This is a genomic window from Streptomyces sp. NBC_01451, from assembly GCF_036227485.1.
In the GTDB taxonomy this organism is placed as follows: domain Bacteria; phylum Actinomycetota; class Actinomycetes; order Streptomycetales; family Streptomycetaceae; genus Streptomyces.
This window is the reverse complement of sequence record NZ_CP109479.1, coordinates 689,520-745,822: the sequence shown is the minus strand read 5'-3', so window position 1 is coordinate 745,822 and position 56,303 is coordinate 689,520. Positions and strand designations below refer to the sequence as shown.

The 56,303-nt window shown below is 70.7% G+C and carries 54 protein-coding genes, 1 pseudogene and 1 riboswitch (2 of these 56 cut by a window edge); of the genes and pseudogenes, 28 read left to right on the top strand and 27 right to left on the bottom strand.

All coding sequences use genetic code 11. The features are described from left to right. From OG595_RS03320 to OG595_RS03300, 5 genes are all read left to right on the top strand, one after another. Positions 1–2,123: the 3' portion of a SpoIIE family protein phosphatase gene (locus tag OG595_RS03320; protein WP_329267572.1), read on the top strand. The gene continues 346 nt to the left of window position 1, outside the view; the window shows 2,123 of its 2,469 coding nt (coding positions 347–2,469); its start codon lies off the left edge, out of view; it ends in the stop codon at positions 2,121–2,123. A gap of 81 nt (positions 2,124–2,204) precedes the next feature. Further along, a complete protein-coding gene (locus OG595_RS03315; protein WP_329267570.1) occupies positions 2,205–3,272 on the top strand; it encodes a glucose-1-phosphate thymidylyltransferase in 1,068 nt (355 codons plus the stop codon). Beyond that, a complete protein-coding gene (rfbB, locus tag OG595_RS03310; RefSeq protein WP_329267568.1) occupies positions 3,269–4,261 on the top strand; it encodes a dTDP-glucose 4,6-dehydratase in 993 nt (330 codons plus the stop codon). The genes OG595_RS03315 and rfbB overlap by 4 nt, the downstream gene beginning before the upstream one ends. Further along, positions 4,258–5,130 (top strand): dTDP-4-dehydrorhamnose reductase, encoded by an 873-nt coding sequence (gene rfbD / locus OG595_RS03305; protein WP_329267566.1) that lies wholly within the window; start codon positions 4,258–4,260, stop codon positions 5,128–5,130. Before rfbB ends, rfbD begins: the two co-directional genes overlap by 4 nt. Continuing rightward, positions 5,130–5,933, top strand: a complete 804-nt coding sequence (locus tag OG595_RS03300; protein WP_329267565.1) for a class I SAM-dependent methyltransferase — start codon at positions 5,130–5,132, stop codon at positions 5,931–5,933. The genes rfbD and OG595_RS03300 overlap by 1 nt, the downstream gene beginning before the upstream one ends. 74 nt (positions 5,934–6,007) lie before the next feature. Here the strand turns inward: OG595_RS03300 and rfbC are convergent, their stop codons facing one another. Together rfbC and OG595_RS03290 are read right to left on the bottom strand one after the other, a co-directional pair. Beyond that, entirely contained in the window at positions 6,008–6,607 is a 600-nt protein-coding gene (rfbC, locus tag OG595_RS03295; protein WP_329267563.1) for a dTDP-4-dehydrorhamnose 3,5-epimerase, read from the bottom strand. Between the two features lie 4 nt (positions 6,608–6,611). Further along, on the bottom strand, positions 6,612–8,588 hold the full coding sequence (locus OG595_RS03290) for a glycosyltransferase family 2 protein (RefSeq protein WP_329267561.1): 1,977 nt from the start codon (positions 8,586–8,588) through the stop codon (positions 6,612–6,614). A 206-nt stretch (positions 8,589–8,794) separates the two neighbouring features. Here OG595_RS03290 and OG595_RS03285 point away from each other — a divergent pair, with 206 nt between their 5' ends. Continuing rightward, positions 8,795–9,304 carry a metallophosphoesterase family protein gene (locus OG595_RS03285; RefSeq protein WP_329267559.1) on the top strand — a complete coding sequence of 170 codons (510 nt, stop codon included), beginning with the start codon at positions 8,795–8,797 and terminating at the stop codon, positions 9,302–9,304. Here OG595_RS03285 and OG595_RS03280 read toward each other — a convergent pair. Then, the gene (locus OG595_RS03280) at positions 9,261–10,415 is read right to left on the bottom strand and encodes an XdhC/CoxI family protein (RefSeq protein WP_329267557.1); all 1,155 of its coding nucleotides are present in this window, start codon (positions 10,413–10,415) and stop codon (positions 9,261–9,263) included. The two genes, OG595_RS03285 and OG595_RS03280, sit on opposite strands and share 44 nt — an antisense overlap. Before the next feature lie 113 nt (positions 10,416–10,528). Between OG595_RS03280 and OG595_RS03275 the strand changes: the two genes are divergently transcribed. Continuing rightward, positions 10,529–12,391: an endoglycosylceramidase gene (locus OG595_RS03275; protein WP_329267555.1), complete on the top strand. Its 1,863-nt coding sequence runs from the start codon at positions 10,529–10,531 to the stop codon at positions 12,389–12,391. A 37-nt stretch (positions 12,392–12,428) separates the two neighbouring features. Here the strand turns inward: OG595_RS03275 and OG595_RS03270 are convergent, their stop codons facing one another. Beyond that, positions 12,429–13,703 (bottom strand): YncE family protein, encoded by a 1,275-nt coding sequence (locus OG595_RS03270; RefSeq protein ID WP_329267554.1) that lies wholly within the window; start codon positions 13,701–13,703, stop codon positions 12,429–12,431. Positions 13,704–13,906: 203 nt separating this feature from the next. Between OG595_RS03270 and OG595_RS03265 the strand changes: the two genes are divergently transcribed. Continuing rightward, on the top strand, positions 13,907–14,596 hold the full coding sequence (locus OG595_RS03265; RefSeq protein WP_329267552.1) for a TetR/AcrR family transcriptional regulator: 690 nt from the start codon (positions 13,907–13,909) through the stop codon (positions 14,594–14,596). Positions 14,597–14,669: 73 nt separating this feature from the next. On the opposite strand, the gene OG595_RS03260 is transcribed toward OG595_RS03265, so the two are convergent. Together OG595_RS03260 and OG595_RS03255 are read right to left on the bottom strand one after the other, a co-directional pair. Then, entirely contained in the window at positions 14,670–15,557 is an 888-nt protein-coding gene (locus OG595_RS03260) for a bifunctional 5,10-methylenetetrahydrofolate dehydrogenase/5,10-methenyltetrahydrofolate cyclohydrolase (RefSeq protein ID WP_329267550.1), read from the bottom strand. A gap of 22 nt (positions 15,558–15,579) precedes the next feature. Beyond that, positions 15,580–15,692: riboswitch (ZMP/ZTP riboswitch) on the bottom strand. Between the two features lie 30 nt (positions 15,693–15,722). After that, positions 15,723–16,097 (bottom strand): nuclear transport factor 2 family protein, encoded by a 375-nt coding sequence (locus OG595_RS03255; RefSeq protein WP_329267547.1) that lies wholly within the window; start codon positions 16,095–16,097, stop codon positions 15,723–15,725. A 172-nt stretch (positions 16,098–16,269) separates the two neighbouring features. On the opposite strand from OG595_RS03255, the gene OG595_RS03250 reads away from it, so the two are divergent. Next, on the top strand, positions 16,270–16,566 hold the full coding sequence (locus OG595_RS03250; protein ID WP_329267544.1) for a hypothetical protein: 297 nt from the start codon (positions 16,270–16,272) through the stop codon (positions 16,564–16,566). A gap of 93 nt (positions 16,567–16,659) precedes the next feature. Here the strand turns inward: OG595_RS03250 and OG595_RS03245 are convergent, their stop codons facing one another. The 4 genes from OG595_RS03245 to OG595_RS03230 form a co-directional block, all read right to left on the bottom strand. Then, positions 16,660–18,423 carry an ABC transporter ATP-binding protein gene (locus tag OG595_RS03245; RefSeq protein WP_329267542.1) on the bottom strand — a complete coding sequence of 588 codons (1,764 nt, stop codon included), beginning with the start codon at positions 18,421–18,423 and terminating at the stop codon, positions 16,660–16,662. A gap of 109 nt (positions 18,424–18,532) precedes the next feature. Continuing rightward, complete coding sequence (locus tag OG595_RS03240) at positions 18,533–20,056, bottom strand: TIGR00730 family Rossman fold protein (RefSeq protein WP_329267539.1); 1,524 nt, start codon at positions 20,054–20,056, stop codon at positions 18,533–18,535. After that, positions 20,053–21,411 carry an FAD-binding protein gene (locus OG595_RS03235; RefSeq protein ID WP_329267536.1) on the bottom strand — a complete coding sequence of 453 codons (1,359 nt, stop codon included), beginning with the start codon at positions 21,409–21,411 and terminating at the stop codon, positions 20,053–20,055. The genes OG595_RS03240 and OG595_RS03235 overlap by 4 nt, the downstream gene beginning before the upstream one ends. A gap of 5 nt (positions 21,412–21,416) precedes the next feature. Further along, complete coding sequence (locus tag OG595_RS03230) at positions 21,417–22,187, bottom strand: isopentenyl transferase family protein (protein ID WP_329267533.1); 771 nt, start codon at positions 22,185–22,187, stop codon at positions 21,417–21,419. Positions 22,188–22,441: 254 nt separating this feature from the next. Here OG595_RS03230 and OG595_RS03225 point away from each other — a divergent pair, with 254 nt between their 5' ends. Next, positions 22,442–23,035: a transketolase gene (locus OG595_RS03225; protein ID WP_329267530.1), complete on the top strand. Its 594-nt coding sequence runs from the start codon at positions 22,442–22,444 to the stop codon at positions 23,033–23,035. On the opposite strand, the gene OG595_RS03220 is transcribed toward OG595_RS03225, so the two are convergent. Beyond that, positions 23,025–23,663, bottom strand: coding sequence for a rhodanese-like domain-containing protein (locus OG595_RS03220; RefSeq protein ID WP_329267527.1), 639 nt, complete (start codon positions 23,661–23,663; stop codon positions 23,025–23,027). The two genes, OG595_RS03225 and OG595_RS03220, sit on opposite strands and share 11 nt — an antisense overlap. A 78-nt stretch (positions 23,664–23,741) precedes the next feature. On the opposite strand from OG595_RS03220, the gene OG595_RS03215 reads away from it, so the two are divergent. Then, positions 23,742–24,029 (top strand): metal-sensitive transcriptional regulator, encoded by a 288-nt coding sequence (locus tag OG595_RS03215; RefSeq protein WP_164311857.1) that lies wholly within the window; start codon positions 23,742–23,744, stop codon positions 24,027–24,029. Positions 24,030–24,071: 42 nt separating this feature from the next. On the opposite strand, the gene OG595_RS03210 is transcribed toward OG595_RS03215, so the two are convergent. Next, the gene (locus OG595_RS03210) at positions 24,072–24,275 is read right to left on the bottom strand and encodes a hypothetical protein (protein ID WP_443072948.1); all 204 of its coding nucleotides are present in this window, start codon (positions 24,273–24,275) and stop codon (positions 24,072–24,074) included. A gap of 185 nt (positions 24,276–24,460) precedes the next feature. On the opposite strand from OG595_RS03210, the gene OG595_RS03205 reads away from it, so the two are divergent. Beyond that, positions 24,461–25,546 (top strand): S-(hydroxymethyl)mycothiol dehydrogenase, encoded by a 1,086-nt coding sequence (locus OG595_RS03205; protein WP_329282607.1) that lies wholly within the window; start codon positions 24,461–24,463, stop codon positions 25,544–25,546. Further along, positions 25,546–26,175 (top strand): MBL fold metallo-hydrolase, encoded by a 630-nt coding sequence (locus OG595_RS03200; protein ID WP_329267522.1) that lies wholly within the window; start codon positions 25,546–25,548, stop codon positions 26,173–26,175. The genes OG595_RS03205 and OG595_RS03200 overlap by 1 nt, the downstream gene beginning before the upstream one ends. 100 nt (positions 26,176–26,275) lie before the next feature. Here the strand turns inward: OG595_RS03200 and OG595_RS03195 are convergent, their stop codons facing one another. The 3 genes from OG595_RS03195 to OG595_RS03185 are packed head-to-tail and all read right to left on the bottom strand — an operon-like array spanning position 26,276 to position 29,094. Next, positions 26,276–26,998 carry an FAD:protein FMN transferase gene (locus OG595_RS03195; RefSeq protein ID WP_329267520.1) on the bottom strand — a complete coding sequence of 241 codons (723 nt, stop codon included), beginning with the start codon at positions 26,996–26,998 and terminating at the stop codon, positions 26,276–26,278. Positions 26,999–27,002: 4 nt separating this feature from the next. Further along, on the bottom strand, positions 27,003–27,746 hold the full coding sequence (locus OG595_RS03190; RefSeq protein ID WP_329267518.1) for an FMN-binding protein: 744 nt from the start codon (positions 27,744–27,746) through the stop codon (positions 27,003–27,005). Positions 27,747–27,756: 10 nt separating this feature from the next. Next, complete coding sequence (locus tag OG595_RS03185; protein WP_329267517.1) at positions 27,757–29,094, bottom strand: ferredoxin reductase family protein; 1,338 nt, start codon at positions 29,092–29,094, stop codon at positions 27,757–27,759. A 150-nt stretch (positions 29,095–29,244) separates the two neighbouring features. Here OG595_RS03185 and OG595_RS03180 point away from each other — a divergent pair, with 150 nt between their 5' ends. From OG595_RS03180 to OG595_RS03170, 3 genes are all read left to right on the top strand, one after another. Then, positions 29,245–29,943, top strand: a complete 699-nt coding sequence (locus tag OG595_RS03180) for a response regulator transcription factor (RefSeq protein WP_329267515.1) — start codon at positions 29,245–29,247, stop codon at positions 29,941–29,943. Continuing rightward, positions 29,940–31,406 (top strand): sensor histidine kinase, encoded by a 1,467-nt coding sequence (locus OG595_RS03175; RefSeq protein ID WP_329267513.1) that lies wholly within the window; start codon positions 29,940–29,942, stop codon positions 31,404–31,406. The genes OG595_RS03180 and OG595_RS03175 overlap by 4 nt, the downstream gene beginning before the upstream one ends. Positions 31,407–31,559: 153 nt before the next feature. Beyond that, positions 31,560–32,285, top strand: a complete 726-nt coding sequence (locus tag OG595_RS03170) for an NAD(P)H-dependent oxidoreductase (RefSeq protein WP_329267511.1) — start codon at positions 31,560–31,562, stop codon at positions 32,283–32,285. Between the two features lie 147 nt (positions 32,286–32,432). Here the strand turns inward: OG595_RS03170 and OG595_RS03165 are convergent, their stop codons facing one another. Both OG595_RS03165 and OG595_RS03160 read right to left on the bottom strand, forming a co-directional pair. Beyond that, on the bottom strand, positions 32,433–33,026 hold the full coding sequence (locus tag OG595_RS03165; protein WP_329267509.1) for a TetR/AcrR family transcriptional regulator: 594 nt from the start codon (positions 33,024–33,026) through the stop codon (positions 32,433–32,435). A 22-nt stretch (positions 33,027–33,048) separates the two neighbouring features. After that, positions 33,049–35,112, bottom strand: coding sequence for a discoidin domain-containing protein (locus OG595_RS03160; protein ID WP_329267507.1), 2,064 nt, complete (start codon positions 35,110–35,112; stop codon positions 33,049–33,051). Between the two features lie 257 nt (positions 35,113–35,369). Between OG595_RS03160 and OG595_RS03155 the strand changes: the two genes are divergently transcribed. The 8 genes from OG595_RS03155 (at position 35,370) to OG595_RS03120 (ending at position 43,801) form a co-directional block, all read left to right on the top strand. Beyond that, positions 35,370–36,020: a GntR family transcriptional regulator gene (locus tag OG595_RS03155; RefSeq protein WP_329267505.1), complete on the top strand. Its 651-nt coding sequence runs from the start codon at positions 35,370–35,372 to the stop codon at positions 36,018–36,020. 64 nt (positions 36,021–36,084) lie between these two features. Then, positions 36,085–36,834: a PIG-L deacetylase family protein gene (locus OG595_RS03150; protein ID WP_329267504.1), complete on the top strand. Its 750-nt coding sequence runs from the start codon at positions 36,085–36,087 to the stop codon at positions 36,832–36,834. Next, positions 36,831–37,586 (top strand): 4-carboxy-4-hydroxy-2-oxoadipate aldolase/oxaloacetate decarboxylase, encoded by a 756-nt coding sequence (locus OG595_RS03145; protein ID WP_329267501.1) that lies wholly within the window; start codon positions 36,831–36,833, stop codon positions 37,584–37,586. Before OG595_RS03150 ends, OG595_RS03145 begins: the two co-directional genes overlap by 4 nt. Positions 37,587–37,618: 32 nt before the next feature. Then, positions 37,619–38,707 carry a 4-oxalomesaconate tautomerase gene (locus tag OG595_RS03140; RefSeq protein ID WP_329282605.1) on the top strand — a complete coding sequence of 363 codons (1,089 nt, stop codon included), beginning with the start codon at positions 37,619–37,621 and terminating at the stop codon, positions 38,705–38,707. Then, positions 38,707–39,657, top strand: coding sequence for a catechol 2,3-dioxygenase (locus tag OG595_RS03135; protein ID WP_329267498.1), 951 nt, complete (start codon positions 38,707–38,709; stop codon positions 39,655–39,657). The genes OG595_RS03140 and OG595_RS03135 overlap by 1 nt, the downstream gene beginning before the upstream one ends. Positions 39,658–39,828: 171 nt before the next feature. After that, on the top strand, positions 39,829–41,172 hold the full coding sequence (locus OG595_RS03130) for an MFS transporter (RefSeq protein ID WP_329267496.1): 1,344 nt from the start codon (positions 39,829–39,831) through the stop codon (positions 41,170–41,172). A gap of 354 nt (positions 41,173–41,526) precedes the next feature. Beyond that, positions 41,527–42,726, top strand: coding sequence for an NAD(P)/FAD-dependent oxidoreductase (locus OG595_RS03125; protein WP_329267494.1), 1,200 nt, complete (start codon positions 41,527–41,529; stop codon positions 42,724–42,726). 154 nt (positions 42,727–42,880) lie between these two features. Then, complete coding sequence (locus OG595_RS03120) at positions 42,881–43,801, top strand: RNA polymerase sigma-70 factor (protein WP_329267491.1); 921 nt, start codon at positions 42,881–42,883, stop codon at positions 43,799–43,801. A 45-nt stretch (positions 43,802–43,846) separates the two neighbouring features. Here OG595_RS03120 and OG595_RS03115 read toward each other — a convergent pair whose 3' ends face one another. From OG595_RS03115 to OG595_RS03095, 5 genes are all read right to left on the bottom strand, one after another. Further along, a complete protein-coding gene (locus OG595_RS03115) occupies positions 43,847–44,782 on the bottom strand; it encodes an alpha/beta hydrolase fold domain-containing protein (RefSeq protein WP_329267490.1) in 936 nt (311 codons plus the stop codon). Positions 44,783–44,869: 87 nt separating this feature from the next. Then, positions 44,870–45,679: an SAM-dependent methyltransferase gene (locus OG595_RS03110; RefSeq protein WP_329267488.1), complete on the bottom strand. Its 810-nt coding sequence runs from the start codon at positions 45,677–45,679 to the stop codon at positions 44,870–44,872. Positions 45,680–45,690: 11 nt separating this feature from the next. Beyond that, positions 45,691–46,395, bottom strand: coding sequence for a hypothetical protein (locus tag OG595_RS03105; protein ID WP_329267485.1), 705 nt, complete (start codon positions 46,393–46,395; stop codon positions 45,691–45,693). Positions 46,396–46,554: 159 nt separating this feature from the next. Continuing rightward, the gene (locus tag OG595_RS03100; protein WP_329267484.1) at positions 46,555–46,800 is read right to left on the bottom strand and encodes a DUF397 domain-containing protein; all 246 of its coding nucleotides are present in this window, start codon (positions 46,798–46,800) and stop codon (positions 46,555–46,557) included. A gap of 3 nt (positions 46,801–46,803) precedes the next feature. Then, a complete protein-coding gene (locus OG595_RS03095; RefSeq protein ID WP_329267482.1) occupies positions 46,804–47,625 on the bottom strand; it encodes a helix-turn-helix domain-containing protein in 822 nt (273 codons plus the stop codon). 387 nt (positions 47,626–48,012) lie between these two features. On the opposite strand from OG595_RS03095, the pseudogene OG595_RS03090 reads away from it, so the two are divergent. The 3 genes and pseudogenes from OG595_RS03090 to OG595_RS03080 all read left to right on the top strand — a co-directional run. After that, positions 48,013–48,498, top strand: a pseudogene (locus OG595_RS03090) (hypothetical protein); the annotation flags it as partial. A 325-nt stretch (positions 48,499–48,823) separates the two neighbouring features. Beyond that, the gene (locus OG595_RS03085) at positions 48,824–49,396 is read left to right on the top strand and encodes a DUF6624 domain-containing protein (RefSeq protein ID WP_329267480.1); all 573 of its coding nucleotides are present in this window, start codon (positions 48,824–48,826) and stop codon (positions 49,394–49,396) included. A 58-nt stretch (positions 49,397–49,454) separates the two neighbouring features. Beyond that, complete coding sequence (locus OG595_RS03080) at positions 49,455–50,420, top strand: SDR family oxidoreductase (protein WP_329267479.1); 966 nt, start codon at positions 49,455–49,457, stop codon at positions 50,418–50,420. Between the two features lie 12 nt (positions 50,421–50,432). On the opposite strand, the gene OG595_RS03075 is transcribed toward OG595_RS03080, so the two are convergent. Next, entirely contained in the window at positions 50,433–50,993 is a 561-nt protein-coding gene (locus OG595_RS03075; RefSeq protein ID WP_329267478.1) for a hypothetical protein, read from the bottom strand. A 347-nt stretch (positions 50,994–51,340) separates the two neighbouring features. Here OG595_RS03075 and OG595_RS03070 point away from each other — a divergent pair, with 347 nt between their 5' ends. Next, positions 51,341–52,036 (top strand): L,D-transpeptidase family protein, encoded by a 696-nt coding sequence (locus OG595_RS03070; RefSeq protein WP_329267476.1) that lies wholly within the window; start codon positions 51,341–51,343, stop codon positions 52,034–52,036. A gap of 50 nt (positions 52,037–52,086) precedes the next feature. Here OG595_RS03070 and OG595_RS03065 read toward each other — a convergent pair whose 3' ends face one another. The 4 genes in view from OG595_RS03065 to OG595_RS03050 are tightly spaced (at most 56 nt apart) and all read right to left on the bottom strand, a layout consistent with a single transcriptional unit that may run on beyond the window. After that, a complete protein-coding gene (locus tag OG595_RS03065; protein WP_329267474.1) occupies positions 52,087–53,289 on the bottom strand; it encodes a Gfo/Idh/MocA family protein in 1,203 nt (400 codons plus the stop codon). Between the two features lie 56 nt (positions 53,290–53,345). Then, on the bottom strand, positions 53,346–54,701 hold the full coding sequence (locus OG595_RS03060; RefSeq protein ID WP_329267472.1) for an ABC transporter substrate-binding protein: 1,356 nt from the start codon (positions 54,699–54,701) through the stop codon (positions 53,346–53,348). Between the two features lie 47 nt (positions 54,702–54,748). Continuing rightward, positions 54,749–55,696, bottom strand: coding sequence for a carbohydrate ABC transporter permease (locus OG595_RS03055; RefSeq protein WP_329267470.1), 948 nt, complete (start codon positions 55,694–55,696; stop codon positions 54,749–54,751). Between the two features lie 16 nt (positions 55,697–55,712). Then, positions 55,713–56,303: the 3' portion of a carbohydrate ABC transporter permease gene (locus tag OG595_RS03050; RefSeq protein WP_329267468.1), read on the bottom strand. It continues 312 nt past the right edge of the window; 591 of the gene's 903 nt are visible here — the last part of the coding sequence; its start codon lies off the right edge, out of view — the gene reads right to left on this strand; the stop codon is at positions 55,713–55,715.

Here is a 56,303-nt window from a genome sequence, read left to right as displayed (position 1 = left end):
GTGCCGTCCACCTGGCGGCCCTGCCCGTCCGTGCCGGCGCGGCGGTCGGTGACGGCGGCTGTCTGCTCGTCGTGACGGAGAGCCCCGGCGGCTTCGACGACGGCGCCCGGGACTGCCTGGGACTGCTCGCCGAAGCCGTCGCCTGGCCCGCCCCGCCCGCCGCCGGTGACCCCGGTGAACTGTCGGCCGGCGCGTTCAGCCTGGCCATGGACAGCGGGCGCGTCGAGGTCGGCGACGAACTCCTCGAACTGTTCGCGCTCGACCGGACGGACTTCGACGGCAAGGTCGAGACCCTGCTCGGCCTGACCGTGCCCGAGGACCTGCCCTCCCTGATGTCCGTCGTCGAGGCCGACCACATGTCCATCGGCGACCGCGAACTGGAGTTCCGGGTCCTCCAGCCCGCCGGCCCGCCGAGATGGCTGCGGCTGCGCGGGCGGCTCGTGACCGCCGGGGAGGGCCGGGCCGCCCGGCTCGTGGGCACGGTCGGCGACGCCTCCACCCTGCGCTCCGGTGTCACCGACGTGGCCCGCGTCCAGCGCCTCGCCGCCGCCCTCGCCACCGCCGGGACCGTCCGTGACGTCAGCCGGGCCGTCGTCACCGCCCTGCGCGAACCGCTGCGGGCCGACCGGATCGCCCTCGCCGAACTGGACAACGAACGGCTCGTCGTCACCGTCCTCGACCCGCCCGAACCCGAGTCCTGGCCCGAGCTGTGGCGGCTGGAGTGGCGCTCCGAGTGGCCCGAGTCGCCCGTCCGCTCCATGCCGACGCTGGCCGCCGCCCTGCGCGAGGGCAGGGCCGCCATCTGGCCCGCCGGTACCGAACTGGAGCCCGCGCTCGACGGCGTGGGCCCCGGCGGCCTCGCCGTGCTGCCGCTGCCCGCCGGAGGGCGGATGGCCGGCATCTGCCTGATCGGGTGGGACAGCCCGCACGAGTTCGGCACCGACGAACGCGCTCTGCTCACCGCCGCCGCCGGCCTCGCCGGACAGGCGCTGACCCGCGCCCACGCCTTCGACGCCGAGCACGAACTCGTCGGCATGCTCCAGCGCTCCCTGCTGCCCCGCCGCCTGCCCAGACTGCCCGGCGGGGTCGCCGAGGCCCGCTACCTCCCGACCACCGAGGGCCTGGAGGTCGGCGGTGACTGGTACGACGTGATCCCGCTCCCCGACAACCATGTCGGCCTCGTCATCGGCGACGTCCAGGGCCACAACGCGGGCGCCGCCACCCTCATGGGCCAGATGCGCACCGCCCTGCGCGCGTACGCCGTCGAGGGCCACCCGCCGGACGTCGTCGTCTCCCACGCCAACCGCCTCCTCGTCGACATGGAGACCGACCTCTTCGCCACCTGCTGCTACGTCGAGGTCGACATGGAGGAGGGCACCGCCTGGTACGTCCGCGCCGGCCACCTTCCCCCCGTCGTCCGCAACCCCGACGGCACCACCGAGATCACCGAGTCCGATGTCGGCCCGCCGCTCGGAGTGCTGGCCCGGGCCGACTACCCGATGAGCATGCTCCGCCTCCAGCCCGGCACCCTGATCGCCCTCACGACCGACGGCCTCGTCGAGTCCGCCCAGACCGACATCGAGGACGGCCTCGACGGCCTCGCCGCCGACCTCGCGGCCGCCGACCCCGCCCACCTCGGCCTGGTCGCCGACGCCCTCCTCGCGGGCGCCAACCGCAACGACGACGTGGCCCTGCTCCTGCTGCGCTACGACGGCATGGAACGGCGCCCGCTGCGGGAGAGCTGGACGGTGTGGCGGGTGCCCGAGGCGGTCCGGCACGCCCGCCGCTTCACCCGGCGCACCCTGCGCACCTGGGGTGTGGCGGGGGAACCCGGTGTCCAGGAGAACATGGACACGATCCTCCTCGTCGTCTCCGAGCTGGTCACCAACGCCCTCGTGCACACCGACGGGCAGGTCCGTCTCGACCTCACCCTCTTCAACGGCCGGCTGCGCGTCGCCGTCGCGGACAACTCGCCCCGTACACCCATCAGACCGACGAACCTGGGCTGGGAGGCCACCGGCGGCCGGGGCATGCTCCTGGTCGAAGCCATGTCGGCCGGCTGGGGAACCGTCCCGGTCAGCGGCGGCAAACAGGTGTGGAGCGAGCTCGCGCTGGAGCTCTGAGGGGCCGCGGACGGACTCCCGCACCGGTCACGCTGCGGCACCGGATATTACGTCGTGGGGAATCGCGGCTAGGGTGAACGGATGAAGGCTCTCGTGCTCTCCGGCGGCGCCGGCACGCGGCTTCGGCCGATCACCCATACCTCGGCGAAGCAGCTCGTACCCGTGGCCAACAAGGCCGTGCTGTTCTACGGCCTGGAATCCCTCGCCGACGCGGGCATCACCGAGGTCGGCATGATCGTCGGCGACACCTCGGCCGAGATCGAGGAAGCGGTCGGCGACGGATCGAGGTTCGGCCTGAAGGTCACCTACATCCCACAGGAACGCCCCCTGGGCCTGGCCCACGCGGTGCTGATCGCCCGGGACTTCCTCGGTGACGACGACTTCGTCATGTACCTCGGCGACAACTTCATCATCGGCGGCATCAGCGACCTCGTCGACGAGTTCCGCCGCCTGCGGCCCGACGCCCAGATCCTGCTCACCCAGGTGCCCGACCCGCGCTCCTTCGGCGTCGCCGAACTCGACGCGGACGGCCAGGTGATCGGCCTGGAGGAGAAGCCCGAGCACCCCAAGAGCGACCTCGCGCTCGTCGGCGTGTACCTCTTCACCCCGGCGATCCACGACGCCGTACGCGCCATCCGCCCTTCCGGGCGCGGGGAGTTGGAGATCACCCACGCCATCCAGTACCTCATCGACGCCCGGTCCGACGTACGATCCACGCTCATCAAGGGCTACTGGAAGGACACGGGGAACGTCACCGACATGCTGGAGGTCAACCGCATGGTCCTGGAGGGCCTGGAGCGGCGGATCGACGGCGACGTGGACGACGCCTCCGAGACCATAGGGCGGGTGGTGATCGAGGAGGGCGCGAGCATCAGCCGCTCCCGCATCGTCGGCCCTGTCGTCATCGGCGCCGGAACCGTCGTCAGCGACTCCTACGTCGGGCCCTTCACCTCCGTCGCGGAGAACTGCCGGATCACCGACAGCGAGCTGGAGTTCTCCATCGTGCTGCGCGACTCCTCCATCGCCGGAGTGGGCCGCATCGAGTCCTCGCTCATCGGCAGGCACGTCGAGGTGACCCCGGCCCCCAGTGTTCCCAGCGCCCACCGACTCGTCCTCGGAGACCACAGCAAGGTGCAGATCCACTCATGAACCTCCTCGTCACCGGCGCCGCCGGATTCATCGGCTCCACGTACGTCCGCACACTCCTCGCGTCCGACGCCCCCGACGCGCCCCGGATCACCGTGCTGGACAAGCTCACGTACGCGGGCACCCTGGAGAACCTGCCGGTCGGGCACCCCCGGCTGGAGTTCGTCCAGGGCGACATCTGCGACGCCGAACTGGTCGACAAGCTGATGGCCGAGACCGATCAGGTCGTCCACTTCGCCGCCGAGTCCCACGTGGACCGCTCGATCGACGGCGCCGCCGACTTCGTCCGCACCAACGTCGTCGGCACCCAGGTGCTGCTGGACGCGGCCCTGCGCTACGGCGTCGGCCCCTTCGTGCACGTCTCCACCGACGAGGTGTACGGCTCGATCGAGTCCGGCTCCTGGCCCGAGGACCACCCGCTGGCCCCCAACTCGCCCTACTCGGCGTCGAAGGCGTCCTCGGACCTGCTTGCCCTCGCCTACCACCGCACCCACGGCCTGGACGTCCGTGTCACCCGCTGCTCCAACAACTACGGGCCGCACCAGTTCCCCGAGAAGGTCATCCCGCTCTTCGTCACCAACCTGCTGGACGGCAAGAAGGTCCCGCTGTACGGCGAGGGCCTCAACGTCCGCGACTGGCTGCACGTCGACGACCACTGCCAGGGCGTCGACCTGGTGCGCACCGGCGGCCGGCCCGGCGAGGTCTACAACATCGGCGGCGGCACGGAACTGAGCAACAAGGAACTCACCGGACTCCTCCTGGAGGCCTGCGGGGCCGACTGGGACAGCGTGGAGTACGTCGAGGACCGCAAGGGCCACGACCTGCGCTACTCCGTCGACTGGGGCAAGCTCCACGACGAGCTGGGCTACACCCCGCGCCACGACTTCGCCGCCGGACTCGCCGCCACCGTCGCCTGGTACCGCGACAACCGCGCCTGGTGGGAGCCCCTCAAGCAGCGCGTCGGCGCCGCGGAGAAGCAGGTCAAGGGATGAAGTGGCTCGTCACCGGCGCCGCCGGCATGCTCGGCCGCGACACCGTCGGGGAACTCCTCCGGCGCGGTGAGGACGTCGTGGGCCTCGCCCACGCCGCCCTGGACATCACCGACCCCGACGACGTGCGCCGCGTCTTCGCCGAGCACCGGCCCGACCTGGTCGTCAACTGCGCCGCCTACACCGCCGTCGACGACGCCGAGACGGACGAGGAGACGGCGCTCCGCATCAACGGCGTCGGACCGCGTCTGCTCGCCGAGGTCTGCGCGGAGCACGGCGCCCGTCTCATCCAGGTGTCCACCGACTACGTGTTCGACGGCGAGGCCCGGGACACCCCCTACCCCGAGGACCACACCCCGGCCCCGCGCACGGCGTACGGCCGCACCAAGCTCGCCGGCGAACAGGCCGTCCTGGCCGTGCTCCCGGACGCGAGCGCCGTCCTGCGCACGGCTTGGCTGTACGGCGCCCACGGCGGCAACTTCGTGCGTACGATGATCGACCTGGAGGCGCGCCGGGACACCCTCGACGTCGTCTACGACCAACGCGGCCAGCCCACCTGGAGCGCCGACGTCGCCGAACGGATCGTCGATCTCGGGCCCCGGATCGGCCCCGGGACGAGCGGTATCCTGCACGCCACCAACTCCGGCGAGACCACCTGGTTCGAGCTGGCGCGCGAGGTGTTCCGCCTCATCGACGCCGACCCGGACCGCGTGCGTCCCACCACCAGCGCGGCCTTCACCCGGCCCGCACCCCGACCCGCGTACAGCGCCCTCGGCCACGGCCGTTGGCAGCAGGCCGGTCTCGGACCTCTCCGTGACTGGCGTACCGCCCTGCACGAAGCACTGCCTCACATCCGCAAGGAGATTTCCTAGTGAAACGTCATGAGTTCCTCCGGGAGCTCCACAAGGTCAGCGCGAACAGGAACTACCTGGAGATCGGCGTCAACGACGGCCGAAGCCTGACCCTGTCCCGGGTACCGAGCATCGCGATCGACCCCGCTTTCAAGGTCGTCTCGGAGATCCGTGCCGACGTCCATCTCGCGAAGGCGACCAGCGACGACTTCTTCGCCCGGGAGAACCCCCTCGCCCACCTCAAGGGCGGCCGGCACCCGCTGCGCAACCTGGCCCGCAACCGCAGCCCGTTCGGCTACTGGCAGCGCACCACGCTCGACCTGTCGTTCATCGACGGCATGCACCTGTTCGAGTACGCGTTGCGCGACTTCATCAACGTCGAGAAGCACTCGGACTGGGCCAGCGTCATCGTCCTCGACGACATGCTGCCGCGCAGCATCGACGAGGCCGCCCGCGACCGGCACACCAACGCCTGGACCGGTGACGTCTACAAGCTGATCGAGATCCTCGCCCGGTACCGCCCCGACCTGGTCACGGTCCTCGTCGACACGGCGCCCACCGGACAGCTCATCGTCTTCGGCGCCGACCCGGACAACACGGTGCTGAAGGACAAGTACGACGAGATCATCGCGGAGTTCGAGGTCCCGGACCCGCAGAAGGTGCCCGAGAGCGTCCTGGAGCGGACGCCCGCGATCAAGCCGGAGACCCTGGTCGAGGCCGCCTTCTGGGCACCCCTCGTCAGGTCCCGCAACCGCGGCACCAAGCGCGGCAAGGGCCTGGAGCAACTGCGCCGCAGCCTGGCGCCGCTGAGCACCAGCCGCTGACGCCGGACTGAGCGGAACCTGCGGCCCCGGCAGCTGATCAGCTGCCGGGGCCGCAGGTCGTTTCTGTGGGGGAGTTACCGCTTGCCGCGCAGTTCCGCGTAGTAGGCCCTGCACTCCTCGTACGACGGCAGCAGCCCGGCCCGCTCCGCCTCCGCCAGCGTCGGCGCCTCGGCGTCCTTCTCCGACAGCACCGGCTCGATGCCCTCGGGCCAGGCGATGCCCAGCTCCGGGTCGAGCGGATGCACCCCGTGCTCACGGCCCGGCGCGTACCCCGTCGAGCACAGGTACACCACGGTGGCGTCGTCGGTGAGCGCCATGAAGGCGTGCCCGAGGCCTTCCGCGAGGAACACGGCGTGCCGGGTCTCGTCGTCGAGCCGGACCGCCTCCCACTGCCCATAGGTGGGCGAGCCGACCCGGATGTCCACCACGACGTCCAGGACCGCCCCGCGCACACAGGTCACGTACTTGGCCTGGCTCGGCGGTACGTCCGAGAAGTGCACCCCGCGGACGACGCCCCGGCGCGAGACCGAGCAGTTCGCCTGGGCGAGGGAGAGGTCGTAGCCGGTGGCCTCGCGGAACTCCGCGCCCCGGTACCACTCGTGGAAGGCGCCCCGGTCGTCCGGGAAGATCTTCGGCTCCAGTACCCAGGCACCTTCGATGTCCAGTGCTCGCATGCCGTCAGGCTCCGTTCCCGCGTCGCAGTCCGGCCTTGCGCGCGATCTTCCCGAGGGTGCGCCGCGCCTTGCGGACCAGCCGCTGCCCGGTGCCCGGCCCGGCCGGCTTGGCGGGCCGCACGACCTGCACACGGCCGGCCTTTGCGCTGAGGCCGACGGACATCGCCAGGAAGCGCGGCTCGCCGGCCTCCGGGGCGAGGCACAGCGACGGCTTCCACGTGCCGTCGGTCAGCGCGCCGCCGGGCAGTGTCGCCTCGACGAACGCCCCTGAGCCGTCGGAGGCGCCGGACAGTGTGCCGGACACCTCCACGGGCTCGGCGGACGCCGGAGAGGCCAGCCGCAGCAGCGCCTTGGTCTCACCGGGCACGTGCAGGGGCAGCGCCACGCGCAGACGGTCACCCGTGACGGTGACATCGTCCGGCTTCAGGCGGCCCAGACCCACGCCCTTGACCGCGCGGTCGACGTCCAGCGACAGCGTGGCCTGCTTCGCGGTCCAGTACGGCAGGACCACGCGACCGGCGACCACACCGGCCGGCGGCACCGGGCGGGGGTCCAGCCTCACCGGGCCGAGCCGGCACTCACGGGTCCAGCCGCCCAGCTTGATCCGGACGAACACGTCGAACAGTCCGCCGCCGAGCGCCACACCGCCCGCAGCCGTGCCGGGGTCGACGGTGGCCGTGCCGCGCAGCACCAGCCGCACCTGCCCGTCCTCGTCGGCCGGGAGGGTCTCGCGGGTCAGCTCGACCGGCTGGAAGAACTGGGCGGCCGTCGCCCGCTCACGCACCAGGAAGTCCGCCGTCGCACTGCCGAACCGGGCCACGGTCGACGCGCCCACCCGCGCGATCGCGTCGTCGGCGTCGGTGGGCGTGCCGTCCAGGTCGGCGCCGTCGCCGTCGTCCTCGGCGGGGAACGTCATCGGCCTGCCGCGCGAGGTGAACTCGGCGGTGAAACCGACGTGCAGCACGCCGTCCTGCCACTCCACGCTCTGCGGGGTTGCCGTGGGGGCGAGCGACGCCTCCCACTCGGCGAACGCCACCACGTCGTCCAGCCGGTCGGCGGCGATCAGCGCCGCCACGATCCGCTGCGCCTCCTGCATGCCGTTGGCGACACCCGGGCCGAAGCGCTCGACGACGACCCCGCGGATCTCGTCGAACATCTCCTTGCGGTAGTCCTCCGGCAGCTTCAGGAGACGGTTGCTACGCATGCGCTCGACCATCTCGTTGCGCAGCCAGCGCCGGAACAGCCGGTCGCGCACCACGCCCGGCTCGGTGTACCGCTCGACGACGTCGAGGGCCTCGCGCAGGTTGCGGAAGTAGCCGACCGGGTCGAAGCGCTGGAATCCCGCGTTCGAGGCGTCGTCGCGCTTGACGTGGTAGTAGCAGACGTAGTCGCTGAGCACGGAGACGTTGTCCGCGCGCAGGTACGCCTCGGTCACGAAGACATGGTCCTCCAGGCGCCGCCTGCCCTCGGGGAAGCGCAGCCCGATACGGTCGAGGAACGCGCGCCGGAGCATCTTGTGCGGGGTGAGGCTGTCGATCAGCGGGGCGTTCTCGACACTGGCCTTGGGGTGGTTGTGCCGGAACAGCTCGACCGGCACCGGGCGGCCCTTGCCGGCCATCTTGCCGACGATCACATCGGCGCCGTTGGCCACGCCGTACTCGTACATCCGCTCAAGGGCCTCGTCGCCGAGGTAGTCGTCGTTGTCGACGAACATCACGAACTCGCCCTGGGAGGCCTCGATGCCGACGTTGCGCGGCTTGCCCGACCAGCCCGAGTTCTCCTGGTGGATGACCCGGACACGCGGTTCCTCGGCGGCGAGCGCGTCCAGCAGGGCCGGGGTCTCGTCGGTGGAACCGTCGTCGACGAAGATCACTTCGTACTCGTCGGCGGGCAGCGACTGCCGCAGCAGCGACGCGACGCAGTCCTCGATGTACGGTCCCGGGTTGTACACCGGAACGATGACGCTGACCTTGACCGGCATGCGGCTGGAAGCCCCCTTTTTGGCTCTACTCCCCGTCTCCGCAAAGGCACGGTCCGGGCTGCCTGATACTAACCTCGCGCGGGCCCCGGACACCTGTCGGGGCGCGGGGCCCCCGTTGCCGAGCGGGGAACCGCGCGACCAGCCACGACGGCGCCGCGGACGGCTGACGCCAGAGCACCTTCGGTGAAGCGCCTACGATCCGGTTCGTGCACCTTCTGCTCCTCTCCGACACCCACCTCCCCAAACGCGCCAAGCACCTGCCGGCGGCCCTCCTCGCGGAACTCCCCCACGCCGACGTCGTGTTCCACGCCGGCGACTGGGTCGACACGGCCACCCTCGATCTCCTGGAGAGCCGCTGCCGGCGCCTCGTCGGCGTGTACGGCAACAACGACGGCCCCGACCTGCGGGCCAGACTCCCCGAGGTGGCGTACGCCGACCTGGGCGGCCTGCGCTTCGCGGTCGTCCACGAGACGGGCCCCGCCCAGGGCCGGGAGGCCCGCTGCGCCGCCCGCTTCCCCGGTGTGGACGTCCTGGTGTTCGGCCACAGCCACATCCCGTGGGACAGCACCGCGGACACCGGCCTGCGGCTGCTGAACCCCGGCTCGCCGACGGACCGGCGCCGACAGCCGCACTGCACCTACCTGACGGCCACGGTGACGGACGGCGGGCAGCTCACCGACGTGGATCTGCACAGGCTGCCGCCCCGGCTCCCTTGAGCGGCTGTCCGGCCCCGGCCGGATGGATGGCGCCGCCCGTCGCGGTCAGGGGCTCCCCGCTGCCGCCCCACCCCACGGCGACGATCTCGGCGGCCACCGACACCGCCACCTCCTCGGGCGTACGGGCGCCCAGGTCCAGCCCGATGGGGGAGCGCAGCCGGGACAGCTCGGGCCCGGTCAGGCCGGCCTCCGCCAGCCGCCTGTGGCGGTCGTCGTGGGTGCGGCGGCTGCCCATCGCCCCGATGTACGCGGCGGGCCGGCGCAGCGCCTCCAGCAGGAGCGGCACGTCGAACTTCGGGTCGTGGGTCAGGACGCAGATCACCGTGCGCTCGTCGGTGTCCGTGCCGCTCAGATAGCGGTGCGGCCAGTCGACGACCACCTCCACGCCCTCGGGGAAGCGTTTCGGGGTGGCGAAGAGCGGGCGGGCGTCGCACACGGTGACCCGGTAGCCGAGGAAGGCGCCGATCCGGGCCACGGCGGCGGCGTGGTCGATGGCGCCGAAGACGAGCATGCGGGGCGGGGGCGCGAAGGAGTTCAGGAACACGGTGACGGCGTCCTCGCGCCGCTCCCCGTGGGGCCCGTAGTGCCGCAACCCCGTAGCCCCCAGGGCGAGTTCACCGCGCGCGTCGGCGGTGACGGCCACGTCGAGGCAGGCCGTGCCCAGGGTGCCGGACACCCGGTCGGGCCAGACGGCGAGGGTGGCGCCGCGCGTCGCCGGACCGTCGGTCACGGTCGCCACGGTCACCGGCCGGCCCGACGTCACCGACTCCGCGACCGACGCGAAGGAGGGATCGAGGGCGGGGGAGACGGGCCGTACCAGCACGGTGATCTCGCCGCCGCACGTCAGCCCCACCGCGAAGGCGTCCTCGTCGCTGTAGCCGAAGGTCTCCAGCCGTGCCTCCCCGCTCGCCACGACCTCCTGGGCCAGCTCGAACACCGCGCCCTCGACGCAGCCCCCGGACACGCTGCCCACGACCTCGGCCCCGGGCCCCACGGCCATCGCGGCCCCGGGGTCACGAGGTGCGCTGCGGCTCACGGAGACGACGGTGGCGAGGCCGAACGGCTCACCGTTCGCGTACCAGCGCCCGAGCACCGGGAGAATGTCGCGCACGATTCGCTCCTTTTGTCGCCCATGTGACTTGATGATCGCCCATGAGAGTCAAAAGCTGAAGATTACTCAGGAGTCAGTTGGTATTGACGGCTCCTGATGCGCGCGGGACTGTAATGCACATGTCGAAGTTGCGTGTGCATCTGCTCGGCGTACTGGTCCTGGTCACGGGTTTCCTGACCACCGTCGGCTCCCAGCCCGCTCGGGCCGACACCCTTTGGTTCGACTCTCCCACCTCCACCACCCTCACCGTCCAGAACGGTCGGTTCACCGACGCTCTGGGCCGCGAGGTCGTGCTCCGCGGCTACAACGTCTCCGGCGAGACGAAGCTCAAGGAGAACAACGGACTGCCCTTCGCCTCGGTCGCCGACGCCAGGAAATCGGCGACCGCCCTGCGAGCGCTCGGCGGCGGCAACAGCGTCCGCTTCCTGCTCTCCTGGGCGTACGCGGAGCCCGTCCGTGGCTCGGTGAGCAGCAGCTATCTAGCCGCCGCCACCGCTCAGATGGGTGCCTTCCTGGACGCGGGCATCCGCGTCTATCCCGACTTCCACCAGGACCTCTACTCCCGCTGGCTCTTCGACTCGGACAGCTGGTACACCGGCGACGGCGCCCCCAAATGGGCCGTCGACCTCGGTGACTACCCGGACGAGTACTGCGGGATCTGCCCCTTCTGGGGACAGAACATCACCTCCAACGCGGCGGTGACGAAGGCGACTTACGACTTCTGGCACAACACCTACGGAATCCAGGACTCGTTCCTCGACACCGCGCAGAAGACGATGGCGTATCTGAAGCAGAACCTCACCAGTGCCCAGTTCACCGGTGTCGTCGGCTTCGACCCCTACAACGAGCCGCACTTCGGGACCCTCGACTCGGGCCAGACCAGCCGGGCCTGGGAGAAGGACGTCCTGTGGCCCTTCTACGTCAAGTTCCGGGCCCGGATGGACACGGCCGGCTGGCAGGACAAGCCCGCCTTCGTCGAGCCGAACCTCTTCTGGAACGCCAACATCGACTTCCAGAAGCAGGAGGGCGGACTGCTCGACGCCGGGACCATCGGCCCGCGCTACGTCTTCAACACCCACTTCTACGACCAGAAGGCGATCTCCGGCATCTTCATGTGGGGCAAGGCCGAGGACGGCCAGTACGCCACGGACATGGGTACGATCCGCGACCGGGCCGCCGCGGGTGGTACGACGGGGATCGTCAGCGAGTTCGGCCACCCGCTGAACGGCAACGTCTCCGACAAGGCGCCGACCGTCCTCAAGGCGATGTACCAGGGGCTCGACTCCCGTGTGAAGGGGGCGAGTTGGTGGGCCAATGCGAGCGGATCCGGCCCGGTGCTCTCCGGCAGCCAGTGGCAGTGGGACATCTACAACGGCCGCCACAACGAGCTGATGAACGACAACCCCGACAAGGTGCTCACCACCGGTGACGCCTGGAACGACGAGGACCTGTCCGCGGTACGCCTCGACGACTCCGGTACGGCGGTCCTGCGGCAGGACGCCCGCATGCTGGACCGCGTCTATCCGGGCGCCACGGCGGGCACGACGCTCGCCTTCACCTACGAGGACCGCTCCCGGGACGGGTCCACGACCCTCACCTGGAACCCGGTGCCGAGTTCACTGCCGAACGTGTCCACGCTGGTGGGCTCGGGGCAGTACAGCGTGCTGGTGTGGCGGTCGAAGGGCATCTCGGCGCCGACCGAGCTCCATCTGCCGGCGTCCTTCCCCACGGCGACCACCACGGTCGTCTCGGACCTCGGCACGGTCTACGGCCCGCCGGCCTACACCAGTACGACCCCGATCGCGGCGGGCACGGATCCCGGGAACACGGGAAGCCGCCGCCTGTTGCTCACCGCGCCGGACTCGGGAGTCCTGCACTACGCGCTGGTGACCAACGGGGCGACGGCTCCTTCGGCGAGCCTGCTGAGCGCCGCGCGGTCCGAACTGGCCTCGTGGGCCGCGCAGGAGTTCAGCTAGCCGGTCAACCGGCGGTCGACCGGCCAAGGAAAACCGGTCAGTTGGCCGCCGGGCCCGTCCAGTCCGCCTCGACATGGCCGAGGCGGACTCGCTGGGGGTGGTCGCCGACCGGCACGGACACCGTCTTCAGCCCGGTGGCGAAGTCGATGGCCGTGATCTGGTCGGCGCCGCTCTCCGAGATCACACAGGACTTGCCGTCGCCGCTCACCGTGGCCCAGTAGGGCTTCGAGGCGGTGACGAGCGGGCCCTCCTGGAGCGTCGCACGGTCGACGACCGTCGCGTAGTCGTCCATCGTGCCCGCGACGCACAGCTTCGTGCCGTCCGGCTTCATCGAAATGCCGTGGTGGCGCGAGTCGTTGACGAACGTGGTGCGGTCGTCGCTGGTCGCCGGGTTCTTCGGCAGGGTCTTCGTCCGGGTGATCTTGTCGGTGGCGAGGTCGTACTCGAAGAAGCCGTTGAAGAACGAGACCTGGAAGTACAGCTTCGACTCGTCGGGGGAGAAGACGGCCGGGCGGACGGCGTCCGAGTAGTCCGTGAGGCCGATGGCGTTGAGCCGGTCCCGCATGTCGATCACCTTCACCTGCTTGAAGGTGGCCGCGTCGACGACCGTGATCTTGCGGTCGCCCTTCGTGAAGTCCTGCCACGGCGCGTCCTGCGAGGTGTTGACGTCACCGATGGCCATGTTCCAGATGTACTTGCCGTCCTTGGTGAAGATGTTCTCGTGCGGCTTGTCGCCGGTGGCGAACGAGCCGATCTGCGCGCCGGTGTTGATGTTCAGCACGTGCACGGTGTTGGAGATCGAGGCGGAGACCGCGACCCGGGTGCCGTCGGGGGAGACCGCCATGTGGTCGGAGCGGTAACCCGACACGGGGAAGCGCCAGTTGATCGCCCCGGTGGCGAGGTCGATCGACACGACGTCGGCGAAGCTCGGCCGGGAGACGACCACGGACTTGCCGTCCGGCGTGGAGTACATGTCGTCGACCAGCTGGTCGTGGCCCTCGCCGACCCCGTTGCGGATGGCCATGAAGTAGATCCACTTGATCGGGTCGGCGTTGATCGCGGCCAGCCGCGCCGCCTTGTCCGGTACGACGTTGATCCGGCCGATCTTGGCGAAGTCGCCGGTGGACTTGACGACGTCCGCGGTGCCTTCCCAGTTGTTGCCGACGAACATCACCTCGCGCAGGCTCGCGGCGGCGGCCGTGTCGGAGTCCTCGGCCGCGGTCGCGGCGATGGCGGTGGTCGCGGGGGCGGTGACGGTCAGTACGAGGGCGGCGGCCATGGCGCAGAGGTACCTGGATCTGGAAGCAGGCATGCGTGCTCTCCCCTCCGGGAGTGGACAGACGGTGTGTGGCGGGTGCATGACATATGGGGCAAAAGGGGGAACGTGGCTGCGGGCGGAAAACTGAACACGGTCACGTTCAGATTGGACTTACTGGAAAGTAAGGAGGGGGTGCCCTTCTCCACAAGACTGCGTGCAAGACAAACTTGGCCACCGGACCGACGAAGGAGGGTTCATTGGCGGGCAGACTCAGGGCGCCGACCGGCCGTTATGCGGGCAAGACGGCCGAGGAACGGCAGACCGAACGGCGCCGGAGATTTCTGGACGCCGCACTCCAGCTGTTCGGCGACACCCCGGGCTACCGCTCGACGACGGTCGCCGCGCTCAGCGAGGCGGCCGGTCTGTCCACGCGCCAGTTCTACGAGGAGTTCCGCACCCTGGAGGACGTCCTGGCCGCCCTTCACCTCCAGGTCAACGACTGGGCCGAGGGAGCGGCGCTCACCGCGCTGGCCGCCGCCGAGGGCCTGCCCCTGGCCGAACGCGCCGCCGCCATATTCCGCGCCTACGCCGCCAACGTCACCGCCGACCCGCGCCGCATCCGCATGACCTTCGTCGAGATCATCGGCGTCAGCGCCCGCCTGGAGGAACAGCGCCTCGCCCGCCGCTCCCGCTGGGTGAACCTCATCTGCACGGAGGCGGAGGCCGCCGTCGTCCGCGGAGAGGCGGCGCCACGCGACTACCAGCTCGCCGCGACGGCGTTCATCGGCAGCGTGAACGGCCTGCTCCACGACTGGAGTGCCGGGTGGGTGGACGCCACGCTGGACGAGGTGGTGGACGAACTGGTGCAGATGCTGCTGGGCATCCTGCGCCCGGCCGGCTGGCTGCCCCCGGGAGCCGGGCACGCCGAGGCCGCCGGGCATGCCTAGGGCACAGGGCATGCCGGGAGCCCCAAGGATGCCGGGGGCACCGAGGGCGCTGGGGACCTCTGACGCCCGTCGCTCATGCGGTACCGCGACTGTCCGCCGACCCGGTCCGCGGGACAGGGCCGAGCTGCCGTGCCGCTGCCTCGACGGTCTGCTCCAGCAGCGTCGCGATCGTCATCGGACCGACGCCGCCCGGCACCGGTGTGATCAGTCCGGCCCGCTCGACGGCGGAGCCGAAGTCGACGTCGCCGATGTTCCCGGGGTTGTACCCGGCGTCGACGACGACGGCACCGGGCCTGATGTCCTCGCCCCGGATCAGCCGGGGCCGGCCCACGGCGGCGACCACGATGTCCGCCTCGCGGACGACGGACGGCAGGTCCCGGGTCCGTGAGTGGCAGTACGTGACGGTCGCGTCGCGCCCCAGGAGCAGCATGCCGACCGGCTTGCCGAGGATCGCGCTGCGGCCCACCACCACGGCCCGTCGGCCGGACGGGTCGACCCCGTACTCGTCGAGCAGCCGCATGATCCCGCCGGGCGTACAGGAGACGAAGCCCGGCAGCCCGAAGCTCATCGTCGCGAAGGACGCGAAGGTGACCCCGTCGACGTCCTTCTCGGGCGAGATCGCCTCGAACGCGGCCCGCTCGTCGATGTGCTCGCCCATCGGGTGCTGCAGCAGGATGCCGTGCACACCGGGATCCTCCGAGAGGGCGCGCAGTGTGCCGACCAGTTCCCCGGTGGTCGTGGCAGCGGGCAGTTCCACCCGGCGGGACTCGATGCCGGCCCTGCGGCAGCGGTTCTGCTTCATCCGGACGTAGGTGACGGAGGCGGGGTCCGCGCCCACCAGCACCGTCGCCAGACAGGGCCGCGCGCCCGTACGGACGGTGAGGTCGGCGGCTCGCTTCGAGGCGTCCTCGACGATGCGCCGGGCGAGACCGGTTCCGTCCATGAGCCTGGCCTGAGACATGATCCACTCCTGAGCCGACAGTCGTCATCGCCCAGGCGCACGGCACACGCACTCCGCGTCCACGGAACCGGTGCGGCACTCCGCGGGGCCGCTCCCCGGTGGTTCTCCACCTCAGCGCCAGTCACGACCCGCTGTCCAGCCTAAGCCCCGGCCCCGGCCGTGGAGTCAGGAACCCTCCTCGTCCCATGCCTGCAGCACGGTTTCATCGACGATCTTGCCGTCGCGCAGGGACAGCATCGCGGTGGCCAGGACGCGGACCCCGTCCGGGTACTCGCAGGACTCGGTGTAGGCGACCTGGTCGCCCTGGACGACGACCTGCTCCAGCTTGTGGGTCATGTCCCTGCCGTACACCTCGGTCAGCATGGCGCCGATCTCGCCGCGTCCGCGCTTGACCATCGGGTGACTGGGCTGGGTGTTGCGGTCGACGACGCGCAGTTCGGCGTCGTCGGCGTAGAGCGACAGCAGGACCGCCGCGTCGTGTCCTTCGATGCCCCGGCGCAGTGCTTCGATGTCGAAAGCGGGGCTTGCCGCAGTGCCCATGATGACCTCCTCCGAGGGCCGCGGCCCGATCGGACGCGGGCCGCGAGGGACCTCTCCTCCTGAGCGTCCTCCGTCCCGGGAACCTCGGCAAGCGCAGACGGAGGATGAGCCTGACGAGTGAGCGGGGCGCGGCGCCCGTGTCCGGCGCGGGGCGCGCACCGTTCATGAGTACATGATCTCAACACGACGAATCGCCGCCGCCGTTGGTCTCGCCGTCGGCGTGACCGGCCTCGCCGCCCCGCTGGCGAGCGCGGCTCCCGCCGCCGACCAGAACGCGGGCAAGCTGAACCCGATCTCCCAGCTCGACTCGCTCGCCGTGAGCGAGATTCCCGCCCAGTACCACGAGGACCTTCCCCGGGTTTCCAGCCAGCTGAGCTCGCTCAACCGCCTCAGCGACCTCAACCAGCTGCACCAGCTGACCGACCTGGCCGCCCCCGTGACCGGTCTGCTGCCGGGTATCGAGGCCTGACGGACGCACCGCACAGCGGGAACGAGGGCCGCCCGGCCGGACCGGGCGGCCCTCACCCTTGCCAAAAAGAAGTGCTCCCCAGACGGAGTGCGCTCAGCCGGTGGTCGCCAGGAACTGCGTGGCCGCCAGCTCGGCGTACAGCGGGTCCCCGGCGACGAGTTCGCGGTGGGTGCCCACCGCGCGGACGCGGCCCGCGTCCATCACCACGATCCGGTCCGCCATCGTCACCGTCGACAGCCGGTGGGCGACGACGAGAACGGTCGTCGTACGGGCGACATCCGCGACCGTGTCGCGCAGTGCCGCCTCGTTCACCGCGTCCAGCTGCGAGGTCGCCTCGTCGAGCAGGAGCAGCCGGGGGTGGCGCAGCAGGGCGCGGGCGATGGCCACCCGTTGGCGTTCGCCGCCGGACAGCTTGGTGCCGCGATGTCCGACCAGGGTGTCGAGGCCGCGCGGCAGCCGGTCCACCAGACCGTCGAGCCGGGTCGTCTTCACCACACGCGTGACCGCGTCCTCGTCCGCCTCCGGACTGCCCAGCAGCAGGTTGTCGCGCAGCGAGCCCGAGAGCACCGGAGCGTCCTGCTCGACATAGCCGATGGCGGAACGGAGTTCGGTCAGATCCCAGTCGGAGGCGTCCCGGCCGTCGACGGTGATGACACCGGACTCGGGGTCGTAGAACCGTTCGATGAGCGAGAAGACCGTGGTCTTGCCCGCACCGGAGGGACCGACGAACGCCGTCATGCCCCGGGGCGGCACGGCGAACGTCACGCCGTGGTGGACGTACGGGAGATCGCCGGCGTAGCGGAAGCGGACCTCGTCGAAGGCGAGTGACGCCGGTTCTGCGTCGGTGGCGGGGAGAGGCGCGGGGCGGGCGGACGACGGCTCGGCGGGCAGGGCGAGGGCCTCCTGGATGCGGGTGAGGGCCGCGGCGCCCGTCTGGTACTGGGTGATCGCGCCGACGACCTGCTGGATCGGCGACATCAGATAGAAGACGTAGAGGAGGAACGCGACCAGCGTGCCCACTCCGACCGCGCCCGTCGCGACCCGCGCGCCGCCCACCGCGAGCACCGTGATGAAGGCGATCTGCATCGCCAGACCTGCCGTGTTGCCCGCCGCGGCCGACCACTTGGCGGCGCTCACGCTCTGCCGCCACGACTCCTCCGCCGCCGCGTGCAGCCGCTGCTCCTCCCGGTGCTCGGCGCCGGACGCCTTGATCGTGCGCAGCGCGCCCAGCACCCGTTCCAGCGAGGCGCCCATGACACCGACCGCGTCCTGCGCCCGCCGGCTCGCCCTGTTGATGCGCGGCACGATCACCCCGAGCACGGTTCCCGCCCCCACGATCACGGCCAGGGTGACACCCAGCAGCACCGGGTCCACCAGGCCCATCATCACGATCGTCGCCACCAGGGTGAGACCGCCGGTGCCCAGGCCGACCAGCGAGTCGGTGGTGACCTCGCGCAGCAGGGTCGTGTCCGAGGTGACCCGGGCCATCAGATCGCCGGGCTCGGTGCGGTCCACGGCCGGAATCCGCAGCCGCAGCAGATAGGAGGACAGCGCCCGGCGCGCGCCGAGCACCACCGACTCCGCGGTGCGCCGCAGTACGTACGAACCCAGCGCGCCCAGCGCCGCGTTGGCGACGACCAGCGCCGACATCAGCACCAGCGCACCCGTGATCGTCCGGTCGTGGGACAGATCGTCGATGAGTCCACGCGCCACCAGCGGCAGCGCCAGCCCGGCGGCACCGGTGGCCAGCGACAGCAGGGCGCCCGCCAGCAGGGTCCACCGGTGCGGCCGTACGTATCCGAGAAGCAGCCGCCAGGCGGGCGGCGGCGGACCGGCGTTCGGCTCTGCGATGGTCACGGCGCTCCTGGGGAGGCGGACGGGCGGGACATTCACCCTACGTCGGCGGCCGGAGGAGAGGCGATACGGTTGTGCGCCCGCCCGTACCCCCGGCCTGTTCCGCCCGCCGTCACCGCCGCTGGAGCGACCGCCAGTCCCGGGCCGTCGCGAGTACGAGAGGTTCCGCCTCGCCGCCCGGCAGACAGCCCTCGATCAGGCCGGCCAGTACCTCGCCCGGGCCGAGTTCGAGATACGTGCTCACCCCGTCCTGCGCCAACAGGCCCACCCCGTCGGCGAATCGGACCGGCTCGCGCAGTTCGCGCACCCAGAACTCCGGCGTGGCCGCCTCGGCGCCGACGGGCTTCGCCGTGATGTCGGAGACGAGGGGCAGGGACGGGGCACGCAGGTCCAGTCCCTCCAGGGTGCGGCGGTACTCGTCGAGGAGCGGGTCCAGCTGCGGTGAGTGCGCGGCCACGTCGGTGCGCAGGGCCGCCGTTCGCCGGCCGCGCCCCGCCCACTCCTCCCGTACGGCGGCCACCGCTTCCCGGTCGCCCGAAACCACCACCGCCCGGGGCCCGTTGACAGCCGCGACCACCACCTCGGGCCCGAGGCACAGCTCCTCCGGGGATGCCTCCACCGCCGCCATCGCACCCCCCTCCGGCAGCGCGCCCATGAGTCGTGACAGCGTGCCCACGGCATGGCAGCCGTCCGCCGGCGAGAACACCCCGGCGGCGAGGGCGGCGGCCATCCGCCCCGCCGAGTACCCGAACAGCACGTCCGGGCGCACACCCCAGCTCTCCAGCAGCCGCAACTGCGCGACCTGGAGCGCGAAGACCGCCGGATTGCCGAACGCGATCCGGTCCAGCAGCTTGGCCGTGCGCGTTCCGGCCTCGGCGAACATCACGTCCAGCAGCGGCACGTCCAGATAGGGATCGAGCCCGGCGCACACCTCCTCCAGCGCCGTCGCGAACACCGGGAAGGAGGCGTGGAGTTCACGCCCCATCCCGGGCCGCTGGGACCCGCCGCCCGAGAACAGGAACGCGGTACGGCCGCGCGGAACGCCCCGTGCCGGGCGGGTCGGCTCCCGCGGGGCCGGTTCGACGGTCAACGTCCGTGCAGGAGCGGTGAGGTGCGCGACCACTTCCTCGGCCGACTCGCACACGACCATCCGTTCCAGATCGCCGGGGTGCAGGAAGCCCTCGTCCCGCGCGTGCTCCAGGAAGGCCAGCAGCGGACGGTAGAAGCCGTACGGGTCGAGCAGCAGACACGGCTTGCGATGGATGCGCAGCTGGGCCCAGGCGAGCGCCTCCAGCAGTTCCTCCGCCGTACCGAGGCCGCCCGGCAGTGCCACGAACGCGTCGCCCGACTCCGCCATGCGCGCCTTGCGTTCGTGGATGTCCGCGACCACCTCCAGCTCACTGAGACCGGTGTGCGCGATCTCGTACGGCAGCAGTCGGCGCGGTACGACGCCGGTCACCTTGCCGCCCCCTGCCAGAGCGGCGTCCGCGAGCGCGCCCATGAGGCCGGTGCGGGCCCCGCCGTACACGACCCGCAGGCCCGCCTCCGCGAGGGCGCGGCCCAGTGCGGCGGCGATGTCCCGGTGGCCGGGGCGGTGCCCGGGGGAGGCGCCGCAGAAGACGGTGACGGCGGTCACGGCCACAGTCCGTACCCCCGGGTGAGGACGGAGTGCGGGTCGTGGCGGTCCTTCGCGCGGGCGAGGGTCTCCCAGGCGGGGCCGAAGTGGGCCCGCCAGTCCCCGGGGGTCATCGGCAGCGCGCTGGTCGGGTGCAGGACACCGCCGAGTTCGAGCGCCCTCTCGTACAGTGCCCGGTTGGCGGCGACCGCCTCCCGGACGTTCTCGGGGGCGCCGGGCGGCGCGGTGCGCATCAGGGAGAGCAGGCACAGGAGTTCGCCGGCCGGCCTGCGCAGCAGCGGGGCGCGCAGGGTCCGGGAGGTGAGTGGACGCAGCTGGACCACTCCGCAGGCGCGCAGCCCGCTCTGCGCGTGGTCGGCCAGCACCGTCGGGACGAAGGCGGGGGCGGCCTCCTCCGGGAGGAGCAGTGTCAGCCAGGGGTGCGGGCGCTGCCACTCGCCGGTGGTGCGCAGGATCCGCTCGTCGCGGTCCATGCGCCGCAGGAACTCCTCGTACGAGAGGTTCTCGATCTCCTCGGTGTCCCGGTCGTGCCGCAGGCCGCCGGTCAACAGGGTGTCGTCACAGGGCAGTTGGCCGTCGCACGGAGCCACCGCCTCGATCATGTAGTCCCAGGCACCGCCGAGCGCGGGACGCGCCTGGCCGCTCACATGGCTGAAGCGGTCGTCGCGGGCCAGCGCGCGCTGGTCGGCGAAGAACTCGCCGGGGGAGTGGTGGTAGAGGCGGAAGCGGCGCACCAGGACGGGCGCCGGTACCAGGTCGAGCGTGGCCCGCACGATCAGGGCGCACTGGCCGAGGCCCGCCAGCACGGCGTCGAACAGGTCCGGGTGGTGCTCGCGCGAGCAGGTCACCTCCTTGCCCGCGCCCGTGACCACGTCCAGCTCCCGCACGTGATCGGCGACCAGACCGTGCCGGTGACTGGAGCCGCCCATGCCTCCGGTGCTCAGCAGCCCGCCGACGCTGCCGCCGAGGTGGTCGGGGAGCACGGGTGGGGTGAGCCCTTCGGCGAGGGCGGCGCGGACGACCTCGCTCCAGCGGGCGCCCGCCCCGGCGGTCAGCGTCCGTGCGCCCGGCGCGCAGCGCACCTCGTCGAGAGCGCTCAGGTCGACGACGTACCCGCCCTCGGCCTGGCTCTGGCCGTACACGGAGTACCCGCCGCCCCGGGCGGTCACCGGCAGACCGTGCGGGCCGGCCAGTGCGACGAACTCCCGCAGCGCGGCCACGGACGGGGGCGTGAGCACACCGAGCGGCCGTGAGCCGACGATGTGCCCGAAGTCGTCGGCGGCCCGGACCACGTCCTCGGCCGCGGAGCCGGGGAACGGGACGAGGTGATCCGGCCGGGAAATGATGCCGGTCACTCCCTTCACGCGGCACGCCCCAGCATGCTCGGATCGAGCACCGGTACCGATATCCGCTTTTCGAAGGTTTCGGTGAACACACGGCTCTGCAGAATGCCGTGTTCCGCATGCCGCAGAGCTATCAGGGACGCCATCCTCGACCGTACCGGACCGGGCAGCACCTTTTTGTGAATGGTCTCTACATCGAGTGAATATTTCGCACAGCATTCCAGGACGGCCTCGAAACCGTTCACCGACGCCGCGAAACGCCGTTTCCGGGGGTCGGCCCAGAGTGCGGCCAGCTCCTCCAGGAGGCTGCGGTCGGGGGGCGGTGGCGCGAGCATCGTCAGCGCGCGGCGGGTGAGTGCCTCGACGTAGTCGTCGTACGCGGGCAGCGGCAGCACCCGTACGGACAGCTGCCAGGGCAGGGGGGTGCACCGCTCGGCCAGCACCTTCAGCAGGGAGATCGAACCGCCCTCGACGATCACGAAGGGGTGCTGTGCGCCCAGCCGTTCCACCAGGGCGAACAGGGAGTCGGCCGCCGCGTCCGCGCCGAGGTCGCCGTCGGCGACCGTCCGGTCGGCCAGCCAGTAGCGCCGCACACCCGGGGCCTGTGCCCCCGCGCGGGCACTGGTGGTGGCCAGGTCCGTGAAGCACTGGAGGCGGTCGGCGACGACGACCGGCGCCCCGGTGACCCGGGCCAGGTCGTTGGCCGCGGCACTCTTCCCCGCCCCTGTCGGGCCCGCGATCAGATGAACAAAAGGACGAACCGTGCAATCCGCCGGGATCTCGGCCATCGGAGTTTCCCTCCTGATCCGTGCAACCGTTGCTGAGCACGGACAAGAGAAGCACGGCCTGACACGCGTCAACACCAGTTCGCAGCCTGGGCAGGGCAAAGAAATACCCACATTTTCCTGCGCTTGTTAAAGGCTGGAAAAATCGGCGTGGAAGAAGGGATGATTGGGAATCCGCAACGGGGTCGAGGGAGCGACAGGCTCCTTTTTTAATGCATTCCTAACGCGTTCATCAGGCTCTTACCCAGGAGGACTCCGTGCAATCCGAGATGTTGCTCGCCGCCGCCGACGCCCTGCCGCTCACGGGTCGCGACGAGGACGGCCCGGACGCCAAGATCCTCGTCGGACTCGGTGTCCCGGCGGAACTCGCCAGGTTCGCCGCCCGCCCCGACTGGACCGTGTATGTCCCCGGTCATCCCGACGAGGTGCGGCGGGTCGTGCTGACCGCCATGGCCCGCGGTGAGCGGGCGTACGTCCATGTGTCGGCCGAGTCCAACGCCGAACCGCACGGCGCGACCGACGGTTTCGAACCGGTCCGGGACGGAAGCGCCGGCGTGGTGGTCGCGGTGGGTGCCACGCTCGACCCGGTGCTGCGGGCCACGGCCGGACTGGACCTCGCCGTCCTCTACACGGCCACCGTCCGCCCGTTCGACGAGGTCGGACTGCGTACGGCCGTGCTCGCCGCCGACCACGCGGACGTGGTGCTGGTCGAGCCCTGCCCGCGCGGCACCTCGGCCCATCACGTCGCCGGCACGCTGGTCCACGTCCCGCACCGGCTGCTTGCCCTCGGTGGGCCGGGCTGCCTGGACGAGACCGAACTCGCCCGGGCCGTCCGGGACTTCATGCGCTGACGTCGGTGGCACGCCTGGCCTCTTCGGCGGACCCGGTGGACTCGGCGCGTTCCCCGGACCGCCGGGCGAGCGCGGCGAGGGTGGCGTCGAGGTCTGCGGGCCGGGGTCGGTTGTGCGGCAGCCTGGACAGCAGGTGGGCCATGCCGCAGGTGTTGCTGACGGCCGAGAAGACGAGACCGCCCGCGACCCCCGCGGACAGCAGTCGCCAGCCGGTGTGCAGGCGGCCCAGCCCGAGGCCCGCGAGGACGATGCCGCCCGCGGTGAGGCGGACCTGGCGTTCCATGGACCAGGTGGCGCGGGCCCCGGCCGCGGGGTGCTGAAGCGCGTGCCCCTGATCGAGCCAGCCCTGGGTGCCGCCGGTCAGGGTCATGGCCGGGACGCCGTTCTCGGCGAGGACCGAGCAGGCGGACTCGGAGCGGGCACCGGAGGCGCAGACGACGAGCAGTTCGCCCTGGTCCGCCGCCTCCCTGAGGGCGGGCAGCGCGCGGCGGAGCTGGTCCAGGGGGATGTTGAGGGCGCCGGGAAGATGTCCGGAGGCGTACTCGCCGGGGGTGCGGACATCGACGACGGTCAGCTGGGGCAGGCGGGTACGGGCCTGGTCGGTGTCGAGAGCGAGGGGAGCGGTCATGGGGGACAGGGAACCTTTCCTGGAGTGGAGGGTAAAATACCCCTAAGGGTATGCGGCGGGGGATGTGAAGGAGTGGTTGTGGAACTGCAGTTCGAGGGTGATGAGCTCAAGTCGGTGCTGAACCGGCTGCGCCGGGCGCAGGGGCAGATCTCCGGAGTGATCAGGATGATCGAGGAGGGCCGCGACTGCGAGGAGGTCGTCACCCAGCTCGCCGCCGCCTCGCGCGCCCTGGACCGGGCGGGCTTCGCCATCATCGCGACCGGACTCCAGCAGTGCCTGACCGACGTGAAGGCGGCCGAGCGGAACGGCGAGACGAAGGAGCAGATGCGGGCCCGGCTGGAGAAGCTGTTCCTGTCACTGGCGTAAGCGTGTTCGGAGGGTGAGCGGTGGGCGGTGGCCGGCCGGTGATCACGCCAGCGTGTCGGCCAGCATGAACAACGTCACCGTCGGCAGTGCCCAGGCGAAGGTGACACGCACGCCTCGTCGAGCGGCGGCCCCGATCACCCGGTCGACGTCCCGCGGCGGATCGATCACCACGGCCCGGTGCTGTCCTCCCGTCAGGCAGCCACGGTTGCCCAGTACCGGCACATCGATGCGGTCGACGAAGTTCATGGCGGCACTCCCCTCTTGGTGGAGACTCATGGAAATTACCCCCTTGGGTATGTCTCCCACCGTTGCAGAAGTACCCCAGGGGGTATTTTCGTCATGGGCTCGACGGTGAGCGTGCCGTTACCGATCGGTCGCACGTAGGGTCGGAGCGAAGAACCGAACATTGGCCGATGGAAGGGTTCAGCACCATGGCGCAGGAAGTACGCGGCGTGATCGCACCGGGCAGGAACGAACCGGTGCGGGTCGAGACGATCGTCGTGCCGGACCCCGGGCCGGGCGAGGCCGTGGTCGGGATCCAGGCCTGCGGGGTGTGCCACACCGACCTGCACTACAAGCAGGGCGGGATCAACGACGACTTCCCCTTCCTGCTCGGGCACGAGGCGGCCGGGGTCGTGGAGTCGGTGGGGGAGGGGGTCACGGACGTGGCTCCCGGTGACTTCGTGATCCTCAACTGGCGTGCGGTGTGCGGGAACTGTCGGGCGTGTCTGCGTGGGCGGCCGTGGTACTGCTTCAACACGCACAACGCCAAGCAGAAGATGACCCTGCTCGACGGCACCGAGTTGTCGCCCGCGCTGGGTATCGGTGCCTTCGCCGAGAAGACGCTCGTCGCGGCCGGGCAGTGCACCAAGGTCGACCCCTCCGTGTCGGCCGCCGTCGCCGGACTGCTGGGCTGCGGCGTGATGGCCGGTATCGGTGCCGCCATCAACACCGGGAACGTCGGACGCGGCGACACGGTCGCGGTCATCGGCTGCGGTGGGGTCGGGGACGCGGCGGTCGTCGGGTCGAACCTGGCCGGCGCCGCGAAGATCATCGCCGTCGACATCGACGACCGGAAACTGGCCACCGCCCGAACGATGGGTGCCACCCACACGGTCAACTCCAAGGAGACCGACCCGGTCGAGGCGATCCGTGAGCTGACCGGCGGCAACGGCGCGGACGTCGTCATCGAGGCGGTGGGCCGCCCGGAGACGTACAAGCAGGCGTTCTACGCCCGTGACCTCGCCGGGACGGTCGTTCTCGTCGGTGTGCCGACGCCGGAGATGAAGCTGGAGCTGCCGCTGATCGACGTCTTCGGCCGCGGTGGCTCGCTGAAGTCGTCCTGGTACGGCGACTGCCTGCCCTCCCGCGACTTCCCCATGCTCATCGACCTGCACCTCCAAGGCCGCCTGGACCTCGCCAAGTTCGTCACGGAGACCATCCAACTCGACGAGGTCGAGAAGGCGTTCGAGCGGATGCACGGCGGCGACGTACTGCGTTCCGTGGTGGTGCTGTGATGGCCGCCCGCATCGAGCGCCTCGTCACCTCCGGGCAGTTCAGCCTCGACGGCGGCACCTGGGACGTCGACAACAACGTGTGGATCATCGGCGACGACAGCGAGGCGGTCGTCATCGACGCCGCCCATGACGCCGACGCCATCGCGGAGGCCGTCGGCGACCGGCGCCTGACCGCCATCGTCTGCACCCACGCCCACAACGACCACATCGACGCCGCCCCCGCCCTCGCCGCCCGCACCGGCGCCCCCATCTGGCTGCACCGCGACGACCTGCCCCTGTGGAAGCAGACCCACCCGGACCGGGAACCCGACGCCTGGCTGACCGACGGCCAGGTGATCGAGGCCGGCGGCGCCGCTCTCACGGTCCTGCACACGCCCGGACACGCGCCGGGCGCGGTCTGCCTCCACGACCCGGGACTCGGCACCGTCTTCACCGGCGACACCCTCTTCAACGGGGGACCGGGCGCCACCGGCCGCTCCTACTCCCACTTCCCGACGATCATCGACTCGATCCGGGACCGGCTCCTCGCCCTCCCGCCCGGGACGAAGGTCCTCACCGGTCACGGCGACCCCACCACCATCGGGGCGGAGGCACCGCACCTCCAGGAGTGGATCGACCGGGGCCACTGACGGCCACGGACCCGGACACCGCACGCCTGTGGGCGCCCTCCGCCTCGACGGAGGGCGCCCACAGGGACGTACAGGGGACGTACACAGCAGGTCCGGATGTCTAGGCGGCGACCGGCAGACCCGGGGTCCGGACGACCTGCCGGTCGGCGTCCACCGCGAACACCTCGCAGCCCTTGCGCGCGGCGGCCCACTCGATGCCCTCCGCGCCCATCGCGAACGCGGCCGTCGCCGTCGCGTCCGCCTCGGTGAGCGTGGCGGCGACCACGGTCAGACTCAGCAGCCCGGTCGCCGGGAGTCCGGTGCGGCCGTCGAGGATGTGGTCGCCCCGTTCATAGCGGGCGGACGTCGCCACACCCCCCTCGGTGATCTCCAGCACCGTGCACAGCTGGTCGGCGTGCTCGGGGTGCCGTACCCCCACCCGCCAGGGGCGCCCGGCGGCGACCACATCACCGCCGGCGTTCAGGCAGTACGTCCGTACACCCGCCGCCTCCAGCAGGTCCGCCGCCCGCTGCACAGCCCAGCCCTTCACCATCGCGCACGGGTCCAGGCCCCGGCCGGGCAGCCGTACGTCGAACGCGCCCCCGGTCGCGACCCGGTACTCCTCGCACAGGCCGAGCACCTCGGTGAGGTCCGCGCTCAGCGCGCCGGCCTCCAGTTCGCCCCGGTCGAGCCGGGACACCTCGCTGTCGGGCTTGAAGGGGCTGAAGCGCGCGTCGACCTCGTGGAGCCAGGCGAACACGGCGTCCGCCGTCTCGGCCCGGACGTTCTCGTCGTCGATCCGCAGCGAGATCGGGAACCCCATGATGTGCTCGACGCGCCGCATGTCATCAGCCCTTCGCGTCGATGGCGGCCTGGAGGGACTCCTTGTAGCCGTCGCTGGTGATGGTGGCGCCGGAGACGGTGTCGATGTCGGCGCTCTGCGCGGCGAGGGTCTCCTCGATCAGGACCGGCACCGCGGCCGTGGTCTGCGGGTGGTTCGGCTGCTGGAGCATCTTCACGGACGCGATCGTGTCGCCCTCGAAGGTCACCTCGACCTGCACGGTGCCCTTCTCGGTGTCCACAGCGGTCCCCGAGACGACCTTCGACGCGGACTCCGCAGCAGGTGCCGACGTGGCGGCGGACGCGGAGGGCGACGGAGACGACGCGGCGGAGTCCGCCCGGGAGTCGATGGCGGCCTGGAGGGACTCCTTGTAGCCGTCGCTCGTGATCGTCGCTCCGGAGACCGTGTCGATGTCGGCGCTCTGCGCGGCCAGCGTCTCCTTGATCAGGACCGGCACGGCGGCCGTGGTCTGCGGGTGGTTCGGCTGCTTCAGCATCCGCACCGAGGAGATCTTGGAGCCCGCGAACGTCACCTCGACCTGGACGTCACCCTTCTCGGTGGCCACGGTGGTACCCGCGACGACCGTGGACGACGAACCGGAGGAACCCGACGAGGACGTCGAGGACGAGGCCGACGGAGTCGTGGCGGGGGTCGAGGCCTCCGAGGAGGTGATACCCAGCGACGGCTCGTAGAGCCAGACGGGGACCAGGCCCGCGATGCTCAGGACCAGAACAGGCAGTGCTCGTTTCACGACGTTCCTCTTATCCGGCCAGGCTGAAGCGCTCGAAGTGGGTCTGCGACCTGGGCACGCCCAGATCCCGCAGGCTGCGCAGCACCGCGTTCATCATGGGCGGCGGGCCGCACAGGAAGACGTCCCGGTCCGTGATGTCCGGCACCAGCCTGGCCAGCTCGGCCGGGGCCAGCTTGTCGGGGGCGACCGGCCCGCTCACCAGGTGCAGCTCGGCACCCTTGGCGTGGGCGAGGTCCCGCAGCTCCTCGAAGAGGACGGCGTCCTGGTTCCTGGCCACCCGGTAGATGACCACGGCGTGGCCCTGGATCTCCTCCAGCAGGGCGCGGATCGGCGTGACACCCACACCGCCGGCGATGAGGACGGCCTCGGGGCGGGTGCGGTGCATCGCCGTGAAGGCGCCGTACGGGCCCTCGGCGAAGACGCGGGTGCCGACCGGGATGTGCTTGAGGGCGGCGGTGCCGTCGCCGGCCACCTTCGCGGTGAGCCGCAGCGTCCTGCCGTCGGGCGCCGCCGACAGCGAGAACGGGTTCGCCTGCCACCAGCGGTCCTTGGTGAGGAACCGCCACAGGAAGAACTGGCCGGCGCGGGCCGGCAGCTTGTCGAGGTCGCGGCCCGTCATGTAGATCGACACGACGTTGTCGGCCTCGGGGACGACGGCCGAGACGCGCAGCTGGTGACGGAGGTTCTTGCGCAGCGGCAGCACGACCCGGCCCAGGAACACCGAACCGAGCGCCACGCTCCACAGGGCCCACCAGTACGTGGTGGCGGCGGACGACGAGGTGAACGTCGTACCGACACCGACCTGGTGCGTGAACGCCAGGACGACCGCCACGTAGGTGTACAGGTGGATGAAGTGCCAGGTCTCGTAGGCGAGGCGGCGGCGGGCGTAGCGCGCGGAGACCGCGCCGATGACCATGATCAGGACCAGGGCGACGATCGCGCGCAGCACGCCCTCGGTGGTCTCGGCCAGCTCCACCAGCTCGTCGACCGGGCCCATGGACGTGCCCTCGGCGTAGCCGAAGGTGATGAACACCGCGTGGGCCATCAGCGTCCACAGCAGACCGAAGCCCACCCAGCGGTGCCAGGAGGTCAGCCGGTCCATGCCGATGCGGTGGTCGAGCCACGGCAGCCGGGCCACCAGCACCAGCTGGAAGGCCATGACGAGGGCGCCGTACAGCCCGGCGAGCCTGCCCATCACGATCAGCGCGTTCGACGCGAACCCGGCCTGGAAGAAGAAGACGGTCACGACGGCCACGTTGGCGGCCAGCACGGCGTACAGGCCCGTGCGGGCCACCACTTTGGGTCGTATCGCCGTGGGGGGCGCGGGAGGCGATTGGACGGTCGTCACGGACGGTGCTCCTTGATCGGGTCCGGGGACACCGAGCATGACCGACGGTAGCTGTCATTGAGCTGTCGTTGGACTTTCAAGTTGTTATCGATCTCGCGTGGGGAGGGGGAGAGGTATGGCGCCGGAAGCGGCGTGCAGCACTATGAGCACGTGGAAAAAGTACGACTTCTCGTTGTGGACGACGATCCGCCCATCGCCGACCTGGTCGCGACGGTCGCCCGCTACGAGGGCTGGGAGGCGGTCACGGCGTACTCCGGTGAGGAGGCGCTGACCAGGGCCGCCGAGTTCCATCCGGACATCGTGGTGCTCGACCTGATGCTCCCGGGCCTCGACGGCTTCGCCGTGCTCGACCGGCTGCGGCTGTCGGGCACCATGGTGCCTGTGGTCTTTCTCACCGCTCGTGACGGAGTCGCCGACCGGGTCGCGGGGCTCACCCGGGGCGGCGACGACTACCTGGTCAAGCCCTTCGCCGTGGAGGAGCTGATGGCCCGGCTGCGGACCGTGCTGCGCCGCAGCGCCGGCCCCGCCTTCCAGCGGTCCGTGCTCCGGGTGGCCGACCTGACGATGGACGAGGACACCCGCGAGGTCCGCCGCGGCGACAAACGACTCACCCTCACCCCCACCGAGTACGAGGTGCTGCGCTACCTGATGCGCAAGTCGCCGACCGTGCTCACCAAGGCGCAGATCCTCGACCACGTCTGGGAGTACGGCTTCGGCGGCCGTTCCAACGTGGTGGAACTGGTCGTCAGCCGGCTGCGCCGCAAACTCGACGATCCCGACCAGCACGACGAACCGCTGATCCACACCGTGCGGGGCGTCGGCTACGTGGTCCGGCAGGTCGGCGCGTGATCCGCCGCTGCCGGGAGACCTACCGCCGGCTGCGGCTCGGCACGCGGCTGGCGCTGGGCATGGGAGTGCTCTCGCTGGCGGTGTTCGCCGTCGTCGGCGCGTCGCTCTCGATGTACATGCGGGAGTACCTGGTACGCCAGCTCAGCGACCAGATGAAGCTCGTCCAGGTCACCCAGTCCAAGGACGTCGTGGCCTACGGCAGCGTGCAGGGAAAGCCGTACTACGGCTGGTACACCGCCTCGTACTCGGTCTCGGGCAGCACACCCGTACTCCGCGAGCCCGCCGACGTCCCGAAGGACTCCGCCGAACTCCTCGCCACCGCCGAGCACGTGCGCGCCACCGACACCGACCCCGTCCTGCGCACCGCGCGCATCGACGGGGACGCCTACCGGCTGCGCGCCTGCGAGGTCGAGGCCGGGGTCGTCCTGGTCACCGCGGCGCCCATGGACGACATAGAGAACACCATGGACCGGCTGGTCACGGTCCAGGTCGTCGCCTTCGCACTCGCCCTCCTGGGCCTCGTGATCCTCGGCCGGGCGGTGCTGCGCCGCGGCCTCAGGCCCCTCAGCGACATGGCCCACACCGCCCGCGGCATCACCTCGCACGACTTCACCGACTCCGCCCGGCTGCCCGTACGCGCGGACCGGGGCGACGGCGGCCCCGAGGTCGAGGAACTCCGCACCGCTTTCAACACCATGCTCGAACACATCGACGACTCCCTCGCCGTGCGCACCGAGGCCGAACAGCGACTGCGCCGCTTCGTCGCCGATGCCTCGCACGAGCTGCGCACACCCCTGATGTCGGTACGGGGCTATGCGGACCTCTTCCAGTACGCCGCCGCCAACGAGCCCGGCGAACGGGACCGGCACCTGGCCCGGCTGCGCGCCGAGGCGGCCCGGATGGGCGTCCTCCTCGACGACCTGCTGCTGCTCGCCCGGCTGGACGCGGCCCAGGTCGAGACACCGCTGCGCCCGGAGAACGCCGACCTGGTGGAGCTGGTCGGCCAGGCGGCGGACGCCTTCCGCGCGGGCCACCCGGAGCATCCGCTGACGGTGACGGCGGTCCCGAAGGGACTGTGGCTGCGTCTCGACCCGCTGCGTATCCGCCAGGTCCTGGACAACCTGCTGACCAACGCGGCCGTGCACACGCCCGCCGGCACGGCGGTGTCCCTGGACGTGACCGTCGACAAGGCCGCCGACGGCACCGGCGGCCACGCCGTGGTTCGGGTCGCCGACGCGGGCCCCGGCATTCCGGCCGCCGACCAGGACCGCGTCTTCGACCGCTTCTACCGCGTCGACAAGGCCCGCAGCCGCGACCGTGGCGGCAGCGGCCTGGGACTCGCGGTCGCGCTCTCCCTGGCCCGGGCGCACGGCGGAACCCTCGACCTGACCAGTGGCCCCGGCTGCACCGCCTTCGTCCTGCGCATCCCGCTCGACAGGACGGAGGGGCAGCCGAACAGCTGAACAGGAACAGGAGTCAGGAACAGGAGTACCGACAGAACGACCCGGCCGACCGGAACGCCCGACCGGAACGCCCGACCGAAGAGAACGACTCGACCGAACAGAACGACTCAGTCCGAACGGCTCAGCACGGACGATCTGAGGAGACCCCCCACTGTGAACGTACTGATCGTTTTCGCCCATCCCGAACTCTGCTCCTTCAACGGCGCTTTGAAGGTCAGAGCCGTCGACGTCCTGAAGCGGGCCGGGCACGAGGTCGTGGTCAGCGACCTGTACCGGCTCGGCTGGAAGGCCGTCGTCGACGCCGAGGACTTCCCCGGAGTCTGGACCGACCCCGACTTCCTGGACGTCATCGCCGAGCAGGAACGCGTGTCGGCGGCGCACGAGACCCCGCCCGACGTCCTCGCCGAACAGGAGAAGGTCGCCCGGTGCGATCTGATGATCCTCCAGTTCCCGCTGTGGTGGTCCGGCATGCCGGCCATCCTCAAAGGCTGGATGGACCGCACGATGGCCCGCGGCTTCGCCTACGCGGAAGGGCGCGCCTACGACACCGGTCCGCTCAGAGGCAGACGCGCCCTGGTGTGCACCACCACCGGCACACCCTCCGGCCTGTACGCCCCCGACGGCACCGAGGAGGACCTGGACCGCGCCCTCTGGCCCATCCACCACGGCATCCTCGGCTGCCTCGGCTTCGACGTCCTGCCGCCGTTCGTCGCCCGAGCCCCGGCGCAGGCGTCGGCGAAGCAGCGCGAGGAGTACCTGGCGGAGTACGGCGAACGCCTACTGGCCGAGTGCCCTGCGGAGCCCCGCCCCGACAGGGACGCGGGGAACGGCGCGACCAGCCCGCAGAGACCCGCGCGGAACGAACTGCGCGTCCCGTGAACCGTCCGGCCGACGGAGGTCGCAACCCCGCACGGTGCCCCGTGGAGACCGCGATGAGCCGGTCGTCGGCACGGTGAGTGTCCTGTGGCCGCCGGGCGGTTGTCCGGCGGCCACAGGACCTCCGTGGCCCTTCGACTCCGCTACGGGCTACTCCCGTACGAGGGAGGCCACGTGGTCGGTGACGGTGTCGATGATGTCCATGCAGGCCTTCTCGTCACCGAGGGCCAGGAAGTTGAGCGTCAGCCCGTCCGTCATCGAGGCCAGATAGCCGGCCAGCACCGGGACGGGCACGTCCAGTTCGAAGCCCATGGTCGAGCGCAGCTGCTCCAGCAGTCCGGCGTACGTCTCGGAGTAGAGCTCGTACTGCCTGCGGGCCAGATGTGCGAACTCCGGCTCGCGCAGGGCGTACTGGGTGAGTTCGTAGGTCAGCATGTGCTCGCCCGGGTGGGCGGCCACATGGTCCCAGTACGCCCTGAAGCCCGCACGGATCGTCTCCTGGAGGGTGGGCTGGGGCTGGATCGCCTCGCGCACCACGTCGACGTAGTGGTCCATGATCGTCGTGATGACCGACTCGATCAGGGCCTGCTTGGAGTCGAAGCAGTAGTGGAAGACGCTCAGTGACACGCCCGCCTCCGCGGCGATGGACCGGGTCGTCGTCCTGGGGACGCCGTCCCGGGTCATCGCGCGGATGGCCGCCTCGGTCAGCTGCCGGCGCCTCTCGGCCGACGGCTTGCGTGCCATGAACTCCCCCTAGGTACGGAACTCAGCTGCTGTAGACACCTACTTCGTAGAGTGAGTATCCCCAGTCCGTGCCCCGATCCAGTCCGTGGACGCGCACATAGCGGGCAGGTACTCCCGCGAACTGCGCGGTGTCCAGGCCGCCGTCGCCGACGGTCGTGGACCACGCGGTCTGCCAGGTCGTACCGTCGGTCGAGAGCTCGATGCGGTACTCCTTGCCGAACGCCTTCTCCCAGTCGAGGGTGACCCGCTTGACCAGGTTGGTGGACCCGAGGTCGAGCTGGAGCCACTGGTCGTCGCTCCAGTCGCTCGCCCAGCGGGTGCCCGAGTCGCCGTCCACGGCGCGGCCGGGCTGGTAGCTGGTGAACGGGTTCGACTCGGACGAACTGGCCGTCGCGGACACGCCCTTGGCGAGGTTCACCCCTGCCTTGTGGGCTTCCGAGGCACCCCAGGTGTCGAGGTAGGACTCGGCACCCCGGAACAGGTCGCTGACCGCGTCCGCGCCGCCGACCTGCTTGATGTCCTGGATCCAGTCCGGGATCAGCCCGACGTGCGCCGCGCCGTCCGTGTTGAAGTCCCAGGTGCGTTCTCCGGTGGTCTGACGGTCGATGACCGAGCCGCCGTCGACACTTGTGAAGGGGTACGTCACCGTCGAGTCGGCGCGGGGCGCCGGGTGGTCGCCGATGCCGTTGAAGTCGGTGCCGTAGCCGTAACCCACGTTGTACTTGGTGCGCAGGGCGTCGGTGCGCGCGGCCTCCGCGACGAACTCCTTGGAGGAGTGCATGTACTGGGCGATGAAACCGCCGAGACCGTAGACCCGGTCGGTCCAGTTGAGGTCCATCCAGCTGTGCGAGGAGAGCACGCCCGGGTAGGCCTCCGCCGCGAAGATGTCCATCGCCTGACCGGCGGCCTTGACGCCCATGTGGTCGATCTCGAGCATCATCTTGCGCTTCATCATGCCGCGCACCGCGTAGTCGCCGAGCGCGGTGAGCCCGCGCTTGTTGCACTGCGCGTCCGAGTCGTACGTCGGCAGTTCGGTGCCCGCCGGCAGGTCCTCCGTCGCGCTGGTCGCCGTGGCGCCGCCGATGGGGTTGTCGTGCATCGCGGTCGCGCACTTCTCCGTCTGCCAGAAGGTGCCCGTCGACAGGAACTGGCCGACGTTGATCGCCGTACCGAGACCGCCCTCGTCGAACCGCACCCCGCACAGCGCGTTGTCGAACTTGTGGCACAGGAACATGCTGCGCACACCCAGGCTGTACAGCTCGTCGAGGCCCTTGTCGATGTCGGCCTTGCTGCACTGCGCGATGTCCAGGATCTGCTTGCAGCCGAAGGGCTCGGACGTCTCGACACCGAGCACGACCGCCAGCTTGCCCGCCTTGATCACCTCACGCGCCTGCGCGCTGTCGGTGACGATCCGGAACCAGCCCTTGCCGGTGCCGCCGTACTGCGCGTCGATGAAGTCCTGGAGCTGGTACGTCAGTTTCGCCTGGAGGCGGATGGACGTCATCTCGTCGCAGCTGCGGTCCTTGAACGGGTAGACCGAGCAGATCACGCCGTTGGTGACCAGGTCGTTGACCAGCACGCGCTGACCGCCGCGCCAGGCGCGCTCGACCCAGGCGTAGTAGTTCGCCTGGTGGGTCATCGAGTCGTATGCGGGCCAGTCCTTGAACGTCGGGTAGCCGACCGGGTCGTGCTTGCCGTCGCCGCCGTGGGTGATGTAGTCGAAGATCGCGAGGGTGCCGTCCGGGTAGTGCTCCGGACAGTCCTTGAGGGCGTCGGCGATCCCGCTGGTGGAGAAGACCTTCCCGCAGATGAGCCGTCCGCCGAAGGCCTCGTTGGAGAACAGGTGGTTGTGCGCGTCGACGAACCCCTGTACCTCACCCTGGGCGTTGGTGCCCTTGAAGGGCTCGCCCGTGACGTTGATCTGGGAGTCGGGCGTCGGGCGCGCGGTCGGCGTCCACCAGTCCGTGCCGGCCGCCGCGCTGGGCCCGGTGCCGAGCATCAGCGCCATCACCGCGAGGAGCAGCGGCAGCACGGTCAGAGGTCTGCGCCCTCGACGCGGGCGAGGCGGGAAAGCAGGCTCGGTCATCACTCACGTCCTCGCACAAAGATTGTCATGGCTCGCGCAACTCTGTGATGAGGATCGCGACAGCGGGGTGACGGAGTCAATAGTCCGGGACGCTTGACCTGATAGCCGGACCGGACCTAATGGGGGTTTCTGTGGGTGAACCGCGCGAGAACTTCACGCTGACCGGTCGTGAACAGGGTTCAGGTATGGAGAACAATATTGTTGACAATGTTGTCCGTCTAGATTTAGCGTCGACAGGCACTCACTCAGGAGGGCACATGCCGAACCAAGCCCGTCCAGGCACCGGAGAGCAGGCCAAGCAGCACGCGCTGGAGCGGCTGCGGCAGGCGATCCTGCGCGGCGACATGTCGCCGGCCCAGCGGCTGGTGGAGAACGAACTCGCCGAGCAGTTCGGTGTGACCCGGGCCAGCGTCCGGGCGGCGCTGATCGAGCTGGAGTCGGAGGGGCTGGTCGAGCGGATCCGCAACCGCGGCTCGCGGGTGCGGGTGGTGTCCGTGGAGGAAGCGGTCGCCATCACCGAATGCCGGATGGTCCTCGAAGGGCTGTGCGCGGCCAAGGCGGCCGTGGCGGCCACCGACGACCAACTGGCCCAACTGACCGGCGTCGGCGAGGCGATGGCCAAGGCGGTCGCCGACGGCGAACCGGTCACGTACTCCGAACTCAATCAGGAACTGCACCTCCGGATCAGGCAGTTCTCCGGCCAGCAGACAGCCGTGGAACTGCTGGAGAAGCTCAACGCCCAGTTGGTGCGCCACCGTTTCCAGCTCGCGCTGCGACCGGGGCGTCCCCAGCAGTCCCTGGGTGAACACCTGGCCATGGTCGAGGCGATCACGGCCAGGGACCCGCAGGCGGCCGAAGCGGCCGCTCGCGCCCATCTCACGAGCGTGATCGCCGCGTTGCGCGAATAACGCGATGCGCGCATGACGCCGCCGGGGTGGGCCGACCGACCTGTCCACCAAGGAGATCTCAGCCATGACACACGATGCGGTGCCCGTCACCGCCCGCTCGACACTGGTGATCAGCGCACACGCCGGTGACTTCGTCTGGCGGGCGGGGGGCGCGATCGCGCTGGCGGCCTCGCGCGGCGAGAAGGTCGTCATCGCATGCCTGTCGTACGGGGAGCGCGGCGAGTCCGCCAAGGCCTGGCGGGAGGGCAGGTCGCTCGACGAGATCAAGGCGATGCGCCGGACCGAGGCCGAGCAGGCCGCCGCCGCGCTCGGCGCCGAGGTCCGCTTCCTCGACGCCGGCGACTATCCCCTCCTGGCCACCCCCGAGCTGACCGACCGTCTCGTGGGCATCTACCGCGACACCCGGCCCGACGTGGTGCTCACCCACCCGCTGTCCGACCCCTACAACGCCGACCATCCGGCCGCCGCCCGGATGGCCCTGGACGCGCGCATCCTCGCGCAGGCCATCGGCTATCCCGCCCCCGGTGAAGTCCTGGGCGCGCCACCGGTGTTCTTCTTCGAACCCCACCAGCCGGAGATGTGCGACTTCGTCCCGCAGGTGCTGCTCGACATCACCGAGGTGTTCGACACCAAGCGCAAGGCCATGGAGTGCCTGCCGGCCCAGCGGCACCTGTGGGACTACTACACCGACCTCGCGAAACGCCGAGGGGTCCAGCTCAAGCGCAACGCGGGCCCCAACCTGGGCCTGGCGCACGCCACTTACGGCGAGGCCTACATGCGCCCGTACCCGCAGGTCACCGAGGAGCTGGCATGAGCGGCGTCATCGTCACCAACCCCCCGCGCGCACACGCCGAGGACGTCGAGGCGCTGGCCGGCTACGGCGTGGCCACCGTCCACGAGGCACTGGGCCGCACCGGACTCCTCGGCCCCACCCTGCGCCCCGTCCAGCAGGACGTACGCATCGCGGGCACCGCCGTCACCGCGCTGTGCTGGCCCGGCGACAACCTCATGATCCACGCGGCCGTCGAACAGTGTTCCGAGGGCGACATCCTGGTCGTCACCACCACGTCCCCCTGCACGGACGGCCTGTTCGGCGAACTGTTCGCCACCGCGCTGCGCCACCGGGGTGTGCGCGGCCTGGTCATCAACACCGGCGTACGCGACACCGCCGAACTGCGCGCCATGGACTTCCCCGTCTGGTCGGCGGCGGTGTCCGCGCAGGGCACGGTCAAGGCGACCGGCGGCTCGGTCAACGTCCCCGTCGTGGTGGGCGGGCAGCAGATCCGCCCCGGCGACGTGATCATCGCCGACGACGACGGCGTGATGGTCGTGCCCCGGCAGCGTTCCGCCGAGGCCGTCAAGCTGTCCGAGGCCCGCACCGCGAAGGAGGAGGCGTCCCGACTCGCCTTCGCCGACGGACAGTTGGGCCTGGACCGGTACGGACTGCGCGAGACCCTGGTACGGCTGGGGGTGCGCTACCAGTCGTACGAGGAGTACGCGGGGGGTGCTGGCTCGGAGACCGGCGGGGGAGCCGGCGCGGGTGCCGGACCGGGGGTCCGCCCGTGAGCACGGGCCGCCCGGCGGAGGAACTGCGCTGCATGCTGATGCGGGGCGGCACCTCCAAGGGCGCCTACTTCCTCGCCGAGGACCTGCCGGCCGACCCCGCCGCCCGCGACGACCTGCTGCTGCGGGTCATGGGCAGCCCCGACCCCCGCCAGATCGACGGACTCGGCGGAGCACACCCCCTTACCAGCAAGGTCGCCGTCGTCTCCCGCTCGGCCGACGAACAGGCCGACGTGGACTACCTGTTTTTCCAGGTAGGCGTCGACCGGCCGACCGTGACGGACCGTCAGAACTGCGGGAACCTGCTCGCGGGCGTCGGCCCGTTCGCCGTGGAACGCGGACTGGTCGCGGCCGGGAAGGAGTTGACCTCCGTACGCATCCGCATGGTCAACAGCGGTGACCACGCCACCGCGAACTTCCCCACCGCGGGCGGGCGTGTCGTCTACTCGGGCACGACGGAGATCTCCGGTGTGCCCGGCGCCGCCGCTCCGGTCGCGATCGGCTTCGGCCGGGGGAGCGCACCCCTGCTGCCGACCGGGCGGGCCCTCGACATCGCCGCCGGGACACCGGTGACCTGTGTCGACAACGGCATGCCGACCGTACTGATCGCGGCCTCCGCCCTTCAGGTCACCGGCTATGAGGCCCCGGGGGACCTGGAGGAGAACGTCACCCTCAAGGAACGGCTGCGCGAAATCCGGCTGGCGGCGGGCAAGTTGATGGGCCTCGGCGATGTCTCCGGAACGACCGTGCCCAAGCTCACCCTGCTCGCGCCACCCGCCCAGGGCGGCACCGTCACGACCCGCACCTTCATCCCGGTCCGCTGCCACACGGCGATCGGTGTGCTGGGCGCCGCGAGCGTCGCCGCCGGGCTGCGCATGGCCGGCGGTGTCGGGGAGGGCGTGGCCCGCCTCCCCGACCGCGCCGACGACCCGCTGCGCATCGAGCACCCCACCGGATTCCTGGACGTCGAATCCGTCGTCGACACCGACGCGCCCACCCCGGTCGCGCAGCGCACGGCCGTCGTCCGTACCGCCCGCAAGATCTTCGACGGCACGGTCTTCCCCCGGCCCGCCGTCCCGCCCGCCGCATCTCCCGCTGTCCCGCCCGCTGACAGGAGCCGCTGATGACCCCGCCGCTCGGCGACATCGCCCACCTGGGCCATGTCGAACTCCTCACCCCCGACCTGGACGCCAGCGTCCGGTTCTTCACCACGATCCTCGGCCTGACCGAGAACGGCCGCTCCGGCGACTCGGTGTACCTGAGGACCTGGGACGACTACGAGCACCACAGCCTCACCCTCACCGCCCACTCGACCTCGGGCATCCGCCGTACAGCCCTGCGCGCCTCCAGTGAGGAGGCCCTGCGGCGCAGGGTCAAGGAGGCCGAGGGCGCGGGCCGCCCCGGCCGCTGGGCCGAGGACGAACCCGGCCTCGGCCCGCTCTACGTCACCACCGACCCCGACGGCCACGAGATCGCCCTGTACTGGGAGAGCGAGTGGTACGAGGCGCCGCCCGAACTCCGGCCCGGCCTCAAGAACCAGCCCCAGGCCAAACCCGCCACGGGCGTCGGCGTACGCCGCCTCGACCACGTCAACTTCCTCGCCGCGGCGGTCGAACCGAACGCCGGGTTCGTCCAGCACGTCCTCGGCGCCCGCCCCACCGAGCAGATCGTCCTCGACGAAGGACGCCTGGCCGCCCAGTGGCTGACGTTCACCAACAAGTCGTACGACATCGTCTACACGGAGGACTGGTCCGGCTCCAACGGCCGCCTCCACCACATCGCGTTCGCCACGGACACCCGCGAGGACATCCTGCGCGCCGCCGATCTGTGCCTGGACAACGGCGTGCACATCGAGACCGGCCCGCACAAGCACGCCATCCAGCAGACGTTCTTCTTGTACGTCTACGAGCCGGGCGGCAACCGCGTCGAACTGTGCAACCCGCTCACCCGGCTGGTGCTCGCCCCCGACTGGCCGCTGATCACCTGGACCCAGGCCGAGCGCGCCAAGGGACAGGCCTGGGGTCTGAAGACCATCGAGTCCTTCCACACGCACGGCACACCTCCGCTCGGCTGACGGGCTCGACCGACGCGCCCGTCCGCGGCGTGGTCCGTGACCGGCGACGGCACGGGCCACGCCGCACATGAGATTGTTGACAAAAACGTTGACACTTGTTCGGGCGGCTCCCTACGGTCGACCGCACCTCCCCTCCCCAGGGACCCCCCTGCCGGACGATAGGAAACAACGATGTCTCCGTCCCCCGCTCCCGCCCCCGCCCCGTCCGCTCGCGGCGGCAGGCTGGCCGTGCTCGTCGTCGGCCTGTGCTGGCTGGTCGTCTTCTTCGACGGCCTCGACATGTTCGTCTACGGCGCCGAACTGCCCCACATGCTGGAGCACAAGGCCCTCGGACTCGTCCCCGACCAGGCGGGCGACCTCGGCAGCTACGCCACCTTCGGCATGCTCGTCGGCGCCCTGTCCGCGGGTACGGTCACCGACTGGATCGGGCGCAAGAAGGTGATCATCACCTGCACCGCCGTGTTCTCGCTGGCGTCCGCCCTGTGCGCGCTCGCCCCCAGCCTCGGCGTGTTCGGCCTCGGCCGCTTCATCGCCGGCCTCGGCCTCGGCGGTCTGCTGCCCACGACGATCACGATGGTCTCCGAGTACGCCCCGCGCGGACGCGGCGCCCTGGTCGTCGGCACCCTGATGACCGCGCACCAGGCCGGCGGCATCATGGCGGGCTTCCTGGGCCTGTGGACGAGCGGCCCCGACGGGTGGCGCGTCGCCTACTGGGTCTGCGTGATCCCGCTGCTGGTCGGAGTCCCGCTGGTCGCGAAGTTCCTGCCCGAGTCCATGCGCTTCCTCATGGCCAGGGGCCGCATCCAGGAGGCCCGGGCCCTAGCCGACCGCTACGACGTCGAACTGCCCGCCGCCCCGACGGAGCGCCCCGTCAGCGGGGACCGCTGGAGTGCCGTCGCCGCCCTCTTCCGCGGCAACCTGTGGCGCACCACCGCACTCTTCTGGCTGGCCTCCTTCTGCGGCCTGCTGCTCGTCTACGGGGTCAGCAACTGGCTGCCGACCATGATGCGCGGCGCCGGCTACGAACTCGGCTCGTCCCTGTCCTTCCTCATCGTCATCAACCTCGGCGGCATCGTGGGCATGCTGGTCGCCGGCCGCTGCTCCGACCGCTACGGCGCCGCCCGCGTCGCCACCGTCTGGTTCGCGTGCACCGCGGTCGGCGTCTACCTGCTCGGCATCCACATGGCGCTGCCGCTCACCTACACCGTGGTCTTCCTCACCGGCATGTTCCTCTTCAGCGCGCAGGCCATGATCTACGCGACGGTGGCCGGACGTTCGACCGACGCCGACCGTGCGACCGCGGTGGGCTGGGTGTCCGGCATCGGCCGCTTCGGCGCGGTGTTCGGGCCGTGGCTCGGCGGTCAGCTGGTGGCGAGCGGGTCGGAGAGCTGGGGGTTCACGGCGTTCGCGGTCGCGGCCGTGCTCGCCACGGTGTTCGTCGCGCTGACGGGTCTGCGCGGGCCCGGCCGCCCGACATCGGCCGAGCCGGCCGAGGAACTGACCACGGCCGGCTGATCGGTCGCGCACCTTCCTGTCCAGCCCGCCGCCTCTTCAGCCCGTCCGGGGCCCCCTCTGGGGGAGTTCGAGGACGAGGCCCCACCAGCCTGAGCCATGTCTCCCACCCACCCACGCCGCTCCTTCAGCCCGGGCCCGGACATCCCAGCCCGTCCGGCGTTCGAGGACGAGGCCCGTCCAGGGCCGACAGCGGGGGTCTGGGTGCGCAGCCCCCAGGAACAGGACGGGACGGGCAGGGGCGGCGGGGCGGGGGCGAAAAAAATTCGCCTGCCTTCACCTGTCACAACCAGCACCCGGCCGGTGTCTTGAGACCGAACCCCCAAGAAGGGGCACCTTCGAACCGGAGGAGACACCATGACCGGCAACACCGATGTGGTCGTGATCGGCGGCGGCTACGCCGGCGTCATGGCGGCCAACCGTCTGACGCAGCGCGCCGACGTGACCGTCACGCTGATCAACCCGCGCCCGGCCTTCGTCGACCGGATCCGCCTGCACCAGTTCGTCGGCGGCACCCACGAGGCGGTCGGCGACTACGGCAAGCTCCTGGCCGGGGGTGTCCGGCTGGTGGTGGACACCGTGACACGGATCGACGCGGCCGGCCGCGCCCTGACCCTGGCGAGCGGCGGCACCGTCGGCTACGACCACCTGGTCTACGCGGTGGGCAGCGGCAGCGCCGACCCGCGGGTGCCCGGCGCCGCCAAGTTCGCCTACCCGATCGCCTCCCTGGAGGAGGCGCAGCGGCTGAGGCCGGCCCTCGACGCCGCGCCCGCGGCAGCCCCGGTCACGGTGGTCGGCGCCGGGCCGACCGGCATCGAGACCGCCGCCGAGCTCGCGGAACAGGGCCGCACCGTGACCCTGCTGTGCGGCGGGCTGCTCGGCCCGTCCCTGCATCCGCGGGGGCGCCGCTCGGTCGCCAGGCGGCTCGCCGCCCTCGGGGTGAGCGTGCTCGACGGCCCCGACACGAAGGTGACGGCGGTGACCCGCGACACCGTACGGCTCGCCGACGGGCGCGAGCTGCCGAGCGCCGTGACGGTCTGGACCGCCGGATTCGGGGTGCCGGACCTGGCCGCGCGCAGCGGGCTGAGCACCGACGCCCTGGGCCGCCTGCTCACCGACGAGACGCTGACGAGTGTGGACGACGAGCGCATCGTCGCGGCCGGGGACTCGGCGGCCCCGTCGGACCTGCCGTTCCGGATGAGCTGCCAGGCCGCGGTCCAACTGGGCCCGCAGGCAGCCGAGACGGTGCTGAGCCGGATCGCGGGCGAGCGGCCCGCGTCCATCGACGTGGGGTTCGTCGGAACGTGCATCAGCCTGGGGCGTCGCGCCGGTGTCTTCCAGGTCATGGGCAAGGACGACACCGCGAAGCGGTACTACCTCGGCGGTCGGCCGGGCGCGAAGACCAAGGAACTCATCTGCAGGAGCATCCCCTGGCAGCTGTCGTACGAGGCACGCAAGCCCGGTGCGCGCACCTGGTGGAGCAAGGACGCCAAGCGCGGCCTGCTGCTTCGGGCCGTTGCCGAACAGGAGCGGGCCGCCACCGAACCGGCAGCCTGAAGAGACCGCCCGGCGTGCCACGGCCGAGCGCCGGGCAGTGTCTCCCCGCTGACCGAACGACCGTCGACGAAAACGAAAAGGACCCTGTTGTGGAAGCACGCCTGAGAACCGTCGGGGACCAGGGCCGCCGCCCGCGCCGGACAGGGGCCCGGACATGAGCGAGCGCACTCCCACCCCGGAAACCCCTCCGGCCGCCGACCCGGCGACCGAGACGTTCGTCGCCCACCGCAACCTGCTCTTCACCGTCGCCTACGAGATGCTGGGCTCGGCGGCCGACGCCGAGGACGTCCTCCAGGAGACCTGGCTGCGCTGGGTCAAGGTCGACCTGGAGCAGGTCCACGACCAGCGCGCCTACCTGGTCCGGATCACGACCCGGCAGGCCCTCAACCGGCTGCGCACCATGAGCCGCCGCAAGGAGGCGTACGTCGGCCAGTGGCTGCCCGAGCCGCTCCTCACCACGCCGGACGTCGCCGAGGACGTCGAACTCGCCGAGAGCGTGTCGATGGCGCTGATGCTCGTCCTCGAAACCCTCTCGCCGACCGAACGCGCCGTGTTCGTGCTGCGGGAGGTCTTCGACACGGGCTACGACGAGATCGCCGCCGCCGTCGACAAGAGCCCCGCGGCGGTCCGCCAGATCGCCCACCGCGCCCGCCGGCATGTCGACGCCCGGCGCCCCCGCCAGACGGTCTCCCCGGACGTGGGCCGGGCCGTCCTGGAATCGTTCCAGCGCGTCCTGGAGACCGGGGACCCGCAGACCCTCCTCGACGTCCTCGCCCCGGACGTCGTCCTGGTGAACGACGGCGGCGGCATCAAGCAGGCGGCGCTGCGGCCGATCACCGGCGCCGAGAAGGTGGCCCGCTTCCTGATCGGCACCGCGGGCAAGAACAAGAGGCCGATCACCTTCGCCCCCACCGTGATCAACGGCGAACTGGCACTCGCCGTACACCTGGACGGCGAACTCGACGGGATCATGGCGATGCGCGTCGAGGACGCGCGCGTCACCGGCCTCTACTACGTCCGCAACCCGGAAAAACTGACCCGGGCCGAGACGGAGACCCCTCTCACCCTGCGCTGAACGGCCCAGGCCCAGGACCAGGCGACCGGCACAGGTGCGGGTGTGTCAGCGGTCCGCCGTGGCCTGCCGTACGTGCCGGGCGATGAGGGCGTAGATCTCCCGGCCCTTCTCGTCGTCGTCGAGGTCGTAGCCGTGGTCGACCCCCGCCATGTCATGGTGCTCGACCAGCGATCCCACCTGGCGCAGCCGCTCGGCGTAGCGCACGTTCTCCGCCCGGAGACGGTCGTGGGCGGCAGTGACGACCAGGGCCGGGGCGATGCCCTTGAGGTCCGCGGTCTCCTGCGGGTGGGCGGGGGAGACGAGCCGGTCGGTGCGCTCGCGCGGGTCCGGCACGTACGCGCTGTCGAACACCTCGCCCATCCACGGGCGCAGCACCGGCTTGGTGATCGCCGCGGGCTTGTCCTTGGCGGCGGTCGCGAGGTCGAGCGGCGCGTAGTGCAGGACCTGGAGCGCGATCGCGGGGCCGCCCTCCTCCAGGGCCTGGCGGGCCACGGCCGCCGCGAGACCGCCGCCGGCGCTCTGCCCGCCCACGGTGAGCCGGGTGCCGTCCCAGCCGTGCTCGGCGCCGTTCGCGGCGATCCAGCGGACGACCTCGTAGGACTGGCGGGGCGGGGCGGGGAACGGGTGCTGCGGAGCGACGACGTAGTCGACGTTGACGACCACCACGCCCGCCAGGGCGGCCACGGCACGGCAGAAGGCGTCGTCCGTCTCCGTCACCGGCATGATGAACCCGCCGCCGTGGAAGTTCACGTGGACCGGCGGGGCCGGGTCCTCCGTCGCGGGCCGGTAGACCACGACCCGGGCCGGGGAGATCGAGGTCGGGACCGTCAACGCGCTTGTGGCGCGCGGGAATTCGGGAAGCCGGGCGTGGTATGCGGCGGCGGAACCACGGCCGCTGGACCGCCGTTCCGCCAGCGTGACGAGACGCTGGAGCGTTTTGGCGATGCGGGAGGCCACCGCAGGCCTGGCGAGGAGGGACATGCGGTTCCGTTCGGTCGGGCTATTGCCAGGAATCCTGTCGATCGACAGGATGACATTAAACACGACCGACCGGTACAGGGGAAGCGGCTACGCCTTGTACGCGACCCCTCCGTACACGTCCGTCGGCTCCGGTGAGGTCCCTGGCTCAGGGCGCCACAGGGGGCAGGAGACGATGCCCGGCTCCACCAGTTCCAGGCCCTCGTAGAGCGCGGAGAGCTTGTCGGGGCTGCGCAGCACGTACGGGATCGCGCCCGTGTCGTCGTACCCGTCCTGGGCTCGCTTGAGCTCCTCGTCGGTGTCCGTGCTGTCGTAGTGCACGAAGTAGCTGCCCGGGGGCAGGGCCGCCTGGAGGCGGCGCGTGATCGACCTGGCCTCCTCCCAGTCCTGGATGTGACCGAGGATGCCCATCAGCATCAGGGCCACCGGCCTGTCGAAGTCCAGGAACCGGGACGCCGTCTCGATGATCTTCTCGGGTTCGCGCAGATCCGCGTCCACGTAGTCCGTGGTGCCCTCGGGGGTGCTGGTGAGCAGGGCCTGGGCGTGCCGCAGGACGAGCGGGTCGTTGTCGACGTAGACGATGCGCGACTCGGGGGCCACCTTCTGGGCGACCTGGTGCGTGTTGTCGTACGTCGGCAGGCCGGTGCCGATGTCGAGGAACTGGCGGACGCCGCGCTCGCGGGCCACGAAGGTGACCGCGCGGATGAGATAGGTGCGCGAGGCGCGGGCCATCGTCTCGATGTTGGGGGCGATCTCGCGGTACTCGTCGCCCGCGGCACGGTCGACCTCGTAGTTGTCCTTGCCGCCCATCCAGTAGTTCCAGATGCGGGCGGAGTGCGGCACCGTGGTGTCGATCTTGGACAGTGCTTCCTGGTCGGGGGTGGGTCGGCGGTCTGTCATCGGAGCTCTCCTTACTTGCCTCGCGCGGACTTCGCCAACCTATCGGCAACGGCTGCCTCGATTGCCGGAGTTGGGACTGAAGGGGCGCGGGGGTGTGGATGCGTCGAGTCCGGTCGGTGATCACGGCGGTCATGGGCGGAGGCGACGTTCACGCCCAGCACGGGAACGGGCTGGGCGAGCGTCCGGAACACCCGGGCGTAGGCGAGGGCGGCAGCGGTCTCCGACCCCTCGGCGCCGTACCGGGCGCCGCACCCGCTGTCGTGCCCGACGTCCCGCCCTCCCAGGGTGAGATGGAGCATGGCGCCCTCGCGCTCCGCGACCGTCTCGGCGAGGTCGAGCGCCTGGATCCAGGTCACCCGGGACCGTCCGTGCCGCAACGGCCCGTACGCGAGTTCCCCGATGATGCCGCCGTCGATGACGAGCCGGCCCGGTGGGGCTGGCAGGTCGGGGTAGGGCCGGGCGGGATCGAGATGGCGCAGTCCGCCCGATGGTTGCCGCAACGGGAGGCCGAGCAGGGCCGGTTCGGAGAGGAGCCGGGCGCGGTGAACGCCTTCGTGGCCCTCGACGGCCAGGGTCCGGTACGGGGTGACGGACTCCGGCACGGTCTGTGGCAGGGTCGTCGCGTGGGCCTCCCCGTCCTGCGGGAGCGGCCCGGCAGGAGTGCCGGCGCGTCCGGGCGGTATGCCTCGACCCGGGTCGCGAGGCGGCGTACGCATGCCGCTCCCTTCGGACTTCACAGTGCAGCGTGCGCGGTGGTGCGCGCGACGGTGCGTCAACTCCCTCAGCGCGTACGGGACCTCCGCGCGGCGGGAGTGCGCGTGCGGGTTGTGCGGGTGTGCCGGCGCCCGCGCGGGAGGGGGCACGGCGGGCGGAGGTCAGGCGATCAGGAAGTCTGCCTGGCCGGACTTGGCGCCCCGAAGGAACGCCGCCATCTCGTCCCGGGAGTAGACCAGCGCGGGCCCGTCCGGGTCCTTGGACTGCCGGAACGCGACACTGCCGTCGGGCAGCCGCTTGGTCTCGACGCAGCTTCCGCCGTTGGTGCCGCTCCAGGGCTTGTGCCAGCCCTCGGAGCCGAGTTCGGACGCGGGCATGCCGCTGTGGATGGGGCCGTCGGTTGCCATGGTTCACAACTCCTTACGCAGTGCTGCCAGGATCTCCCTGGTCCGAGCGACCGGCTCCGCCTGCACGGACATCCGGTCCAGTACCTCCAGGTACGTCACGACGTCGGCGGGCTGGTCGAAGTACTGCGCGCCGGCGAGGCTCTCCGTGTAGACGACGTCGGGCAGTTCGGAGAAGCCGAATCGGAAGTAGTGGAAGGGGCCGAAGGCTCCCGGGTGCGGACCCGCGGCGAAGCGCATGATCTGGAGCCGGACCTTCGGGTATTCCAGCACCTCACTGAGGCGGTCGATCTGAGCCCGCATCACCTCGGCCCCGCCCACGGGCCTGCGCAGCACGGTCTCGTCCAGTACGGCCCAGACGGCGGGCGCCTCGGGCTTGTCGAGCAGGTCCTGGCGCCTCAGCCGCAGGGCGACGCGGCGCCGGATGTCCTCGGGACTCTCGTTGGGGAAGCCGATGCGCAACAGCGCGGCGGCGTAGTCGTCGGTCTGCAACAGACCGGGGACGTAGTGGGGTTCGTAGAGCCGGATGACGCTGGCCTCGCTCTCCAGGCTCACGTAGGCGCTGAACCAGTCCGGCAGCACATCGCGGTACGTGTACCACCAGCCCGGCTGGTTGGCCTCCCTGGCGAGGTGGACGAAGTCCTCGATCTCCTCGGCCTGGACCCCGTAGGTGCGCAGCAGCTCCTTCACGTAGGGGATGCGGAGGCCGACCTCGGCCTTCTCCATCCGGCGGACCGTCAGCGGCGTGACCTCGATCGCCCGTGCGGCGTCCTCGAACGACACCCCGGCCCGCTCCCGCAGATGCCTCAGGCGTTTTCCGAGGACCATCCGAAGGACGGTGGGGGCACTTCCGCCTGAGCGGTTGTCGCTCACGTGGAACCTCCGGGGACCGCCGTCACAGCGGGCAGTGTGCCACGTTTTCGGTTGACACCGACAGGCCTTTGCGCTTCATTCTGAAATTATCAGAACGAAGGTTGCGAGCTGTGCGTGTCGGTCACCATAGTGACCGAGTGACCTGTCGCACATCGCGCGGTGGGGTCACCCAAGCCCGTCCGTCCGCGGGGAAGCTGACGTCCCGACGGATCAGGACGGGCGAGAAGCCCCATGCCTACGTGATGCGAGACCTGGACGGCCGCCGTGACGAACGGACAACCGAGAAGCCCCGGCAGGGGCGCGGGCGGAGCCGACAAGCCGTCGGCGAGCGCCCTCATGGACGCCGGCTGGAGTTCGTACGTCACGGTGGAGTTCGGGCTGGCGCGGCGCTGCATGACGCAGGGGCTGCGGCTGTGCGCCATGTCCGCCCGGGGGCACGCGGCGCTGGGCCGCGCCCAGGAGTCCCCCTGGGTGCGCTACCCGGACCACCACTACGTGGAGGCGGAGTCAGCCGTGTGTTTCCGGGATCTCGGCTGGGCGGCACAGGCGGAGAACACCGCGCGGCAGTCCGTACGCGCCCACGCCGACCGCCGTCGGCGCCAGGCCGTCAGCCGCTCCGTGCCGGCGACGGCACATCTGCGACAGCACCGCCTCGACGATGCGCTCGGCACCGCGGCGGAGGCGCTCGGGACGCTGAGCGGAGTCCACAGCGCACGCTCGATCCAGGCCCTGCGGGATCTCCGCGGACGGCTCGCCCCGCACCGCGCGGAACCGATGGTGCAGGAGTTCGAACGAAGGTCGCGACCGGTGCACGGAGCGGTGGCGTGACCGGCGCGGGCGCCACCGCCCATGTGCAACCGGACAACCCCCGCACTCCCTGGCCCGACGGGCCCCCGGTGCTGTTGTCTTCGACAACAACACCGGCGTAACGGAAGGAGGAACCGATGACGGCACCCACGGCATCCCCGCCGGGCCTGCCATGTCGTCGCAGCACCCCCGCGCACCTCTTCCGCCGGTGCCCTGCCCACCTGTTCGGACACACCGAGTACGAAGTACGCGCCACCCGGCGGGAGGGTGTGGTTCTCGCCTGTCGCCGGAGAAAGGGCGTGAAGGCCATCGGGGGCAGGAGAACGGTATGAGGAGCGCAACGCCCATGGAGACCGCACGGGGTTGGGTGCCCGAGCCGCGGCAGGCCGCCCTGGCCGCCGAACTGGTGCGCCGGGCCGAGGAGGACCAGCGGCTGACCAGGCTGGCCCGGGAGACGCCCACGGCGCTCAACCGGCATTACGTCACCCGGTGCCGCGCCGCCAACGCCGACGCACTGAGGTCGGTCGTCGCCAGGCGCGGCTGGCCGGAGGCCGGTCAGGTCGGGGAGCCCGCCTCGACGGCGGCGCTGATGATCCTGCTGCACACCACGGATCTCGGCTTCCAGCTCACCTGCCGCGACCTGATCGCGGAGGCGGTGGCGGACGGCGGCTGTCCCTCCGTGCACCACGCCTACATCGCCGACCACTGCGCGGTCGAGCTGGGCCAGCCGCAGTTCTACGGCACCCGTATCAACGCCGACACCCTCTGCCCGTACCCGATCCGCCACCCCGAGACGGTCGAGGAGCGTCGTCAGGACGTGGGCCTGACCCCGCTGGCGGAACATCTGCCCGTGCTGCGGCATGTCGTGAGCGGAATACCCGACAGCGGATGTCCGGTATCAGCGACACCCTGGGCGTGACACCGGTTCCCGAGCCGGGCCGCTCGGGACCGCACTCACGCACGGAGGAGACACGGACATGCCGAGGACGACGGACAGCCCTCTGGACGGGCAACGGCAGGAAACGGGCCGGGGCGGGAAGCTGGCGGGCCGGGTCGCCCTGGTCGCCGGGGCCACCCGCGGGGCCGGGCGCGGTATCGCCGTGGAACTCGGGGCCGCCGGGGCCACCGTCTACGTGACCGGCCGCAGCACCCGGCGGCAGCGCTCCGAGTACGACCGCCCGGAGACCATCGAGGACACCGCCGACCTGGTCACCGCGGCGGGCGGCCACGGCATCGCCGTACCCACCGATCATCTCGACCCGGCGCAGGTGAAGGCGCTGGTGGACCGTGTCGCCGGGGAGCAGGGCCGGCTCGACGTCCTGGTCAACGACGTCTGGGGCGGCGAGAACCTCTTCGAGTGGGAGAGCCCGGTGTGGGAGCACGACCTCGACAACGGCCTGCGGCTGCTGCGGCTGGCCGTCGAGACACACGCGATCACCAGCCACCACGCCCTGCCCCTGTTGCTGCGCAACCCCGGCGGCCTGGTCGTCGAGATGACCGACGGCACCGCCGACTACAACCGGGACACCTACCGGCTCTCCTTCTTCTACGACCTGGCCAAGTCGTCCGTCCTGCGCATGGGCTTCGCCCTCGGCCACGAGCTCGGCCCGCGCGGCGCCACCGCCGTGGCGCTGACACCCGGCTGGCTGCGCTCCGAGATGATGCTCGAACACTTCGGCGTCCGCGAGGAGAACTGGCGGGACGCCCTGGAACGCGTCCCGCACTTCGCCATCTCGGAGACCCCGCGCTACGTGGGCCGTGCCGTGACGGCCCTGGCGGCGGACCCCGACGTGGCCCGCTGGAACGGCGATTCCCTCTCCAGCGGTGGACTCGCCCAGGTCTACGGCTTCACCGACCTCGACGGCAGCCGTCCGGACGCCTGGCGCTACATGGTCGAGGTCCAGGACGCGGGGAAACCGGCGGACGCGAGCGGATACCGGTAGAGGTCCAGCACGTCAGCCGGGTCCGCCGGGTCCGCCGGTGTTCCCGGGCGCCGGCAGGACCGGCCAGCGGGCGGAGTGGCCCGGTGGCAGGGCCAGATCCTCGCGTACGGCCGCGTAGTAGCCCTCACGTCCGGACCGCTGGCGCTCCAGCAGCGCCTGCCAGGCCCGCGGGTCCGCGGGCCGCTCGCGCAGGAACGCCTCCATCTCCAGCAGCGTGGCGACCCACTCCCGGGCCTTCGCCACCACCTCGGGGTCGCCCAGCAGAAGCAGGGCCTCCCCGTACGGGTCGCGGGCGACGGTGGCCTCGGCGATGAGCGGTGCCGCCTCCTCGGGCGTCAACGGATGCGGATGCGGGTCGTTGCCGAGGCTCGCCGCGACCCGGTACGTCAGCGTGACCGACTTCTTGAGCGCCCGCGCGTAGTCCGTGTACACCGCGAGCCGCCGCTCCTCCCAACGCGCCTCCCGTTCGCGCCGGAAGCGGACGCGTTCTCCTCGTGCGACGGCCCAGTACGAGCCGAGGGCGCCGATGACGACGCCTATGAGAGCCGGGAGTTGCTGAATGAACGCGGACATGTGCGCACGTTATCCGCCCAGTTGATCGCCGGGGACAGTACGGTCGGACCATGACACCGACAGGGCGCTTCGACGGGTACGGGGCTCTCGTCACCGGCGCGGCCCGGGGCATCGCCGCCGCCCTGCGTGTCGACGTCGGTCGCACTGCGGTCGACACCGGATCGCGCCGGGTGACAGGGCCGGAGAACGGGCAGGACACGGGGGCGGCGACGACGTGGACACACGCGGAATGTCACTGTTTCGTCCCGACCCCGGCGGTTCTACAACCGATCACCCGGAACCCCGGTCTAGCAAGCAGAGAACGTTCATGACAACCCGCACGCAGCACGTAGGAGAGAGGCACCGACATGGGGGACGTACGCAGACGAGGGGCCGTCGCGCTCGGGATCGCGGGGCTGGTGGCGCCGCTCACGATCGTGCTCGGTACCGCCCCGGCACAGGCCGCGAGCTGCACGACGCAGACCGGCCCGTACCAGAAGAAGGTGGAGAAGTTCCTCGGCCGGCCCGTCGACGGGGTGCAGTCCACCGGTGACTGCAAGGCCATCCAGAGCTTCCAGAAGAAGCACGGCATCACCCCCAGCGCAGGCTACGCGGGTTCCGTCACCTGGGGCGTGATGGACCTGATGCTGAAGCAGCGCGCTGTCGGCAACAAGCCCAACAAGGAAGGCAAGTGCCCTACCAACAAGGGCCGGATCGCCTGCGTCAACCTCACTCTCCAGCTGAGCTGGATCCAGGACGGCAGCCGGCTCGTCTACGGCCCGGTGCCGGTCCGCACCGGCCGCGACGGCTACGAGACCCGCACCGGACTGAAGCAGATCTACTGGCGGGACATCGACCACGTGTCGTCCATCTACAACGTCCCGATGCCGTACAGCCAGTTCTTCGACCGCGGACAGGCATTCCACTCGGTCGGCCTCAGCATGTGGAACCCGCCGGGCTCGCACGGCTGCGTCAACATGACGAAGACGACCGCCAAGAAGTACTGGTCGCTGCTGAAGAACGGCGACGACGTCTTCGTGTACGGGCGCAAGCCGGGCACCTGAGGCACCCGGCCGTCCCTCTCCTCATGCCCCTGGGCCCGATGTCCCCGGCCTCACGCCTCGGGCGCGTCCCCGAAGTCGGGGATCGGCAGCCTTGCCCCGCCCTGCCGCGCCGAGTCGTGCGCCACGATGCCCGGCAGGGTGTAGCGGGCGGCCACCCACGCGTTCACCGACGGCAGGGTGCGGGTGTTGACCGCGGTCACGAAGTCGTCCACCAGGAAGTGGTGGCTGCCCTCGTGGCCGTTGTGCAGCTCGTCGAACTCCCTCGGCAGCCGCGACCGGTCGTGCACCGGTGCCGAGCCGGACGTGAACGCGGCCCGCAGGTCCGGCGCGATGTGCTGGAGTGACGGATCGTCAGGAGCCATGGTGGGCTTGGGCTCCAGCAGCTCGCTGATGTCCGTGACCCCCTTCTTGTCCTGCCAGAAGGCGACCGTGGCGAGCTGCTCCATGCTGGCGTCCGTACCGAAGAACCGGAACCGCGACTCCCGGATCTGGGACGGGTAGCCGACCCGGCGGAACTCGTTGGTGCGGAACGAACCGCCGCCCGCGACCTCGAACAGCGCGCTCGCGTTGGAGTAGTCGTTGCCGAACTGGCTGACCTCCTTGTCGAACACACCGTCGCCGCGCTCGTCCCGCACCCCGATCGCCGACACGCTCACCGCGTGCGTCCGCCAGGCACCGAGTACCCCGCCCACCGAGTGCGTCGGGTACAGGAGCGGGGGATAGCTGGCGGTCGCCTTCCAGTTCTCGCCGCCGCTGTACTGGTAGGCCTCGTAGAACCCGAGGTCCATGTCGTGGACGTAGTCGCCCTCGGCGTAGAAGAGCCTGCCGAAGGCGCCCTCGGCGATCTGGTTGCGGGCGTGGACGGTCGCCGGGTTGTACTGACTCGTCTCACCCATCATGTAGGTGAGTCCGGTGGCCCGTACGGCGTCGATGATCGCGCCGATCTCCTCCGCCGTGACCGCCATCGGCACCGCCGAGTACACGTGCTTGCCGGCGCCGAGGCCCTGGAGGACCAGCGGGCCGTGCGTCCAGCGCTGCGTGAAGATCGCCACCGCGTCGACCGCGGGCGATTCCAGCATCGCCTCGTACGAGGGGAACGTGCCCGACAGGCCTTCCGCCGCGGCCAGTTGCTCCGCGCGCTCCGGCAGGAGGTCGGTCACATACACCTCGCCCACGCCCGGATGGGCGAGGAACAGCTTGGCGAACTGGCCGGAGAACTGCCCGGCGCCCACGATGCCGAGGGAGAACGTCATGTTGTGCGTGCCCTTCTTCTGTTTCCTTGGTTGCCTGACCGGTGACTCGGGTGCCGTCACTGGTCGAGGATCAGGTTGATCTGGCTGTTGGTCCGGTCGAGGCTGGTCACGGACCTGCCGTTGCCGAAGATGTCCTGCATGGCCGGGTGCATCAACGCGTACACGTCCGCCGCGTAGTTGGTGATCGGGTAGGAGAAGGTGGCGAACTCCTTCCCGCCGGCCTTCTCGTCGGCGACCGGCGTGGTGAACGCCGAGACGTCGATGCCCTTCTTCTTGTACGCGGCCACCGCGGCCTTCGTGCCGTCGGGTGTGGCCGGGAAGACGATCCCGTAACTCCCCACCTTCTGCTGGCACTTGCTCGACGCCAGGTAGGCGACCCACTTCTTTGCGCCCGCCATGTTGTGGGCGTCCTTGGTGATGGAGTCGGCGAGGCCGTTCATCATCGTCGCCCGCTTGCCCGTCGGGCCGGCCGGAGTGACGGCGGTGGCCATGTCCAGGTCCTTGAAGCCGGCGTACGACGAGATCATCCAGGCGCCGTCGAACGCCGCCGCTGCCTTGCCCGACGAGATCTGGGTGTTGGCCTGGTTGGACTGGGAGTTGTAGTCCGTGAAGGGGACCATGTAGCCCTTCTTCGCCAGGCCGAAGTACCACTTGATCACCGACTGGAAGGTGCTGCTGTCGTACTGGTACTCGGTGCCCCAGCGTTTCTCGTTGGTGTAGGTCCAGCCCGCCGAGGCGGCGAAGGTGCTCCACTGGGTCTGGCCGTCGCCGTCGCCGCCGCCGTTGGTGGCCAGGCCGTACACCTTGACGTTGTTCTTGTCGAAGCCGGCCTCGTCGCCCCGTTTGCCGTTCTTGTCGACGGTGAGGTGCGCGATCGCCTTCTCGAAGGTGCCGCCGTCCTTGGGGTTCCAGGAGAGGTCGTTCAGCTGGGCGGCCGTGAGACCGGCGGCCGTCGTCAGTTTCCGGTTGTAGAAGAGGGCGACGGTGTCCCAGTCCTTCGGGGCGCCGTAGCGGTGGCCGTCCTGGCCCATCCAGTTGGCGGCCAGGCCCGGCTGGTAGGCGGAGTCGTCGATGCCGAGGTCGTCGAGCGGTTCGAGGACCTTCAGGTCGGCGAACTGGCCGAACTTCTGTATGTGGTCGGTGAACACGTCCGGCTGGGTGCCCGCGATGAAGCTCGCGGTGAGCTTGGTCCAGTAGTCGTCCCAGCCCAACTGGGTGATCTTCACCGTCAGTCCGGGGTTCTCCCGCTCGAAGTCCTTCGCGCAGGCTTCGTAGGCGGGTTGCTGGTTGGCGTCCCACAGCCAGTACGTCACCGTGTCCGACGACGAGCCGGCCGCTCCGCCCTGCGCGCAACCGGTCACGAGGGACAGGGCCAGGGCTCCGGTCAGTGCCACGACCGTACGAATTCGCATGTCCGTCCTCTCGGTCGATCGGGTGATCAGATGGTCGGCCGGCGCGGTCACTTGATGCCCGTGAAGCCGACGGAACTCACGATGCGGCGCGCGAAGCACCCGAACAGCACCAGCATCGGCAGCGCGGCGATGAGCGTCGCCGCCATCAGCCCCGACCAGTCGACGCCCGTCTGCGGGGTCTGTGCCCGGAAGATCGCCAGCGCCACCGTGAGCACCCGCGAACTGTCGCTGTACGACACCATCAACGGCCAGAAGTAGTCGTTCCACGCGGTGATGTACGTCAGGATCGCCAGCGTGATGACCGGTGTGGACGCCATCGGCAGCAGCACCCGGAAGAACACCCGGATCTTGCCGGCGCCGTCGAGCAGCGCCGCCTCCTCGACCTCGCGCGGGATGTTCATGAAGAACTGGCGCAGGAAGAACACCGCGAACGGCGTCATGAACATCGTCGGCAGCGCGATGCCCAACAGGTTGTCCACCAGGCCGAGTTGCTTGATCAGGACGAAGTTCGGCAGCAGGGTGAAGATCGCCGGGACCATCAGGCCCGCCAGGAACAGTCCGAAGACCGTGTCCCGGCCGCGCCAGCGCAGCCGGGCGAAGGCGTACGCGGCCATCGCCGAGAAGAAGATCTGGCAGCCGGTGACCAGGGTGGACACGACGACCGAGTTGAGGAGGTAGCGCCAGAAGTCCAGGCCGCCGCCCGCGCCGCCCTGCGCTATCGCCTCCTTGGTGGACTGAAGACCGAGCGCCCGCTCGAAGCCGCCGGTCGTCGGATGCACCGGCAGGGGGTTCGTCGGATCGGCGGCGAGGCCCGCGTTGGTGGACAGCGCGGTGCGCAGGATCCAGTAGAACGGCAGCAGGGTGACCAGCACGATCACGGCCATCACGGCCCAGGCGGCGATCCGCCCGAGGGAGGGTGCGCGCCGCACCGGTCGTACGGCAGTCCTGGCGGGTGTCGGGGTCGGTGCTGGTGCCGGTGTCGTCAGGGTTGTCATGGTGTGCGTCTCCCGGTCAGCCGAGGTCGGTGTGGCCGGCCCGGGTGAGCCGGTACTGGAGGAAGGTGATCGCGCTCAGCACGACCAGCAGGGCCACGGACATCGCGGACGCGTAGCCGAACTGGAAGCGGCCGAAGGCGGAGCCGTAGATGTAGAACTGCAGGACGTTGGTGGCGTTCGCCGGACCGCCCGCCGTCGTCACCGCGACCGTGTCGAACACCTGGAACGAGCCGATCACCGTCATGATCAGGACCACCGCGAGGACCGGCCGCAGCAGCGGCATCGTGATGCGCCAGAACATCCGCCACTCGCTCGCCCCGTCCACCTTGGCCGCCTCGTACATGTCGGTCGGGATGGCCTGGAGGCCCGCGAACAGCAGCAGCGCGGTGTAGCCGACGTGCCGCCAGACGTTGATCACCGCGATCGTCGGGATCGCCCAGGTCTCGTCCGCGAGGAACGGGATCCGGTCGAAGCCGAGGCCCGCGATGATCTCGTTGCCGATGCCGAGCTGGGTGTCGAGGATCCAGAGCCAGACGATGCCCGCGACGACGTTCGACATCAGATACGGGGTGAGCACGATCCCGCGCAGGACCGCGGACTGGGTCAG

Coding starts and splice junctions, on each gene's coding strand:
- OG595_RS03315 (WP_329267570.1), top strand. CDS start 2,205: ATGAAGGCTCTCGTGCTCTCCGGCGGCGCCGGCACGCGGCTTCGGCCG.
- rfbB (WP_329267568.1), top strand. CDS start 3,269: ATGAACCTCCTCGTCACCGGCGCCGCCGGATTCATCGGCTCCACGTAC.
- rfbD (WP_329267566.1), top strand. CDS start 4,258: ATGAAGTGGCTCGTCACCGGCGCCGCCGGCATGCTCGGCCGCGACACC.
- rfbC (WP_329267563.1), bottom strand. CDS start 6,607: ATGCGAGCACTGGACATCGAAGGTGCCTGGGTACTGGAGCCGAAGATC.
- OG595_RS03290 (WP_329267561.1), bottom strand. CDS start 8,588: ATGCCGGTCAAGGTCAGCGTCATCGTTCCGGTGTACAACCCGGGACCG.
- OG595_RS03275 (WP_329267555.1), top strand. CDS start 10,529: ATGCACATGTCGAAGTTGCGTGTGCATCTGCTCGGCGTACTGGTCCTG.
- OG595_RS03270 (WP_329267554.1), bottom strand. CDS start 13,703: ATGCCTGCTTCCAGATCCAGGTACCTCTGCGCCATGGCCGCCGCCCTC.
- OG595_RS03260 (WP_329267550.1), bottom strand. CDS start 15,557: ATGTCTCAGGCCAGGCTCATGGACGGAACCGGTCTCGCCCGGCGCATC.
- OG595_RS03255 (WP_329267547.1), bottom strand. CDS start 16,097: ATGGGCACTGCGGCAAGCCCCGCTTTCGACATCGAAGCACTGCGCCGG.
- OG595_RS03250 (WP_329267544.1), top strand. CDS start 16,270: ATGATCTCAACACGACGAATCGCCGCCGCCGTTGGTCTCGCCGTCGGC.
- OG595_RS03230 (WP_329267533.1), bottom strand. CDS start 22,187: ATGGCCGAGATCCCGGCGGATTGCACGGTTCGTCCTTTTGTTCATCTG.
- OG595_RS03220 (WP_329267527.1), bottom strand. CDS start 23,663: ATGACCGCTCCCCTCGCTCTCGACACCGACCAGGCCCGTACCCGCCTG.
- OG595_RS03210 (WP_443072948.1), bottom strand. CDS start 24,275: ATGAACTTCGTCGACCGCATCGATGTGCCGGTACTGGGCAACCGTGGC.
- OG595_RS03205 (WP_329282607.1), top strand. CDS start 24,461: ATGGCGCAGGAAGTACGCGGCGTGATCGCACCGGGCAGGAACGAACCG.
- OG595_RS03200 (WP_329267522.1), top strand. CDS start 25,546: ATGGCCGCCCGCATCGAGCGCCTCGTCACCTCCGGGCAGTTCAGCCTC.
- OG595_RS03195 (WP_329267520.1), bottom strand. CDS start 26,998: ATGCGGCGCGTCGAGCACATCATGGGGTTCCCGATCTCGCTGCGGATC.
- OG595_RS03165 (WP_329267509.1), bottom strand. CDS start 33,026: ATGGCACGCAAGCCGTCGGCCGAGAGGCGCCGGCAGCTGACCGAGGCG.
- OG595_RS03160 (WP_329267507.1), bottom strand. CDS start 35,112: ATGACCGAGCCTGCTTTCCCGCCTCGCCCGCGTCGAGGGCGCAGACCT.
- OG595_RS03155 (WP_329267505.1), top strand. CDS start 35,370: ATGCCGAACCAAGCCCGTCCAGGCACCGGAGAGCAGGCCAAGCAGCAC.
- OG595_RS03150 (WP_329267504.1), top strand. CDS start 36,085: ATGACACACGATGCGGTGCCCGTCACCGCCCGCTCGACACTGGTGATC.
- OG595_RS03145 (WP_329267501.1), top strand. CDS start 36,831: ATGAGCGGCGTCATCGTCACCAACCCCCCGCGCGCACACGCCGAGGAC.
- OG595_RS03140 (WP_329282605.1), top strand. CDS start 37,619: ATGCTGATGCGGGGCGGCACCTCCAAGGGCGCCTACTTCCTCGCCGAG.
- OG595_RS03135 (WP_329267498.1), top strand. CDS start 38,707: ATGACCCCGCCGCTCGGCGACATCGCCCACCTGGGCCATGTCGAACTC.
- OG595_RS03130 (WP_329267496.1), top strand. CDS start 39,829: ATGTCTCCGTCCCCCGCTCCCGCCCCCGCCCCGTCCGCTCGCGGCGGC.
- OG595_RS03125 (WP_329267494.1), top strand. CDS start 41,527: ATGACCGGCAACACCGATGTGGTCGTGATCGGCGGCGGCTACGCCGGC.
- OG595_RS03120 (WP_329267491.1), top strand. CDS start 42,881: ATGAGCGAGCGCACTCCCACCCCGGAAACCCCTCCGGCCGCCGACCCG.
- OG595_RS03115 (WP_329267490.1), bottom strand. CDS start 44,782: ATGTCCCTCCTCGCCAGGCCTGCGGTGGCCTCCCGCATCGCCAAAACG.
- OG595_RS03110 (WP_329267488.1), bottom strand. CDS start 45,679: ATGACAGACCGCCGACCCACCCCCGACCAGGAAGCACTGTCCAAGATC.
- OG595_RS03105 (WP_329267485.1), bottom strand. CDS start 46,395: ATGCGTACGCCGCCTCGCGACCCGGGTCGAGGCATACCGCCCGGACGC.
- OG595_RS03100 (WP_329267484.1), bottom strand. CDS start 46,800: ATGGCAACCGACGGCCCCATCCACAGCGGCATGCCCGCGTCCGAACTC.
- OG595_RS03095 (WP_329267482.1), bottom strand. CDS start 47,625: ATGGTCCTCGGAAAACGCCTGAGGCATCTGCGGGAGCGGGCCGGGGTG.
- OG595_RS03085 (WP_329267480.1), top strand. CDS start 48,824: ATGGAGACCGCACGGGGTTGGGTGCCCGAGCCGCGGCAGGCCGCCCTG.
- OG595_RS03080 (WP_329267479.1), top strand. CDS start 49,455: ATGCCGAGGACGACGGACAGCCCTCTGGACGGGCAACGGCAGGAAACG.
- OG595_RS03075 (WP_329267478.1), bottom strand. CDS start 50,993: ATGTCCGCGTTCATTCAGCAACTCCCGGCTCTCATAGGCGTCGTCATC.
- OG595_RS03070 (WP_329267476.1), top strand. CDS start 51,341: ATGGGGGACGTACGCAGACGAGGGGCCGTCGCGCTCGGGATCGCGGGG.
- OG595_RS03065 (WP_329267474.1), bottom strand. CDS start 53,289: ATGACGTTCTCCCTCGGCATCGTGGGCGCCGGGCAGTTCTCCGGCCAG.
- OG595_RS03060 (WP_329267472.1), bottom strand. CDS start 54,701: ATGCGAATTCGTACGGTCGTGGCACTGACCGGAGCCCTGGCCCTGTCC.
- OG595_RS03055 (WP_329267470.1), bottom strand. CDS start 55,696: ATGACAACCCTGACGACACCGGCACCAGCACCGACCCCGACACCCGCC.